At 73.9% G+C, this 55,863-nt stretch carries 50 protein-coding genes, 2 pseudogenes and 2 riboswitches (2 of these 54 only partly in view); of the genes and pseudogenes, 22 read left to right on the forward strand and 30 right to left on the reverse strand.

All coding sequences use genetic code 11. The features are described 5' to 3' along the window. Window positions 1–606 carry the 3' portion of a phosphate ABC transporter ATP-binding protein PstB gene (pstB, locus tag GA0070621_RS21375; protein ID WP_091198697.1) on the forward strand. It extends 171 nt beyond the left edge of the window, so 606 of the gene's 777 nt are visible here — the last part of the coding sequence; its start codon lies beyond the left edge, outside the window; it ends in the stop codon at window positions 604–606. A gap of 77 nt (window positions 607–683) precedes the next feature. Here pstB and GA0070621_RS21380 read toward each other — a convergent pair whose 3' ends face one another. After that, window positions 684–1,871, reverse strand: a complete 1,188-nt coding sequence (locus GA0070621_RS21380) for an epoxide hydrolase family protein (protein ID WP_091198699.1) — start codon at window positions 1,869–1,871, stop codon at window positions 684–686. A gap of 62 nt (window positions 1,872–1,933) precedes the next feature. Here GA0070621_RS21380 and GA0070621_RS21385 point away from each other — a divergent pair, with 62 nt between their 5' ends. After that, complete coding sequence (locus GA0070621_RS21385) at window positions 1,934–2,890, forward strand: helix-turn-helix transcriptional regulator (RefSeq protein WP_091198700.1); 957 nt, start codon at window positions 1,934–1,936, stop codon at window positions 2,888–2,890. A gap of 66 nt (window positions 2,891–2,956) precedes the next feature. Here GA0070621_RS21385 and GA0070621_RS21390 read toward each other — a convergent pair whose 3' ends face one another. Next, window positions 2,957–3,784 carry an NUDIX hydrolase gene (locus GA0070621_RS21390; protein WP_091198702.1) on the reverse strand — a complete coding sequence of 276 codons (828 nt, stop codon included), beginning with the start codon at window positions 3,782–3,784 and terminating at the stop codon, window positions 2,957–2,959. Between the two features lie 120 nt (window positions 3,785–3,904). Between GA0070621_RS21390 and GA0070621_RS21395 the strand changes: the two genes are divergently transcribed. Continuing rightward, window positions 3,905–4,897, forward strand: coding sequence for a Gfo/Idh/MocA family protein (locus tag GA0070621_RS21395; protein ID WP_091198704.1), 993 nt, complete (start codon window positions 3,905–3,907; stop codon window positions 4,895–4,897). A 35-nt stretch (window positions 4,898–4,932) separates the two neighbouring features. Here the strand turns inward: GA0070621_RS21395 and GA0070621_RS21400 are convergent, their stop codons facing one another. The 3 genes from GA0070621_RS21400 to GA0070621_RS21410 form a co-directional block, all read right to left on the reverse strand. Then, window positions 4,933–5,937, reverse strand: a complete 1,005-nt coding sequence (locus GA0070621_RS21400) for an inorganic phosphate transporter (RefSeq protein WP_091198706.1) — start codon at window positions 5,935–5,937, stop codon at window positions 4,933–4,935. 4 nt (window positions 5,938–5,941) lie between these two features. After that, window positions 5,942–6,568: a DUF47 domain-containing protein gene (locus GA0070621_RS21405; protein WP_091198708.1), complete on the reverse strand. Its 627-nt coding sequence runs from the start codon at window positions 6,566–6,568 to the stop codon at window positions 5,942–5,944. 131 nt (window positions 6,569–6,699) lie between these two features. Beyond that, on the reverse strand, window positions 6,700–7,677 hold the full coding sequence (locus GA0070621_RS21410; RefSeq protein ID WP_091198710.1) for a PPK2 family polyphosphate kinase: 978 nt from the start codon (window positions 7,675–7,677) through the stop codon (window positions 6,700–6,702). A 128-nt stretch (window positions 7,678–7,805) separates the two neighbouring features. Between GA0070621_RS21410 and sigJ the strand changes: the two genes are divergently transcribed. Continuing rightward, window positions 7,806–8,759 carry an RNA polymerase sigma factor SigJ gene (sigJ, locus tag GA0070621_RS21415; protein ID WP_091198712.1) on the forward strand — a complete coding sequence of 318 codons (954 nt, stop codon included), beginning with the start codon at window positions 7,806–7,808 and terminating at the stop codon, window positions 8,757–8,759. 8 nt (window positions 8,760–8,767) lie between these two features. On the opposite strand, the gene GA0070621_RS21420 is transcribed toward sigJ, so the two are convergent. Then, complete coding sequence (locus tag GA0070621_RS21420; protein ID WP_091198714.1) at window positions 8,768–9,274, reverse strand: DUF402 domain-containing protein; 507 nt, start codon at window positions 9,272–9,274, stop codon at window positions 8,768–8,770. A gap of 126 nt (window positions 9,275–9,400) precedes the next feature. Here GA0070621_RS21420 and GA0070621_RS21425 point away from each other — a divergent pair, with 126 nt between their 5' ends. Continuing rightward, a complete protein-coding gene (locus tag GA0070621_RS21425; RefSeq protein ID WP_091198716.1) occupies window positions 9,401–11,536 on the forward strand; it encodes an ATP-dependent DNA helicase in 2,136 nt (711 codons plus the stop codon). A gap of 54 nt (window positions 11,537–11,590) precedes the next feature. Here the strand turns inward: GA0070621_RS21425 and GA0070621_RS21430 are convergent, their stop codons facing one another. After that, window positions 11,591–12,877: an AI-2E family transporter gene (locus GA0070621_RS21430; RefSeq protein WP_091202698.1), complete on the reverse strand. Its 1,287-nt coding sequence runs from the start codon at window positions 12,875–12,877 to the stop codon at window positions 11,591–11,593. Between the two features lie 171 nt (window positions 12,878–13,048). Between GA0070621_RS21430 and GA0070621_RS21435 the strand changes: the two genes are divergently transcribed. Then, window positions 13,049–13,396 carry a GroES family chaperonin gene (locus GA0070621_RS21435; RefSeq protein ID WP_091198718.1) on the forward strand — a complete coding sequence of 116 codons (348 nt, stop codon included), beginning with the start codon at window positions 13,049–13,051 and terminating at the stop codon, window positions 13,394–13,396. 84 nt (window positions 13,397–13,480) lie between these two features. Next, window positions 13,481–13,648 carry a hypothetical protein gene (locus tag GA0070621_RS30105; RefSeq protein ID WP_167667132.1) on the forward strand — a complete coding sequence of 56 codons (168 nt, stop codon included), beginning with the start codon at window positions 13,481–13,483 and terminating at the stop codon, window positions 13,646–13,648. Between the two features lie 57 nt (window positions 13,649–13,705). On the opposite strand, the gene GA0070621_RS21440 is transcribed toward GA0070621_RS30105, so the two are convergent. Next, window positions 13,706–15,187: a PrsW family intramembrane metalloprotease gene (locus GA0070621_RS21440; protein ID WP_197673920.1), complete on the reverse strand. Its 1,482-nt coding sequence runs from the start codon at window positions 15,185–15,187 to the stop codon at window positions 13,706–13,708. Between the two features lie 24 nt (window positions 15,188–15,211). Beyond that, window positions 15,212–15,332, forward strand: a riboswitch (SAM riboswitch). Between the two features lie 51 nt (window positions 15,333–15,383). Here GA0070621_RS21440 and GA0070621_RS21445 point away from each other — a divergent pair. Next, window positions 15,384–16,673 (forward strand): aminotransferase class V-fold PLP-dependent enzyme, encoded by a 1,290-nt coding sequence (locus GA0070621_RS21445; protein WP_091198722.1) that lies wholly within the window; start codon window positions 15,384–15,386, stop codon window positions 16,671–16,673. A gap of 4 nt (window positions 16,674–16,677) precedes the next feature. Here the strand turns inward: GA0070621_RS21445 and GA0070621_RS21450 are convergent, their stop codons facing one another. After that, the gene (locus GA0070621_RS21450) at window positions 16,678–17,937 is read right to left on the reverse strand and encodes an FUSC family protein (RefSeq protein WP_231921089.1); all 1,260 of its coding nucleotides are present in this window, start codon (window positions 17,935–17,937) and stop codon (window positions 16,678–16,680) included. 76 nt (window positions 17,938–18,013) lie between these two features. Here GA0070621_RS21450 and GA0070621_RS21455 point away from each other — a divergent pair, with 76 nt between their 5' ends. After that, on the forward strand, window positions 18,014–18,655 hold the full coding sequence (locus GA0070621_RS21455) for an HD domain-containing protein (RefSeq protein WP_091198726.1): 642 nt from the start codon (window positions 18,014–18,016) through the stop codon (window positions 18,653–18,655). Here the strand turns inward: GA0070621_RS21455 and GA0070621_RS21460 are convergent. Further along, window positions 18,621–18,908: a DUF4031 domain-containing protein gene (locus GA0070621_RS21460; RefSeq protein WP_091198728.1), complete on the reverse strand. Its 288-nt coding sequence runs from the start codon at window positions 18,906–18,908 to the stop codon at window positions 18,621–18,623. The two genes, GA0070621_RS21455 and GA0070621_RS21460, sit on opposite strands and share 35 nt — an antisense overlap. Window positions 18,909–18,912: 4 nt before the next feature. Continuing rightward, entirely contained in the window at window positions 18,913–20,727 is a 1,815-nt protein-coding gene (locus GA0070621_RS21465) for a glycerol-3-phosphate dehydrogenase/oxidase (RefSeq protein WP_197674095.1), read from the reverse strand. A gap of 79 nt (window positions 20,728–20,806) precedes the next feature. On the opposite strand from GA0070621_RS21465, the gene GA0070621_RS21470 reads away from it, so the two are divergent. The 3 genes from GA0070621_RS21470 to GA0070621_RS21480 all read left to right on the forward strand — a co-directional run bounded on the left by GA0070621_RS21470 (window position 20,807) and on the right by GA0070621_RS21480 (window position 24,671). Beyond that, window positions 20,807–23,314 carry a S8 family serine peptidase gene (locus tag GA0070621_RS21470; RefSeq protein WP_091198729.1) on the forward strand — a complete coding sequence of 836 codons (2,508 nt, stop codon included), beginning with the start codon at window positions 20,807–20,809 and terminating at the stop codon, window positions 23,312–23,314. Window positions 23,315–23,408: 94 nt separating this feature from the next. Next, window positions 23,409–24,335, forward strand: a complete 927-nt coding sequence (locus GA0070621_RS21475; protein WP_091198731.1) for a GNAT family N-acetyltransferase — start codon at window positions 23,409–23,411, stop codon at window positions 24,333–24,335. A gap of 93 nt (window positions 24,336–24,428) precedes the next feature. Further along, window positions 24,429–24,671: a hypothetical protein gene (locus GA0070621_RS21480; protein WP_091198733.1), complete on the forward strand. Its 243-nt coding sequence runs from the start codon at window positions 24,429–24,431 to the stop codon at window positions 24,669–24,671. 65 nt (window positions 24,672–24,736) lie between these two features. On the opposite strand, the gene groL is transcribed toward GA0070621_RS21480, so the two are convergent. From groL to GA0070621_RS30555, 3 genes are all read right to left on the reverse strand, one after another. Beyond that, window positions 24,737–26,359 carry a chaperonin GroEL gene (gene groL / locus GA0070621_RS21485; protein ID WP_091198734.1) on the reverse strand — a complete coding sequence of 541 codons (1,623 nt, stop codon included), beginning with the start codon at window positions 26,357–26,359 and terminating at the stop codon, window positions 24,737–24,739. A gap of 276 nt (window positions 26,360–26,635) precedes the next feature. Beyond that, entirely contained in the window at window positions 26,636–28,141 is a 1,506-nt protein-coding gene (locus GA0070621_RS21490; protein ID WP_091198736.1) for a hypothetical protein, read from the reverse strand. A 109-nt stretch (window positions 28,142–28,250) separates the two neighbouring features. Continuing rightward, window positions 28,251–28,454, reverse strand: a complete 204-nt coding sequence (locus tag GA0070621_RS30555; protein ID WP_013288855.1) for a cold-shock protein — start codon at window positions 28,452–28,454, stop codon at window positions 28,251–28,253. Window positions 28,455–28,677: 223 nt separating this feature from the next. Between GA0070621_RS30555 and GA0070621_RS21500 the strand changes: the two genes are divergently transcribed. Then, window positions 28,678–29,202: a GNAT family N-acetyltransferase gene (locus GA0070621_RS21500; RefSeq protein ID WP_091198738.1), complete on the forward strand. Its 525-nt coding sequence runs from the start codon at window positions 28,678–28,680 to the stop codon at window positions 29,200–29,202. Between the two features lie 65 nt (window positions 29,203–29,267). Here the strand turns inward: GA0070621_RS21500 and paaN are convergent, their stop codons facing one another. The 3 genes from paaN to thrC form a co-directional block, all read right to left on the reverse strand. Beyond that, window positions 29,268–30,941, reverse strand: coding sequence for a phenylacetic acid degradation protein PaaN (paaN, locus tag GA0070621_RS21505; protein ID WP_167667134.1), 1,674 nt, complete (start codon window positions 30,939–30,941; stop codon window positions 29,268–29,270). 52 nt (window positions 30,942–30,993) lie between these two features. Then, the gene (locus tag GA0070621_RS21510; protein ID WP_091198742.1) at window positions 30,994–32,013 is read right to left on the reverse strand and encodes a GNAT family N-acetyltransferase; all 1,020 of its coding nucleotides are present in this window, start codon (window positions 32,011–32,013) and stop codon (window positions 30,994–30,996) included. A gap of 379 nt (window positions 32,014–32,392) precedes the next feature. Further along, complete coding sequence (thrC, locus tag GA0070621_RS21515) at window positions 32,393–33,682, reverse strand: threonine synthase (protein WP_091198745.1); 1,290 nt, start codon at window positions 33,680–33,682, stop codon at window positions 32,393–32,395. Between the two features lie 12 nt (window positions 33,683–33,694). After that, window positions 33,695–33,827, reverse strand: a riboswitch (SAM riboswitch). Window positions 33,828–33,930: 103 nt separating this feature from the next. Between thrC and GA0070621_RS21520 the strand changes: the two genes are divergently transcribed. Next, window positions 33,931–34,317 (forward strand): DUF4232 domain-containing protein, encoded by a 387-nt coding sequence (locus GA0070621_RS21520; protein WP_091198748.1) that lies wholly within the window; start codon window positions 33,931–33,933, stop codon window positions 34,315–34,317. 77 nt (window positions 34,318–34,394) lie between these two features. On the opposite strand, the gene GA0070621_RS21525 is transcribed toward GA0070621_RS21520, so the two are convergent. From GA0070621_RS21525 to GA0070621_RS21535, 3 genes are all read right to left on the reverse strand, one after another. After that, window positions 34,395–34,829 carry a DoxX family protein gene (locus GA0070621_RS21525; protein WP_167667135.1) on the reverse strand — a complete coding sequence of 145 codons (435 nt, stop codon included), beginning with the start codon at window positions 34,827–34,829 and terminating at the stop codon, window positions 34,395–34,397. A 151-nt stretch (window positions 34,830–34,980) separates the two neighbouring features. Next, window positions 34,981–35,868: an ABC transporter permease gene (locus GA0070621_RS21530; protein WP_091198750.1), complete on the reverse strand. Its 888-nt coding sequence runs from the start codon at window positions 35,866–35,868 to the stop codon at window positions 34,981–34,983. Further along, window positions 35,868–38,738 carry an alpha/beta fold hydrolase gene (locus tag GA0070621_RS21535; protein WP_091198752.1) on the reverse strand — a complete coding sequence of 957 codons (2,871 nt, stop codon included), beginning with the start codon at window positions 38,736–38,738 and terminating at the stop codon, window positions 35,868–35,870. The genes GA0070621_RS21530 and GA0070621_RS21535 overlap by 1 nt, the downstream gene beginning before the upstream one ends. 363 nt (window positions 38,739–39,101) lie before the next feature. Between GA0070621_RS21535 and GA0070621_RS21540 the strand changes: the two genes are divergently transcribed. The 3 genes and pseudogenes from GA0070621_RS21540 to GA0070621_RS21545 form a co-directional block, all read left to right on the forward strand. After that, window positions 39,102–39,605 (forward strand): roadblock/LC7 domain-containing protein, encoded by a 504-nt coding sequence (locus tag GA0070621_RS21540; protein ID WP_091198754.1) that lies wholly within the window; start codon window positions 39,102–39,104, stop codon window positions 39,603–39,605. A 127-nt stretch (window positions 39,606–39,732) separates the two neighbouring features. Beyond that, window positions 39,733–40,392, forward strand: a pseudogene (locus tag GA0070621_RS31310) (AAA family ATPase); the annotation flags it as partial. Window positions 40,393–40,461: 69 nt separating this feature from the next. Next, a pseudogene (locus tag GA0070621_RS21545) lies at window positions 40,462–42,030 on the forward strand (AAA family ATPase); the annotation flags it as partial. A gap of 37 nt (window positions 42,031–42,067) precedes the next feature. Here the strand turns inward: GA0070621_RS21545 and GA0070621_RS21550 are convergent. From GA0070621_RS21550 to GA0070621_RS21585, 8 genes are all read right to left on the reverse strand, one after another. Further along, the gene (locus GA0070621_RS21550) at window positions 42,068–43,129 is read right to left on the reverse strand and encodes an SRPBCC family protein (protein ID WP_091202704.1); all 1,062 of its coding nucleotides are present in this window, start codon (window positions 43,127–43,129) and stop codon (window positions 42,068–42,070) included. 2 nt (window positions 43,130–43,131) lie between these two features. Next, window positions 43,132–43,572, reverse strand: a complete 441-nt coding sequence (locus GA0070621_RS21555; protein WP_091198757.1) for a hypothetical protein — start codon at window positions 43,570–43,572, stop codon at window positions 43,132–43,134. Between the two features lie 292 nt (window positions 43,573–43,864). Continuing rightward, entirely contained in the window at window positions 43,865–44,374 is a 510-nt protein-coding gene (locus tag GA0070621_RS21560; RefSeq protein ID WP_091198760.1) for a GNAT family N-acetyltransferase, read from the reverse strand. 151 nt (window positions 44,375–44,525) lie between these two features. Continuing rightward, window positions 44,526–45,428 carry a hypothetical protein gene (locus GA0070621_RS21565; protein WP_091198762.1) on the reverse strand — a complete coding sequence of 301 codons (903 nt, stop codon included), beginning with the start codon at window positions 45,426–45,428 and terminating at the stop codon, window positions 44,526–44,528. 156 nt (window positions 45,429–45,584) lie between these two features. Then, window positions 45,585–46,079 (reverse strand): DUF3263 domain-containing protein, encoded by a 495-nt coding sequence (locus tag GA0070621_RS21570; protein ID WP_091198764.1) that lies wholly within the window; start codon window positions 46,077–46,079, stop codon window positions 45,585–45,587. A gap of 132 nt (window positions 46,080–46,211) precedes the next feature. Continuing rightward, window positions 46,212–47,228 (reverse strand): ABC transporter permease subunit, encoded by a 1,017-nt coding sequence (locus GA0070621_RS21575; protein ID WP_091198766.1) that lies wholly within the window; start codon window positions 47,226–47,228, stop codon window positions 46,212–46,214. Next, the gene (locus GA0070621_RS21580) at window positions 47,225–48,151 is read right to left on the reverse strand and encodes an ATP-binding cassette domain-containing protein (protein WP_197674096.1); all 927 of its coding nucleotides are present in this window, start codon (window positions 48,149–48,151) and stop codon (window positions 47,225–47,227) included. Before GA0070621_RS21580 ends, GA0070621_RS21575 begins: the two co-directional genes overlap by 4 nt. 196 nt (window positions 48,152–48,347) lie before the next feature. After that, on the reverse strand, window positions 48,348–49,133 hold the full coding sequence (locus GA0070621_RS21585) for a DeoR/GlpR family DNA-binding transcription regulator (protein WP_091202706.1): 786 nt from the start codon (window positions 49,131–49,133) through the stop codon (window positions 48,348–48,350). 199 nt (window positions 49,134–49,332) lie between these two features. On the opposite strand from GA0070621_RS21585, the gene GA0070621_RS21590 reads away from it, so the two are divergent. The 3 genes from GA0070621_RS21590 (at window position 49,333) to nagA (ending at window position 52,378) form a co-directional block, all read left to right on the forward strand. Beyond that, window positions 49,333–50,262, forward strand: coding sequence for an SIS domain-containing protein (locus tag GA0070621_RS21590; RefSeq protein WP_091198768.1), 930 nt, complete (start codon window positions 49,333–49,335; stop codon window positions 50,260–50,262). Window positions 50,263–50,338: 76 nt separating this feature from the next. Beyond that, entirely contained in the window at window positions 50,339–51,259 is a 921-nt protein-coding gene (locus GA0070621_RS21595; RefSeq protein ID WP_091198769.1) for an ROK family protein, read from the forward strand. Between the two features lie 9 nt (window positions 51,260–51,268). After that, window positions 51,269–52,378 (forward strand): N-acetylglucosamine-6-phosphate deacetylase, encoded by a 1,110-nt coding sequence (gene nagA, locus GA0070621_RS21600; RefSeq protein WP_091198771.1) that lies wholly within the window; start codon window positions 51,269–51,271, stop codon window positions 52,376–52,378. Window positions 52,379–52,414: 36 nt separating this feature from the next. Here nagA and GA0070621_RS21605 read toward each other — a convergent pair whose 3' ends face one another. Further along, a complete protein-coding gene (locus GA0070621_RS21605; RefSeq protein WP_091198773.1) occupies window positions 52,415–53,626 on the reverse strand; it encodes a DUF4032 domain-containing protein in 1,212 nt (403 codons plus the stop codon). Between the two features lie 143 nt (window positions 53,627–53,769). Here GA0070621_RS21605 and GA0070621_RS21610 point away from each other — a divergent pair, with 143 nt between their 5' ends. Further along, on the forward strand, window positions 53,770–54,507 hold the full coding sequence (locus tag GA0070621_RS21610) for a phosphatase PAP2 family protein (protein ID WP_197674097.1): 738 nt from the start codon (window positions 53,770–53,772) through the stop codon (window positions 54,505–54,507). A 9-nt stretch (window positions 54,508–54,516) separates the two neighbouring features. Next, window positions 54,517–55,758 carry an APC family permease gene (locus tag GA0070621_RS21615; RefSeq protein WP_091198777.1) on the forward strand — a complete coding sequence of 414 codons (1,242 nt, stop codon included), beginning with the start codon at window positions 54,517–54,519 and terminating at the stop codon, window positions 55,756–55,758. Between the two features lie 6 nt (window positions 55,759–55,764). Here GA0070621_RS21615 and GA0070621_RS21620 read toward each other — a convergent pair whose 3' ends face one another. Further along, window positions 55,765–55,863, reverse strand: partial view of an NAD-binding protein gene (locus GA0070621_RS21620; protein WP_167667138.1) — the 3' end only. It continues 1,680 nt past the right edge of the window; the window shows 99 of its 1,779 coding nt (coding positions 1,681–1,779); its start codon lies off the right edge, out of view; it ends in the stop codon at window positions 55,765–55,767.

Here is a 55,863-nt window from a genome sequence, read left to right on the forward strand (position 1 = left end):
CCCGGTGCCCGGGTCGAGGGCAGCCTGACCATCGACAACCAGGACATCTACGACCGGGACGTGGACGTCACCGCGGTCCGCCGGATGATCGGGATGGTCTTCCAGCGGCCCAACCCGTTCCCCACCATGAGCATCTTCGAGAACGTGGTGGCCGGCCTGCGGCTCAACGGCGTCCGGAAGAAGTCGATCCTGGAGGAGGCGGCCGAGAAGGCGCTGCGCTCGGCGAACCTGTGGGACGAGGTGAAGGACCGGCTCGGCAAGCCCGGCGCCGGGCTCTCCGGCGGTCAGCAGCAGCGCCTCTGCATCGCCCGGACCATCGCCGTCGAGCCGCAGGTGGTGCTGATGGACGAGCCCTGCTCGGCGCTGGACCCGATCTCCACGCTGGCCATCGAGGACCTGATGTTCCAGCTCAAGGACAAGTTCACCATCATCATCGTCACGCACAACATGCAGCAGGCCGCCCGGGTGTCGGACCGGACCGCCTTCTTCTCCATCGAGAAGACCGGCGACCCGGGCCGACTGATCGAGTACGACAACACCCAGAAGATCTTCAGCAACCCGAGCCAGAAGAAGACCGAGGACTACATCACCGGCCGCTTCGGCTGAGCCGCTGGTCTCCCGGTCCGCGAGGGGCGTCGGTCGAGCAGACCGGCGCCCCTTCGCGTGTCCGCGCCGGGCCGCGCTCAGCTCAGCGTCGCGAAGAACCGCCGCAGGTCGGCCACGAGCAGGTCCGGCGCCTCGTGGGCGGCGAAGTGCCCGCCCCGGTCGTACGTGTGCCAGGAGACGATGTTCTTGTGGTCGCGCTCGGCGAGGGTCCGGATCGACTGGAAGTCCCAGGCGAAGTTGGCCAGGCCGAGCGGCACGGTGGTCGGCTCCAGCCGCTCGGTGCCGCGCCCGTTGACCTTCTGCGTCGGGTGGACCACCTCGGCGTCCTCGTAGTAGAAGCGCGCCGAGGAGGCCGCGGTGTTGGTCAGCCAGTAGATCATCACGTTGGCGAGCACGTACTCGGGGTCGAGCTGCTCGCCCATCAGCTGGGCCGCCCAGCCGAGCAGGCCCACGGGCGAGTCCGCGAGCGCGTGCGCGACATTCTGCGGCTCGGTCGAGTGCAGCTTGTCGTAGCCGCCCCGCCGCCGCACGAACCAGTCGGCGAAGGCCACCTTGCCCCGCTCCTCCTCGGAGAGCGTGGCCAGCTCGTCGGCGTCCCCGGACGGCAGCGAGAAGACCTGGCTGACGTGGACGCCGATCACGTGCTCCGGGGCGGCCCGACCCACCTCGGGACTGACGAACGCGCCGAGGTCGTTGCCGGCGGCGCCGTAGCGGTCGTACCCGAGGCGGCGCATCAGCCCGGCCCAGGCGCGGGCCACCCGGAACCGGTTCCAGCCCCGCTCGCGGGACGGCCCGGAGAAGCCGAACCCGGGGAGCGACGGGATGACCAGGTGGAAGGCAGCGGCCGGGTCGGCGCCGTGTGCCCGGGGGTCGGTCAGCGGGCCGATCACGTCCAGCCACTCGACCACCGTGGTCGGCCAGCCGTGGGTGAGGATCAGCGGAACGGCGTCCGGCTCGGGCGAGCGGACGTGCAGGAAGTGCACGGTCTGTCCGTCGATCTCGGTGGTGAACTGCGGGTACGCGTTGAGCCGGGCCTCCCAGGCGCGCCAGTCGTACGTCGTCCGCCAGCGCTCGGCGAGCCGCCGCACGTAGCCGAGCGGGACGCCGTACTCCCAGCCCGGCGGGACCGGGCCGGCCGGGGCTGCCCCGGCGTCGGCGGGCAGTTCCTCGGTCCACCGGGTACGGGCCAGCCGGTCGACCAGGTCGTCCAGCTCGGCCTGCGGAACGTCGATACGGAACGGGACGATCGCGGTGTTGTCAGCCATGTCCCGAACGTAGAGACCGATTAGGCAAGGATCGTTCCTAATGGTCGGGCAGAATCCGGAACATGTTGGAGACCTCGGCACGGCTGCTGCGCCTGCTGTCGCTGTTGCAGACCCCGCGCGAGTGGACCGGCACCGAGCTGGCCGAGCGCCTCTCGGTGAGCACCCGGACCGTCCGCAACGACGTGGAGCGGCTACGCGCCCTCGGCTACCCGGTGCACGGCACCCGGGGCGCGATCGGCGGGTACCGGCTCGGGGCGGGGGCGGCCCTGCCTCCGCTGCTCCTCGACGACGAGGAGGCGGTGGCGGTGGCGGTCGGGCTGCGTACCGCCGCCGCAGGCGGCGTCGCCGGCATCGAGGAGACCTCGCTGCGAGCCCTCGCGAAGCTGGAGCAGGTCCTCCCCCACCGGCTGCGCCGCAGGGTCGGCGCGCTGCACACCCACACGGTGCGGGTGCCGCACGATCAACCTGGCCCGACCGTGGACGCGGACACGCTCAGCGCGATCAGCGCGGCCTGCCGGGATCGGGAACGGCTGCGCTTCGACTACGTCCGGCACGACGGCACCGCCGACCGCCGGGACGTGGAGCCGTACCGGCTGGTCAACTGGGGGCGCCGCTGGTACCTGGTGGCCTTCGACCCGCAGCGGGACGACTGGCGGACCTTCCGGGTGGACCGGATCACCCCGCGCACCCCGACCGGTCCCCGGTTCCCCGCGCGTGAGCTGCCCGAGGACGTGGTGGACCGGGTGCGGCACGGCGTCTCCTCGGCTGCCTGGCGGCACCGCGCCCGGGTGCTGGTGCACGCGCCGGCCGAGGTGGTGACCGAGCGGATCAACCCGGCCGTCGGCACCGTCGAGCCGGTCGACGCCGACACCTGCCTGCTGCACACCGGCGCCGACCGGCTGGAGACCGTCGCGGTGTGGCTCGGCCTCCTCGACGCCGACTTCACCGTCCAGGACCCGCCGGAGCTGGCCGACCTGCTGCGTACCCTCGCCGACCGTTACCTCCGCGCGGCCGGCTGACGGGCTCGGCACGCCTCGCCCGACCGTCGGTCACCGCAGGATGCCGCACCCCGCCGGCCCGGCCGGTCAGTCGAGGACGAAGCGGGGCGCGCCGGCGTCGGGCAGGTCGAGGCGGGGGGTGATCGGGGTGGCGGCGTCGCGGGTCGCCGCCGCCGCCGTCACGCCGGCCAGGTCGCCGGCCGCGGCGACCTGGGCCAGGGTGACCAGGGTGGGCGGAAGCATGTTCAGCTCCCCGGCCTCCGCCCGGGCCAGGGCGTCCGCCGGCCGGATCCACAGCGTGTGGTCGGCCTCGCCGGAGACGTCCCGGGTCCGCTGCCCCTCCGGCAGCAGGGCCACGAAGAAGTACGTGTCGAAGCGGCGCGGCTCGAACTCCGGTGTGATCCACCGGCTCCACGGCAGCAGCAGGTCGGACCGGAGGGTGAGCCGCCGGCCGGCCAGCAGGTCGGCGAAGCCGGTCCGGCGGGCCTCCAGGTCCTGCCGGGCGGTCTCCCAGTCGTCCCCGCTCACGTCGCCGACCACGCCGGCCGGATCCGGGCCGGCCAGCAGCACCCCGGCCTCCTCGAAGACCTCCCGGGCGGCGGCGCAGACCACCGCCTGAGCGGCGTCCGGGGCGAGCCCGAGGCGGTCGCCCCACCCGGCCGGGTCCGGACCGGCCCAGCCCAGGTGCGCCTGGGAGTCGGAGGGGTCCACCCCGCCGCCGGGGAACGCGTACATCCCGCCGAAGGCCATCGCGGCGACCCGACGGATGACGTACACCTCGAAGTCGACGCCGGTGGGGCGGAGCAGCAGCACGGTGGCCGCGACCCGGGGCGCGGCCGGCACGCCGCCCTCGGCGTGGAACCGGCGGGCGTGCTCCACCAGGGCGGGGGGTGCGGCGAAACCGTCGATCGTCATCCTGCGAGCCTAGTTCCCGACGGCTGGGCGCCCACCGGCCGCGGCGCCCGCCGGACAGGCGATCTTGGCAGGATGTGACCCCTACGGGGGCCAGTTGTCGGTGGCGGTCGAAGGGGTGACATGGTCCAGGAAATCAGCACCAGGAAGACACGTTGGGGAATCCTCTCCACCGGGTGGATCGCCGGCCGGTTCGCGGAGGACCTGCGGCTGGTGCCGGGTGCCGAGCTGGTCGCGGTCGGCTCACGTACCCGGGAGAGCGCCGAACTGTTCGCGGCCCGGCACGACGTGCCCCGGGCGTACGCCTCCTGGGCGGAACTGGCCGCGGACCCGGACCTCGACGTGATCTACGTGGCCACCCCGCACGCCGCGCACCACGAGGCGACCCTGGCCTGCCTGGCCGGCGGCAAGGCCGTACTGGTGGAGAAGCCGTGCACCCTCGACCTGGCCACCAGCACCGAGCTGGTCGAGACGGCACGGGCCCGCGGCCTGTTCCTGATGGAGGCCATGTGGATGCGGACCAACCCGATCATTCTGCGGGTGGTTGAGCTGATCGCGGAGGGGGCGATCGGCGAGGTGACCCACGTACGGGCCGACTTCGGGGTGGCCGGGCCGTTCCCGCCGGAGCACCGGATGCGGGCCCGGACGCTGGGCGGGGGCGCCCTGCTCGACCTCGGCGTCTACCCGGTGAGCCTGGCCCACCTGCTGCTCGGCGTGCCGCAGCACACGCACGCCTGGGCGAGGCTGAGCCCCGAGGGCGTGGACGAGAACACCGGCATCGTCCTCGGCTGGGACTCCGGCGCGGTGGCGACGCTGAGCTGCGGGATGGTCGGGGCCACCGCGATCACCGCCTCGATCACCGGCACCTCCGGGCGGATCGACCTGTCCGAGCCGTTCTTCCGGCCCGGGTCGGCGGTGCTGCACCGGCTCGGCGCGGAACCGGAGACCATCCCGGCCGACCTGACCGGCGGCGGCTACCAGTACGAGGCCGCCGAGGTGCAGCGCTGCCTGGCCGCCGGGCTGACCGAGAGTCCGCTGGTCCCGCACTCGGCCACGCTCGAGGTGATGGCCCTCCTGGACGACATCCGCACCCGCGTGGGCGTCTCCTACGCCTGAGCAGGAGGGGCCCGACAAGGGCCCCTCCTTTCACCTCAGAACAGGGGGCGGACCAGCAGGTACGCCAGGCAGGCGATGGCCGCCGCGGCCGGGAAGGTGATGATCCAGGCGACCACGATGTTGCCGGCCACGTTCCAGCGGACCGCGGAGAGCCGCTTGGTCGCACCGACACCCATGATCGCCGAGGTGATCGTGTGGGTGGTGGAGATCGGGGCCTTCAGCACCAGGGCGTTGAAGTAGAGCACGGCGCTGGCGACCGTCTCGGCCGCGAAGCCCTCCGGCGGACCCAGGTCGATGATCTTCCGCCCGAGGGTACGGATGATCCGCCAGCCGCCCGCGTAGGTGCCGGCCGCCAGCATGGCCGCCGAGGTCCAGAACACCCACTGCGGGATGTGCGTCTTGTCGGACTGGAAACCACCGGTGTAGAGGGCCAGCACGATGATGCCCATGGTCTTGGCGGCGTCCTGCATGCCGTGACCGACCGACATCGCGGCCGCGGAGAGGGTCTGCGCCCAGCGGAAGCCCCGGTTGAGCTTGGCCGGCTGGCCCTTCCGGAACAGCCAGAGGATCGCCAGCATCACCAGGAAGCCGAGCACCAGGCCGACCATCGGTGAGAGCACCATCGGGATGATGACCTTGTCGATGATGTTGCCCCACTGCACGACGCCGTCGGCGGCGAAGAGGGTCGCACCGACCAGGCCGCCGAAGAGCGCGTGCGAGGAGGAGGACGGCAGGCCGAAGTACCAGGTGATCAGGTTCCAGGCGATCGCGCCGAGCACGCCGGCGAAGACCACCCCGAGACTGGTCACCCCGGTGGGGAGGGTGACCAGGCCGTCGCCGACCGTCTTGGCCACCCCGGCGCCGAAGTGTGCGCCGACGAAGTTGCCGACGGCCGCCAGCGCGAGGGCGACCCGGGGAGTCAGCGCCCGGGTGGAGACGCTGGTGGCGATGGCGTTGGCCGCGTCGTGGAAGCCGTTCGTGTAGTCGAACGCCATGGCAACCACGATCACCGCCAGCACGGCGATGAGTTCGGGACTCACGGGCTCAGGACTCCTTGACCGCGATTGTCTCGACGGTGTTCGCCACGTGCTCGAAGGCGTCGCAGGCGGCCTCCAGCTCGTCGGCCACCTCCTTCATCTTCAGCACCGTGAGCGCGTCGTACTCACCGGAGAAGAGTCGGACGAGCAGCATCCGGTAGGCCTGGTCACCGTCGTTCTCCAGGCGGTTGCACTCGATCCAGTACTCCTCGAGGTTCTTCATCGACCGCAGCTGCGGCATCGCCTCGGCGGTCAGCTTCGCCTGCTGGTCCAGCACGTTCACCAGCTCGTGCAGCTCGCGCGGCAGCGCGGGGAGCTTGGTCAGGCCGTACAGGTAGAGCAGGTTGCCCACCGCCTCCAGGTGGTCCATCACGTCGTCGAGCAGCGAGCCCAGCCGGTAGATGTCCTCCCGATCGAACGGGGTGATGAAGGTAGAGTTGATCTTCTTGTACAGCTCGTGGGTGATCTGGTCGCTGTCGTGCTCGACCTCGGTCAGCCGCTCGCTCACCGACTGCACGTCGACCCCGGGCAGCGCCAGTTCGTTGAGGAGTTCGGTACCCCGCACCAGGTTCTGCGCGGCCCTGGTGAAGAGCTCGTAGAAAGCGCCCTCGGTGGGACGGAAGGAAAACTTCACAGCACGGACCTCGTCGTGTCGGTGGAAGGGTGGCCGTCGCCCCGCTGGGCGTCTGCAGAGGGCATGCTAGGTACCCCCGGGAAGCGGGCATTCGCCGGCCCACCCCTGGTCAGACCCGATTTACCGCCCGTTCACCCGCCGTTTACCTTCATCCTCCGGCTCTCGCTCCGCAACCGCAGACGCTCCCGCTCCACGTCGAAATCCGCGGCCGGATACCCCAGATCGAGCGCGTCGAACGTCTCCCGCAGCAACTGGGCCACCGCCCAGTCGCGGTACCACTTCCGGTCGGCCGGCACCACGAACCAGGGCGCGGCGTCCGTGTCGCACCGCCGCAGCGCCTCGGCGTACGCGGCCTGGTAGTCGTCCCAGCGGGCCCGGGTGTCCAGGTCGCTCGGGTTGTACTTCCAGTGCTTCGTCGGGTCGGTGAGCCGTTCCGCCAGCCGCTCGCCCTGCTCGGCGTACGAGATGTGCAGCATCACCTTCAGCAGGGTGACCGAGTTGTCCGCCAACTCCCGCTCGAACGCGTTCATGGCGTCATAGCGGCCCCGCCAGGTGGCCTCGTCGACCAGCGACTCGACCCGGCCGATCAGCACGTCCTCGTAGTGGGAGCGGTTGAAGATCCCGACGTATCCGGGCGGCGGCAGGGCGCGCCGGATCCGCCAGAGGAAGTCGTGCCGCAGCTCCTCCTCGGTCGGCGGCCCGAACGAACGGATGTGCAGCCCGAGCGGGTTCATCGCGCCGGCCACCCGCTTGATCGTGCCGTCCTTGCCGCCGCAGTCCATCGCCTGGAGCACCAGCAGCACCCGGCGCGGGCGACCACCCGCCAGGTACGCGCCGGCCTGGCTCGGGGCGCTGGCCGGCGCCTGCGCACCGGTGGCGGCCTTCGCCGACGCGTACAGCATCTCCTGCTGGCGGCCGAGTTCCGCGCCGAGCAGCCCGACCTGCTTGCGCGCCCACTCCTTGGGCCGGCTCCCGGCCACCGAGGGCAGCCCCGGCGTCGACCGCGGATCGACGCCCGCCAGGTCCACCGGTCCGGCGCCCGGCGTCACCCGGAGCAGTTCCCGCATCGCGCCGCCCTCGGGGCGCACCGCCTCATCGACTCCGCTCATCCCCCGATCTTCACCCACCCGGCCAACCCCCGCCTCCCGAGCAGAACGCCCGCCCCGTCACAAAAGCGGGCGGCGGGGCGTCCCAGGGGTACGGGGAGAATGTGGGCTCCGGCGGGAGGGAGCGGGACATGGTGGATCTGGCGGCGGAGTTCGAGGCGGAACGGGGGCACCTGCTGGCGGTCGCGCACCGGATGCTGGGCAGCCGGAGCGAGGCCGAGGACGCGGTGCAGGAGACCTGGCTGCGGTACGCGAAGGCGCTCGCCGACCCCGCCGACCGCGCCCAGATCCGCGATCTGCGCGGCTGGCTGACCACCACCTGCTCGCGGATCTGCCTGGACGTGCTCCGCTCCGCCCGGGTACGCCGCGAGGCGTACCCCGGTCAGTGGCTGCCGGAGCCGGTGGTGACCGACGTGCCCGCGGTGGACGGCTTCGCCCCCGACCCGGCCGAGCGGGCCGTCCGGGCCGAACAGCTCGGCACCGCCCTGCTGGTGGTGCTGGAGCGGCTGACCCCGGAGCAGCGGGTGGCGTTCGTGCTGCACGACGTCTTCGCCGTGCCCTTCGGCACCGTCGCCGACGTGCTCGGCACCACCCCTGTCGCAGCCCGGCAGCTCGCCTCCCGGGCCCGCCGGGCGGTGGCCGGGCCGGACAGCCCACGGCACACCGCCGACCTGGCCGAGCAGCAGCGGGTGCTCACCGCGTTCGTGGCCGCGGTGGAGTCCGGGGAGCTGGACGGGCTGGTCCAGGTGCTCGCCCCGGACGTGGTGATGATCGGCGACGGCGGCGGGCACGTCCCGGCGGCCCGCCGGCCGGTGGTCGGCGCCGTCGCCGTGGCCCGCTTCCTCCTCGGCCTCTTCGGCCAGGCCGCCCGGCACGGCGGCCGGCTGGTGGCCCGGCCCGTGCTGGTCGACGGCGCACTGGGCTGGCAGGCGGAGACGGTGTACCGGGGGCAGCCGCTTCGCATGGTCACCTCGTTCGCCGTGCACGACGGCCGGGTCACCGGGGTGTTCAACCAGGTCAACCCGGAGAAGGTGGCCCGCCTGGCCGGGCTCGGGGCGGACGCCGACTGGCCGCCGCGCTGGTAGCGGCCGGCTCAGACCACCAGGGCCAGCCACTTCCGGTACGACGTGGCGAACGGCTCGGTGCCGTCGCCCAGCGCGTCGAGGAGCCGGCGGGCGGCGGCCTCCGCCTCGGCGACCACGTCGTCCGGGTAGCCGAAGCGCACCCGGTGCTCGGCGAACTCGTCCTCGTCGCGCAGCTCGACGATGCCGGTCTCCCGGCGGCGCACCACGTCCAGGTCGAGGTCGATCAGGTGGACCGTGCCCCCACCCTCCCACCGGGCCGGGGTGGTGATGTCGCAGTAGACCTCGCTGGTCCGCGGCGGCGGGTTGAACATCCCCGTCCACCAGCCGTGCCGGGGCACCAGCAGCACGAACGGGATCTGCTCGACCGAGGGCCGCCCGTGGTAGACCGATTCGGTGCCGGCCGGCACGCCGAGCCACACGCCGAGGTCGTCCTCGGCGAGCCGGCGGGCCGGGTAGTCGCGGTGGGCGCTGCCGTCGTACTTGCGGTAGATCACGCGGACCACATCGCTCGGCATGACTGGCACCCTAGCCGATTCCGGCCACGCGACGCGATCGACAGGTAACCGGACGCGACCCGACCGGACCGCGCCACGACGCGGTTCGGCGCGACCCCTGTCGGCGGCGGCGGGTACGGTCGCACGGTGACCCTGCCCCGTACCGCCACCGGTCCCGCCGTCGGAAAGAAACGCCGGGGCAGCCGGCCCAGCGGCGGCGAACTGCTGGCCGCGGCGGTCGGTGCGGTCCCCGGCGGTGCGGCCCGCCCCGGCCAGCAGCAGATGGCCGAGGCGATCGAGCAGAGCATCAGCTCCGGCGAGCACCTCCTGGTCCAGGCCGGCACGGGCACCGGCAAGTCGCTGGCGTACCTGACCCCGGCGCTGACCGTGGACGGCCCGGTGGTGATCTCCACCGCCACCCTCGCGTTGCAGTCCCAACTGGTCGATCACGACCTGCCCCGGCTGGCCGACGCGGTGGAGCCGCTGCTCCGCCGTCGGCCGACCTTCGCGGTGCTGAAGGGCCGGCACCACTACCTGTGCCTGGCCCGGCTGGACAGCTCCACCGAGGAGGAACCGGAGGACACCCTCTTCGACGCGCCCCGGCCCGGCGGTGGCACCAAATGGCTCGGCGAGGCGGGTCGGCTCGGCAAGCAGATCCAGCGGCTGCGCGACTGGGCGGAGAAGACCGCCACCGGCGACCGGGACGAGCTGGACCCGGGCGTCGACGACCAGGTGTGGCGGACCGTCTCGATGCCGGCGCGGGAGTGCGTCGGCGCGACCCGCTGCCCGTTCGGGCAGGAGTGCTTCGCCGAGGCGTCGCGGGCCCGGGCCCGCGAGGCCGACATCGTCGTCACCAACCACAGCCTGCTCGCCGTCGACATGCTCGCCGGCCGGCACATCGTGCCGCCGCACAAGCTGCTCATCGTCGACGAGGCGCACGAGCTGGCCGACCGGGTCTCCTCGGCGGCCCAGGCCGAGCTGGTACCGGAGCTGATCGACCGATCCGCCCGCCGGGCCCGGCCGCTGCTCCGCCCGGAGCTGGCCGACCGGCTCACCGAGGCCGGCGACGCCCTCGCGGTGGGGCTGGCCGAGGCGCCGGCCGGGCGGCTCACCGCCGGGCTGCCACCCGCGCTACGGGAGGCGTGCACGCTGCTGGACGGTGCCACCCGGGCCGCGTTGGAGTCGATCGGCGACATCAAGTCCGACGACCCGGACCCGGTCCGCAAGCAGCAGGCCAAGGCGGTGCTGGACGAACTCTCCAGCACCGCGCAGCGGCTGCTGGAGGAGGCGGACCACGACGTGGCCTGGGTGGAGAAGCCGGAGAACGCCAGCCGCCGCGCCCTGGTCGTCGCGCCGCTCTCCGTCGCCGGCACCCTCGCCACCCACCTGTACGACGAGCGCACGGTGGTCGTCACCTCGGCCACCCTGGCGCTGGGCGGGCGCTTCGACACGGTCGCCCGCGCGCTGGGGCTGGACGCGCCGCCGCCCGCCCCGCCGTCCCCGGCCGCCGCCGCGCTGGCCACCACGGCCGCCGCCGGTCGGCCCCGACCCGTGGCCGCCGACGCCGAGAGCCCGCGAACCGCGGCCGGCACGGCACCGGCCACCGAGGGGTCCGGTTGGCGTTCGCTCGACGTCGGCTCGCCGTTCGACTACGCCCGGCAGGGCATCCTGTACGTCGCCGCGCACCTGCCCCGCCCCAGCGTCTCCGGGCTGCCCGACGCGGCCGGCGAGGAGCTGCTGGCGCTGGTCGGGGCGCTCGGTGGACGTACCCTCGGGCTCTTCTCCTCGCGGCGGGCCGCGCAGCAGGCGGCGGAGCTGCTCCGCGCGCGGACCGACCTGCCGGTGCTGCTCCAGGGCGAGGAGGCACTGCCGCTGCTGGTGCGCCGGTTCCGGGCGGAACGGGAGAGCTGCCTGTTCGGGGTGATGTCGCTCTGGCAGGGGGTGGACGTGCCGGGTGACGCCTGCCAGCTCGTGGTGATCGACCGGCTGCCGTTCCCCCGGCCGGACGAGCCCCTCGCCGCGGCGCGGGCGGCGGCGGTGGACGCCGGCGGCGGCTCCGGTTTCGCGGCGGTCAGCGTGCCGATCGCCGCGGTCCGGCTGGCCCAGGGTGTCGGCCGGCTGATCCGGGCCACCGGCGACCGGGGGGTGGTGGCGGTGCTCGACTCCCGGTTGGAGACCGCCCGCGGCTACGGGCCGTTCCTGCGCCGCTCGCTGCCGCCGTTCTGGTACACCACCCGGCCCGACGTGGCCCGGGGCGCGCTGGAACGGCTCAGCCGCTCCTGACCGGCCGCCTTCGGCCGGCGGGGTCGACCGGCCCCGGGCCTGGTCGCTCCGCCGTCAGGGGGCCTGAGAGGCGACCACTACGGCGTCCGGCGGAGTGTCCGGCACGGTCCGGGCGGCGAGCCGGCGGATCGCGGTGTTGAGCACCGCGATCAGCGGCACCGCGACGAGCGCTCCGGTGATGCCGGCGAGGACCACCCCGGCCGCGATCCCGATGATCACGGCGAGCGGGTGGATGGCCACCGCCCGGCCCATGATCAACGGCTGGAGCACGTGCCCCTCCACCTGCTGCACCCCGATCACCGCGCCGAGAATGATCAAGGCGGTCACCGGGCCGCTGTCGACGAGCGCGACCAGCACGGCCACCCCGCCGGAGAGCGCCGCCCCGACGATCGGGATGAACGCCCCCAGGAAGACCAACGCGGCCAGCGGGAACGCGAACGGGACGTTGAAGACGACCAGGAAGATGCCGATGCCGACGGCATCGATGAAGGCGACCAGCACGGTGGCCCGCACGTACGCGCCCAGCGTCGACCAGGAGGCCCGGCCGGCGTCGTCGACCTTCCACCGGGCGGCCACCGGCAGCAGCCGGACCAGGAAACGCCAGATCTTGTTGCCGTCGCGCAGGAAGAAGAACGTCGCGAAGAGCACCAGAATGGTGCCGGTCAGCACCTCGGCCAGGGTCGCCGTGGCGGAGAGCGCGCTGGTGGTGAAGGTCTTGGAGTTGCCGGTGATCCAGGTCTGCGCCTCGTCGATGTAGCGGTTGAGCTGGCTGTCCGACACGTGCAGCGGACCGGTCTTGAGCCAGTCCTGGATCTGCCGTACGCCCTGCGACGACTTCTCGCTCAGCTCGGGCACGCCCCGGATGAACTCGTTCACCACCAGGGTGAGCGTGCCGATCACCGCGACCAGGCCGCCGACCAGCACGACACCGGTCGCCAGCGACCGCGGGAAGCGGGCCTTGAGCAGCCAGCCGACCGCCGGGGCGAGCAGCGCGGAGAGCAGCAGCGCGATCGCCAACGGGATGATCACGATGCGGATGGTGCCGACGATCCTGAGCAGCGCCCAGGCCACGATGCCGATCGCGATCAACCGCCAGGACCAGGCGGCGCCGATCCGCAGCGCGTGCGGCACGTCCGCGTCGTCCCGGCTGGCGGTCGACGGGTGCAGGGGGGTCGAGGATTCCCGGCCGGCCGTGGTCGCCGGTCCCGTGGTCGCCGGACCGGGGGCCGCCGGACCCGACGGGGCGACGTCGGACTGCTCCGGCGCCGCCGCGGGTTCGACCCGGCGGGCCCGGGACGACGCGCGGCCGGACTCGTACGCGCGGCGGAGCCGTCCACGCATCCGCTCGAAGCGGCTCAAGCGCACCTCCCGCAAGAATGGTCCGCCCACGTAACAGGGTGGCCAGGATAGTCCGTCCGTCCCACCCTAGGTCGGGTCCGCCACATATTGCTCCTGCCCGCTCCGCCCAACCACGCCGACGATCGACCTTGGCGTACGCGGTAGCGTCTTCGCGTGACCGTCGACCAGAACCTCGACTCCGGCCTGCCGATCCGTCTGCTGCACGACCGCGTGCTGGTACGGACGGAGGGCCCCGACGGTGAACGCCGGTCCACCGCCGGCATCGTGATCCCGGCCACAGCGGCGGTGGGCAAGCGGCTGGCCTGGGCGACCGCGGTGGGCGTGGGCCCGAACGTGCGCTCCATCGTCTCCGGGGACCGGGTGCTCTTCGATCCCGACGACCGCTCCGAGGTCGAACTGCACGGCCGGGCGTACGTCCTGCTGCGCGAGCGCGACGTGCACGCGGTCGCCGCCGAGCGGGTGGAGAACGAGTCCACCGGCTCGACCGGCCTCTACCTGTAGGCCCCGACCCCGCCCACCCCCGGGCGCCGTTTGCGCCGCTGCCCGGCGGGAAGCCCAGGCACCACAGCGCCCTGGGGAGGGACCATGCCGATTGTGCTCAAAAAGCTACTGGCCTGGGGACTCATCGCGTTCCTGATCTACTACGTGGCCTTCCGCCCGAACGGGGCCGCACAGCTGGTCAAGACGATCGGGGCGGGCCTGATGGCCATCGCCCAGGGCATCGGTGACTTCCTCACCGGCCTGATGGGTTGACCACGCCCCGGCCGGCCCGGGCGCGCTCCGGCGCCCGGCGGCCAGGGGCGCAGCCGGTCAGGCGCCGGGCCAGGGCGCGGCCTGGTGGGGGCCGTACCAGCCGGGTGGGCCGTAGCCGGCCGGGTAGGCCGGGGGCGGCGGCGGGGCCAGCACCACCGGGATCGGCACCACCGGCTCGTCCGGGGCCTCGACTGCGCGCCGCGACCCGTCCGGGAACCGCAGGTGGTAGTGCCGCCCGTCCCAGACGCCGACCGGCGCCTGCGGGTCCCGGCCCACGAAGAACGCCCGGTACGCGCCGATCGAGTCCAGCAACTCCCGCTCCTCCCGCGCCGTCCGTTCCCGTTCGGCCGATGTCCGGTCCAGCCCCCGGCGCATGCCGTCGCGCAGCAGCGCCAGCCGGGTCGCGGCGAACTGGTAGCCCCGCATCGCCTGCACACCGCCCTCGCCGGCCACCCGCCGGGCCCAGGTACGCGCGGCGTGCCGCCGGCCGAGGCTGCCCAGGGCCGCCACCTCCGGCGGGGTGAGCCAGCCGGCCCGGACGTAGTCCGGCAGGGTGCGTTCGGTGAGCCGCCCCTCCCAGGCGCGCAGCCAGACCGCCAGCCCCACCATCGCGAAGAAGATCGGCACCATCACGCCGATGTAGCCGTACAGGGCGATCAGCGGCTGGCCGGTGCTGGCGGCCAGCGAGGGCAGCAGGTTCCAGGTGCCGTGCAGCATCATCGCCACCAGCAGGCCGGCGATCGGGGCGAGGACGCGGACCCGCCGGTCGGCCGTACGGGCGGCGATGCCCAGCCCCACCCCGGTCATCGACGTGAACAGCGGGTGGGCGAAGCCGAAGAGCAGGATCCGGACGATGAAAATGGCGATCACCTGTTGGGCGCCGGTCGCCGGGCCGTACTCCTCGACACCGGCGCGGTAGCCGTACCCGCCCAGGTAGAGGATGTTCTCCACCATGGCGAAGCCGATCGCGGAGAGCCCGCAGTAGACCAGCCCGTCGGTGATCCCGGAGAACTCCCGGCGGCGGAAGATCAGCAGCAGGATCGGGGCGGCCGCCTTGGTCAGCTCCTCGATGAACGGGGCGACCAGCACGGCGGTCAGCGCCGTGGGCAGCCCCCAGTGCTTGAACAGGCCGGCCGAGCCCTCGTTGACCAGCAACGCGATCGACGTCGCGACGAACGCGCCCCAGACGAAGCAGAAGATCAGATACGGCAGCGGCTCCGGTTCGTACCGGTCCAGCCAGAGGAAGCAGGCCACGAGCACCGGCACCGGCAGGATCGCCGCGACCACCCCGACCAGCAGTGCCTCCGGGCCGAGGTCGGAGCCGAGCCGGTAGAGGATGAAGACCGCGCCCACGGCGATCACCAGCAGCACACCGACGAACACCAGGACGCGCCGCCAGTCGAGGCGGCGCACCGGCATCCGGGGAGTCGACGACCCCGGCGGTGGGAGGGCGGGCACGGGCGGCGGCGGGGGTCCGCCGGGCGGGGTGTCGGCCATGGCGTCAGCGTAGTCACCCGTGCCGCGCTGGTCCGGCCGCATCGGCTCGCGCTATGCTCCCGGGCAGGTCACGAGCGCCAGCGTCAAGCCCCGGCTTGCTGGCCGGCAACCCTCGTCGAGTTCGCGGTGGGGTGCCCCGGGTGATGACCGGGCCCAGCCCGAACCGCGTGCTGGGCAAGCGCGGACCCCGTCCCGGTAGCCCACACCCCGGGGTCCCCTGGACCCGGGAGGCTCCGGCATGACCGTCACCCTCGTACCCGCCCCGCTCACGCTCTCCGCGCCGCCGGCGCCGCACCGTCCGGACCCGCTCGCCGTGCTCGGCGTACCGGGGGAGATCAACCTGGACCACGCCGCCAGCGCGCCGTGCGCGCGGGCCGCGGCCGACGCGGTGGCCGAGCTGCTGCCCTGGTACGCGAGCGTGCACCGCGGCGCCGGGGCGCTGTCGCGGCGCTGCACCCTGGCCTACGAGCGGGCGCGGCAGACGGTGGCCGACTTCCTCGGCGCCCGCCCCGACGACCACGTGGTCTTCACCCGGAACACCACCGACGCGGTCAACCTGCTCGCCCGGGCGCTGCCCGCCGGCACCACCGTGGTCACCTTCGCCGGCGAGCACCACGCCAACCTGCTGCCCTGGCCGCGCGGCTCGGTCCGGCTCCCGGTGCCGGCCGGTCCCGCCGAGGCGGTACGCGCCCTCGACGCCGCCCTGCGCGAGCTGCGCCGGGCCGGCCGGTCGGCCACCGGCGCGGGACCCGACCTGCCGGTGCTGGTCGCGGTGACCGGCGCGAGCAACGTGACCGGCGAACGCTGGCCGGTGGCCGAGCTGGCCCGGGTGGCCCGCCGGCACGACGCCCGGATCCTGGTGGACGCCGCGCAGCTCGCCCCGCACGCCCCGGTCGACCTGGCCGCGCTGGACGTGGACTACCTGGCGCTCTCCGGCCACAAGCTGTACGCCCCGTTCGGCGCCGGCGTGCTGGTCGGGCGCGGGGACTGGCTGGATGCCGCCCCGCCGTACCTGGCCGGCGGCGGTGCGACCAGTCACGTCGGTACGGCCACCCACGACGTGCGCTGGACCACCGGGCCGGCGCGGCACGAGGCCGGCACCCCGAACCTGCTCGGCGCGGTGGCGCTCGCCGCGGTCTGCGCCGCGCTCGGCGAGGCGGACCGGGACGCGCTGCACGCCCGCGAGCAGGCGCTGCTGACCCGGCTGCGGAGCGGGATCGCCGCCCTGCCGCACGTGGTGGAGCTGCGTACCTTCGGGCCGGACGCGCCCCGGGTGGGCATCGTCTCGTTCGTGGTCGCCGGCCGGGACTCCGCCGAGGTCGCCGCCGAGTTGGCCGCGGCGCACCGGATCGGGGTCCGGGACGGCCTCTTCTGCGCCCACCCGTTGGCCCGGCGACTGCTGGCCGAGGCGGCGGCGCGCAGCGGGCGGCGTGACCTGCCCCCGACCGCGCTGCGGGCCAGCCTCGGCCTCGGCACCACCGCCGCCGAGGTGGACGCGCTCGTCGCCGCCCTCGCCCGCCTGACCTGAGGGCTCAACCGACGGGGGGTGCCGTGGGTGGCCTGGGGGCGGGGGTCTGCTCGGTCCTGCCGCCACCGCGCTGCTCCCGCTCGCCGAACGCCTGCCGGACCAGCCGGTTCGCCTCCTCCTGCTCGATTCCGGAGGCCACCATCAGGTCGCTCGCCGTGGTACGGACCTGCGCGATCACCACGCTGCCGGAGAAGCCGACCCCCTCGGCGTACGCCCGGCCGGCCTCGCTGACCGCGCGCAGCGACCGCTCCCGGGCCTGCTGGGGCTCCTCCCCGACGGCGAACTCGTGCCGGAGCAGGCGTACCGACTCGGCGAGGTGGGCGACGGCGGCGGGCATCGGTTCGGGAACGGGTTCCTCGTCCTCGATCAGGGTGACCGAGCGGCGGATCAGCGTGCCGCTGTTGCGCATCGCCCGGTCGATCGGGTCGGCCGCCTCGGCGTAGTGGGTCAGCTCGTTGCGCCGGTGCCAGCGGGCCGGCGAGATGGTGATGGTCTCCTTGGCGCCCTCGATCGCCTCCGAGAACTCGGCCAGCTCCTCCTTGTTCTCCCGGAGCCGATGCAGCGCCCGCTGCGCCGCCTCGCGGTCCCGGGTACGCAGCGCCTCGGCGCAGATGTCGAGCTGCCCGGCGAGCAGTTCCAACGCCGGCCGGGCGGCCCGGTTGATCACCCGTAGCGGATTGAGCGGCAGCAGGATTGCGGTCACCAGCAACGCGATCGAGCCGCCCACGGCCGCGTCGATGAAGCGGGGGATCTCCAGGTTCTTGGTGGACGGGCTGAGGGTCACGATCAGCACGGCGGTGGCCGCGGCCTGGATCACGACCGCCACGCTCGCCCCGGCGAAGATGCTCAACAGGATCGCCGCGGTCACCACCACGCCCAACTGCCATGCGCCGGTCCCGAGCCCGAGGATCAGGCCGTCGCCGATCAACACCCCGATCGCCACCCCGACGATCAGCTCCACGGTCCGGCGGAACCGCTGGCCGACGGAGGCGGCCAGGGTGCCCACCGCGGAGATCGGGGCGAAGACCGGTTGCGGGTTGCCGAGCAGCCGGTGGGAGACCAGATAGGCCAGGGCGGCGGCGAGGCCCGCCTGGACGGCGAGACCGCTGGCGGTACGCACCCGGTGCCACCGGTCGTGCCAGGTGGCTCGACCCCGGTGCCGCAGCTCATCCATCGCCTCGGCGATCCGGGCCGAGTCGACGTCGACCAGCCCCTCGCGCAGCCGGGTCCGCCGCAGGAACGATGGTCGTCGGTCCCGGGCAATGGTCATGGCCGGGACTACCCGTCACACACCCGGTGAATCCTCGCCCACCGGGCGGCGGCACGGCAGACTGCACCGGGTGGACGAGCTGATCGAGCGCTGGCGGGACGCGGCCCACACGGCGGGGGCAACCGAACCGGCCGAGGTCGAGCGGGCCGGGGCACGGCTGCTGGCCGCGTGGCGGGAGCCGCACCGGCGGTACCACACCACCACGCACCTGCGGGCGGTGCTGGACGTGGTCGACGCGTACGCCGGATCGGCCCGCCGACCGGCGCTGGTCCGGCTCGCGGCCTGGTGCCACGACGCGGTCTACGACCCGCGGTCGGGCGGGGACGCCAACGAGCGGGCCAGCGCCGAGCTGGCCGGCGGTCTGCTCGCCGCCGCCGGGTTGCCGGCGGACGCGGTGACCGAGGTACGCCGACTCGTGCTGCTCACCGCCGGACACGCGACGCGGCCCGACGACCCGGACGGCGCCCTGCTCTGCGACGCCGACCTGGCGATCCTGGCCGCCCCGCCGGACGGGTACGACCGGTACGCCGCAGCGATCCGCCGCGAGTACGCGCACGTCCCCGATTCGGACTTCCGGGCCGGCCGGGCGGCCGTGCTGGCGGGCCTGCTGGCCCTGCCGGCGCTCTACCGACTCCCCGGGCCACACGCCCGTTGGGAGGCTCCCGCCCGGGCCAACCTCAGCCGGGAACTCGCGGCCCTGGAAGTCGGGTGAGGTGCTTGGGGCGGCGGAGGCCGGAGTCGCGCAGGAGGCGGACGAGGTCGCGGGAGGGCACCACCCGGGCGCCGAGCCAGACGGCCATCGGGAACCGATCGGCCGGCAGGTCGTAGTGGTCCCGGTCGAAGCCACGGCGGGGCGCGCCCAACGCCTCGGCGAAGGCGTGCAGCTCCGCGTACGAGACGTCACTGATCAGGTGTGACCAGAGCCGTCCCCGCCAGGGCACCACGGGCCGGTCCAGATAGAGCATGCCGCTAGCGGGACGACGGCAGCTCGACGCTGTCGCCCTCGCCGCCCCGGTCCGCCGCGAAACCGCGCACGTCCGGGGCACCCAGCCGGGCCGCGTCGGCGGCCACGTCGTCGGGCATCAGCTGCGACCGCCGCTCGGCCTCCACCCGGGCCCGGTAGTGGGCCACCTCGCGGGCCCGGGTCGCCTCGTCCCAGCCGAGCACCGCGCCCATCAGCTCCGCGGCGTGCTCCGCCGACTCCAGGCCCCGGTGGCTGGTCTCGAAGGAGATCCGGGTACGCCGGGTCAGCACGTCCTCCAGGTGCAGCGCGCCCTCGGCGCGGGCCGCGTACGTCACCTCGGCGGCCAGGTACTCCGGGGCACCGGCCAGCGGCGAGCCGAGCAGCGGATCGGCGTCGACCAGGGCGAGCAGGTCCCGGGTGAGCGTGCCGTACCGCTCCAGCAGGTGCTCGACCACCCCGACCGGCACCCCGTGCCGGCGGGCCAGGTCGGCCCGGTCCCGCCACATCGCCGGGTAACCGTCCGCGCCGAGCAGCGGCAGATCGGCGGTACGCGACCGGCGCGTCCCGCCCAGCCGGTGCCCGGCCCGGTCGACCACGTCCGCGGCCATCACCCGGTACGTCGTGTACTTGCCGCCGGCCACCAGCAGCAGGCCGAGCATCGGCTCGACCACCGCGTGCTCGCGGGACAGCTTGGAGGTGGAGTCCGCCTCGCCGGCCAGCAGCGGGCGCAGCCCGGCGTACACGCCCTCGATGTCGTCGGTGGTGAGCGGCCGGTCCAGCACCACGTTGACCTGCTCCAGCAGGTAGTCGATGTCGCGGGCGGTGGCCGCCGGGTGGGACCGGTCCAGCCGCCAGTCGGTGTCGGTGGTGCCGATGATCCAGTGACCGCCCCACGGGATCACGAAGAGCACGCTGGTGGCGGTACGCAGGATCAGCCCGGCCTCGCCGGTGATCGCCGAGCGGGGCACCACCAGGTGCACGCCCTTGGAGGCCCGTACGCGCAGGCCGGGGCGCAGCCCGACGTCGTTGAGCATCCGCGACATGTCGTCGCTCCACACGCCGGTCGCGGCGATCACCGTACGGGCGCGTACCTCGAACTCGGCGTCGGGCGACCCGGCGGGCGCCTCCAGGTCGCGGACCCGGACCCCGGTGACCTCGCGCGCCTGCCGGATCAGGCCGACCGCCCGGGCGCTGGTCACCACGGTCGCCCCGAGGCTGGCCGCCGTCCGGGCCAGCGTCACCACCAGGCGCGCGTCGTCGACCTGCCCGTCGTAGTAGCGGATCGCCCCGGCCAGATTGCCCGCCCGCAGGCTCGGGAAGACCCGGCGGGCGCCCTCCCGGGTCAGGTGTCGGTGCAGCGGCATGCCCCGCCCCCCGCCGAACATCCCGGCGAACGCGTCGTAGGCGGCCACCCCGGCGCCGTAGTAGGAGCGGCGGAAGAGCCGCCCCGGCAGATCACGCAGCCCGCCCTCGGCGGGCAGCGGGACCAGGAACGGCACCGGGCGCACCAGGTGCGGGGCGAGCCGGGTGGCGAGCAGCCCGCGCTCGGTGAGCGCCTCGTGGACGAGGTGGAACTCCAACTGCTCCAGGTAGCGCAGGCCGCCGTGGATCAGTTTGCTGGAGCGGCTGGAGGTGCCGGCGGCAAGGTCCCGCGCCTCCACCAGGGCCACCTTCAGCCCCCGGGACGCGGCGTCGAGCGCGGCGCCGGCTCCGGTCACCCCGCCGCCGATGACCAGCACGTCGAACCGCTCGGCGCGGAGTCGACGCAGGTCTTCGGCGCGGCGCTCGGCGGAGAGCTGACCGGCCACGGATCGGGACACGTTGGGGTCGCGCACCCGTCCACGGTAACCGTCCCGGCGCTCCGGCGACATGTGCCGTCGGGCCGTACGGTGAGGGGTCATGGAGATCGCTCCCGCCGCAGCCCCGTTTCCCGCCCCCCATCGGCCCGGCCCCTGGCCGGTGGTCGCGGCGGTGCTCGTCGGCGGCTGGGCCGTCCTGGTGACCGTGTCGGGCCAGGTCGTCGGCTGGGCGGTCGACCAGGTGCTGCTGGTCACCGGCCTGCCCCGGGCGGTGCTGGTGTGGCCGCTGGTCGCGCTGGCCACCGTACTGCTGGTGGGTGCGCCCAGCCTGGCGCTCGCGCTGCTCCCCCGTTCCCCGGCGGTCCGGGCCACCGGCCGCGCGTGGCTGGGCGGCGCGCTCGCCCTCGGCGCGCTGGCCCTGCTACGCACGGTGCCGCCGGTACACCAGGAGGCGTACCTGGCGGCGCTGGCCGCGACCGCCGCGGTGCTCGCGCTGATCGTCGGTCGGTTGTCGCGCCGCCGCGCGAACGCCGCGCCCGGCACCGCCGTCCCCGGCCCGAGCGGTGCGCCGCCGGCCGCCGCGGAACACCTCGTGGCCGGCCCGGCGGTGCGCCCGACCGGACCGGCGGGCGGTGACGGCGGGCGCCGGCTCGGCCCGGTCACCCTGCTGGCGGTCGCCGCCGGGCTGGCGTCGCTGCTGCCCTGGGCCTGGGTGGGCGCGCTCGGCGGGGCGCTGGAGACGCTGCTCGCCGGCCTCGCCGCCGCCGCGCTCGGCGGCCTCGCCGGGGCCTTGCTCGACGCCACGTTCTGGGCCCGGTTCGCCGTCGGCACGCCGCCGCGCCCGGCCCGGCTGGTGCTGGTCGGGGGCCTGGTCGCCGGGGTCGCCCTGCTGCCGCTGGCCGCCGGGGCCGGGCAGTCCGGGGCACAGCTACCGGCGCTGTTGCTGCTGCCGCCGCTCGGTTTCGTGCTGGCCGCGCTGGAGGCCGCCGCCCGCCGCTCCGGCCGGCCGGCCGGCCGCGCCCCGGTCCGCTGGCTGGTCGGACTCGCGCTGGCCGGGCCGCTCGCCTTCACCGACCCGGAGGAGATCACCGTCCTGCTGGCGGCCGGCCGCGACGTCCCGTACTGGGTCGCCGTCGGAGCGGGCGCGGCGTTCGCCGTCGCGGTGCTGCTCGCCGTCGGGTACGGCGTCCTGCTGGCCCGGCCCCGCGCCGGCGCCCCCCGACGCACGGCGGCCGGCCTGGCCGCCGCGTCCCTGCTCGCCGCCGTGGCCGTGGTGTACGTCGTCCCCGGCCACCCCGGCCTGTACGGGGAGCGGCTGCTGGTGGTGCTGCGCGAGCAGGCCGACCTGAGCGGGATCCCGGCCGGCGCACCCGGCCGGGACGGGCGGAACAGCCGGGCGACGGAGGTCTACCGGCGCCTGGTGACCACCGCCGACCGGACCCAGGGCGACCTGCGCCGGGAGCTGACCCGGCTGCGCCTCAACCCGACGCCGTACTACCTGCTCAACGCCATCGAGACGGACGGCGGTCCGGAGGTGCGGGCCTGGCTCTCCGGCCGGCCGGAGGTGGCCCGGGTGCTGGTCAGCCAACGGCTGCGCCCGTTGCCGGCGGCGGAGCCCCCGGCCCACGGGGACCAGCCGGCACCCGCCGGCCCGGTCTGGAACGTCTCGCTGATCGGCGCGGACCGGGTCTGGTCGGAGCTGCGGGTGACCGGCGCGGGCGTGGTGGTCGGCAGTTCGGACTCCGGGGTGGACGGCCGGCACCCGGCGCTGGCGGCCGGCTTCCGGGGCGGCGACGACTCCTGGTACGACCCGTGGGAGCACCGCACCGCGCCGGGCGACCGGGGCGGTCACGGTACGCACACGGTGGGCAGTGCGGTGGGCCGGAACGGGATCGGGGTGGCCCCCGGCGCGCAGTGGGTGGGCTGCGTCAACCTGGACCGCAACCTGGGCAGCCCGGCGCACTACCTCGACTGCCTCCAGTTCATGCTGGCCCCGTTCCCGGCCGGCGGAAACCCGTTCACCGACGGCCGGCCGGACCGCGCACCGGATGTGCTGACCAACTCCTGGGGCTGCCCGCCGATCGAGGGTTGCGACCCGGGGGCGCTGCGGCCGGCGACCGCCGCGCTCGCCACCGCCGGCATCCTGGTGGTGGCCGCCGCCGGCAACACCGGCCCGTACTGCGGTTCGGTCGCCGACCCGCCGGCCGCGTACGCCGACGTGGTGACGGTCGGGGCGGTGGACCGGGCGCGCCAGGTCACCAGCTTCTCCAGCCGGGGGCCCGCCGCCGGCGGTCTCGCCAAGCCGGACCTCGTCGCGCCCGGGGCGGGGGTGCTGTCGGCGTTCCCCGGGGGCGGTTACGCCACTCTGGACGGCACGTCGATGGCCACACCGCAGGTGGCCGGGGTGGTGGCGCTGATGTGGTCGGCGAATCCGGCGCTCGTCGGCGACCTGGCGCGGACCCGGCGGATCCTCCTCGACACCACCGCCAAGGCCGGCGTACCCGCGGGTGCGGACACCTGCGGCAGCGCCCGCAACCTGACCGGCGCCGGACTGGTCGACGCCTACGCCGCCGTACGCGCCGCCCAGCGGGCGGGGGCCCCTTCGTGACCGCCTCCGGCGAGGAGGCGCCGGTTAACAAACCTGACAGTCGGGCCGCTCGGGTGGTGCCCGGCGGGCGACGGATGGCCTAGGGTCGGCGACCATGGACGTGGAGATCATCGAGCTGGGCCAGGACCGCCTGCCGGCGGTCACCGACCTCTGCCGGCGGGCCCTCGACCTGCCCGAGGACGCGGCCGAGGCACCGGCCATCGTGGACACCCTCGCCGCCCGCGCGGCGGCCGACCGGCCGGTGCTGACGCTCGGTGCGGTACGCGGCGACGAGCTGATCGGAGCGCTGGTCGGCTCGGTGGCGCGGGATCCCCGACTCGGCCACGTCGACCTGCTGGCGGTGGCGCCGCAGGAGCGGCGGCGGGGGGTCGGGCGGGCCCTGCTGGCCGAGGCGGAGCGGCGACTGGCCGGGCTCGGCGCGGTCGAGCTGCTGCTCGCCGGGAATCCCCCGTACTACGCCTGGCCGGGTATCGACGTGCGGTACACCCCGGCGGTCTGTGCCGCGCTGCGGCTCGGCTACCGGCAGGACCGTACGGCGTGGAACATGACCGCTGACCTGACGGAGGGGTCCCCGGCGCTGCGTACGACGGAGGCCGCCGAACGCCGGCTGGCCGAGCGGGGCGTGACGGTACGCCCGGCCGAGCCGGCGGACCTGCCGGGGCTGGCCGCGTTCGCCCGCGCCACCTTCGGCGGGGCGTGGGACGCCGAGCTGGCCGGTTCCCTGGGCCGGTCGGGCGCGGGCGCGCACCTGGCCGAGCGGGACGGCGAGCTGCTGGGTTTCGCCGCGTACGGCTCGTCCCGGCCGGGCTGGTTCGGGCCGATGGGTACGGCCCCGGCGGCCGAGGGCTCGGGCATCGGCGGGGTGCTGCTGCGGCGCTGCCTGCGCGACCAGGCGGCGGACGGGCACGGTACGGCGCAGATCGGCTGGGTGGGTCCGGTGCCGTTCTACGCGAACGCGGCGGGCGCGCGGATCGAGCGGGTGTTCTTCCTGTATCGCAAGGCGTTGACCGGACAGGAATGACTAAAGGAGCGAAAGGCACATAGACGTAAATAATGCCATTCCAGCCCGCCGGTCATTGACCGCCGCCTACGGTCGTGCGTAGAGGAGGCAGCCATGACGACGGATGACGAACGGACCGGCGACCAGCCGGCGAGCTGGCGCCCGGTCGGCGAACTCCCCGGCCAACTGCCGTTCGACCGGCTCGACTATGGCGACGCCGAGCAGCTGGCGGAGATGGCCCGCGTCGACGAGCCACCCACCGAGGAACCGCTGCAACTGGTGGACGAGCCGATCCGCATCGCGCCCCCGTACGACCGGACCCACAAGCGACGCAACCAGCGACCGCTGCCGACGTGAGCGAACGGAAAGGGGCGGACCGCTGACGCGGCCCGCCCCTTTCGGCGTACTCGTGGAGCTTGGACTCAGAAGTCCATGTCCCCGCCACCCGGGCCAGCCGGGGCAGCCGGGGTCTTCTCCGGCTTGTCCGCCACGACGGCCTCGGTGGTGAGGAACAGCGCGGCGATCGAGGCGGCGTTCTGCAGCGCGGAACGGGTCACCTTGGCCGGGTCGATGATGCCCGCGGCCAGCAGGTCCACGTACTCACCGGTCGCGGCGTTGAGGCCGTGACCCGGCTCGATGTTGCGGACGTGCTCGACGACGACGCCACCCTCAAGGCCGGCGTTCACGGCGATCTGCCGCAGCGGGGCGTCCAGCGCGATCTTCACGATCTGCGCGCCGGTCGCCTCGTCGCCGGCCAGGTCCAGCTTGTCGAAGGCGGTCTTGCCGGCCTGCACCAGCGCGACGCCACCACCCGGGACGATGCCCTCCTCGACGGCGGCCTTCGCGTTGCGGACGGCGTCCTCGATGCGGTGCTTGCGCTCCTTCAGCTCGACCTCGGTGGCCGCGCCGACCTTGATCACCGCAACGCCGCCGGCCAGCTTGGCCAGCCGCTCCTGCAGCTTCTCCCGGTCGTAGTCGGAGTCGCTCTTCTCGATCTCGGCACGGATCTGGTTGACCCGGCCCTGGATCTGGTCGGCGTCGCCGGCACCGTCGACGATGGTGGTCTCGTCCTTGGTCACCACGACCTTGCGGGCACGGCCCAGCATGTCGAGGCCGACGGCGTCCAGCTTGAGGCCGACCTCCTCGCTGATGACCTGGCCACCGGTGAGGATGGCGATGTCGGCCAGCATGGCCTTGCGACGGTCACCGAAGCCCGGCGCCTTGACGGCGACCGACTTGAAGGTGCCGCGGACCTTGTTGACCACGAGGGTGGCCAGGGCCTCGCCCTCGATGTCCTCGGCGATGATCAGCAGCGGCTTGCCCGACTGCATGACCTTCTCCAGGATCGGGAGCAGGTCCTTCACGGACGAGATCTTGCTGTTGACGATCAGGAGGTACGGGTCGTCGAAGACGGCCTCCATACGCTCCGGGTCGGTCATGAAGTACGCGGAGATGTAACCCTTGTCGAAGCGCATACCCTCGGTGAGCTCCAGCTCCAGGCCGAAGGTGTTGCTCTCCTCGACGGTGATGACGCCTTCCTTGCCGACCTTGTCCATCGCCTCGGCGATGATCTCACCGACGCTCGGGTCAGCGGCGGAGATGGAGGCGGTGGAGGCGATCTGCTCCTTGGTCTCCACGTCCTTGGCGAGCTTGAGCAGCTCCTCCGAGACGTTGGCGACGGCGGCCTCGATGCCCCGCTTCAGGGCCATCGGGTTGGCGCCGGCGGCCACGTTGCGCAGGCCCTCACGGACCAGGGCCTGGGCCAGGACGGTCGCCGTCGTCGTGCCGTCACCGGCCACGTCGTCGGTCTTCTTCGCGACCTCCTTGACCAGCTCGGCGCCGATCTTCTCGTACGGGTCCTCGAGCTCGATCTCCTTGGCGATGCTCACACCATCGTTGGTGATGGTGGGGGCGCCCCACTTCTTCTCGAGCACGACGTTGCGGCCCTTGGGGCCGAGGGTCACCTTCACGGCGTCGGCGAGCTGGTTCATACCCCGCTCGAGGCCGCGGCGCGCCTCTTCGTCGAACGCGATCATCTTGGCCATACGGCGTTGTCCTCCTGGACACTCACGGGCCACCCGAGTCTGTGTCCCCGGATGGGCCGCCTGGTGTACGCACCTTGGGACGTCGCCACCTGGCGACGACGACGTCCGTCGGCCGGGCCGGATAGCCCGCGACGACCGGCCTCGTGCCACCCCGATGCCATCGAGACACCGGCGTGGCCGTGGCCCTACCGCCCCGACCATTGGCACTCAACGTACGCGAGTGCCAATGACTTGTTTAGCACTCTCCCTAGCCGAGTGCAAGCACGACGCCCCCGCTCAGCCGAGTTCCGCGGCCAGTTGGGCGGTGTTCACCGGGCCTTCCTGGGCCCGCTGTTCGGCGTACGTGACCAGCAGTCCGACGAGCTGCGCCAGGTAGGCGGGGGTGACCAGCAGGGCGGAGAGCACGGCCACCGCGACGACCCCCGCCGCCGTACCGGGGGCGTCCATCGGGTGCGTGCCGAACGAGAACTGTCCGATCATCTCGAGCACCGCGCCGACCAGGGCGCCGCCGATCGCCGCGACGGCAACCAGCGCGACCCGGCCCAGCACCATCCCGAACCGCCGGTGGAAGATCTGGAAGGACCGGCCGATCGGGTTCTCCCGCTCGAAGAGGTAGACCGGGCCGGCCAGGGCCACGGCGAACACCACGTAGATCCCGGGCAGCACGCAGAAGCAGAGGCCGACCGAGAACAGCAGCGTGGCGAGGAGGGTCCAGCCCCAGAGGCCGAGGGCGCGCCGCAGGCCGTACCGGAGGGCGGCGCCGACCCCGACGGGCTCGCCGGCCGCCTGGCGGGTGATCACCCAGGAGCCGGCGGCCCAGCCGGTGCTCTGCAACGGGCCGAAGAGCAGGCTGGCCGCGATGATCACGCCGTAGAAGGTGAAGAAGTCCGGAAAGTAGCCGGCCGGCAGGACCATGGCGCCGTCCGGCCCGGCGACGAGCTGGTCCGGCGGGGCGAAGGTCGCCGAGAGGATCGACATCACCGCCGCCGGGACCGCCTGGGTGAGCAGCATGATCGGCAGCAACGGCCGCCAGCCTCGACGTACCGCCGCCGAGCAACGGGCGAACCAGGCCCCGACCCCGGCGTACGGCGGCGTGACCAGCGGGTCACCGGGGTCGACGCCCGGGTGCCAGCCGTAGGGCTGACCGGGCATCGCGGGACCGGGATACGCCCCGGCCGGTGCGGGACCACCCGCGGCCGGCCACGCCCAGCCCTGCGGCTGCCCGGCCGGGTCCGACGGGTACGCCCCCCAGGGTTGCCCGCCGTACGCCCCGAACCCCGGCTGGCCCGGAGCCGCGCCCTGGCCCGGCACGCCCCACTGCCCGGGTTGCGTGGGCACGCCGCCCTGGCCCGGCACGCCCCACTGCCCGGGCGGCACGGGCACGCCGCCCTGGCCCGGCGCGATCGGCTGCCCGGGCACCGCCCCGTAGAAGGGCGCGACCGGCTGCCCGGGCACCGCGAACGGGCCGGGCGGGACAGGCTGACCGGGTTGGGTTGGTGCCGCCGCCGGCACCACCGGCTGATCGGGTTGCGCCGGGATGGCCGGATCACCCTGCCCGGGCCGACCGGGTTGCGCCGGTACGGCCGGGTCGCCGTGGCTGGACTGGGCGGGTACGCCCGGAACTGTCGGGGTGGACTGTCCGGACGCGGCCGGCTCGCCCGGCTGCCCGGGTGGCGGTGCCGGCTCGGCGGTCGGCGGCTCGAACCGGGTCGGGTCGACCGGGGCACCGGACGACGCCGGGGGCCTCGGCTCGACGGGATCCGACGGCGGCTGATCGGACATGAACCCTCCTCAGCTGCGATGGCTGGAACGGCTCATGATCCTCCACGGTGCGCGCCCGCACCGCAGCCCCTGACCGGGTGGAAAGGCCGCCGGGCGGGCGGCGACGGGATCAGGCGATGACCCGGACCCGCTCCGCCTGCGGGCCCTTCTGCCCCTGCGCGATCTCGAACTCGACCCGCTGGCCGTCGTCCAGCGCCTTGTAGCCGTCCATCTCGATCGCGGAGAAATGAACGAAGACGTCCTGCCCGCCGTCGACGGCGATGAAGCCGTAGCCCTTTTCGGCGTTGAACCACTTGACGGTGCCCTGTGCCACGGTGCACTTCCTCACTCTGCGCGGCGTTCCCACAACCCGGAAACCGGCGGACCGGCACCGGCGGTCCACCGGTTCGCGATCGGCGTCGACCACTGAATCGGGTGACCGAAATCGCACGCTACACGAGGCGTGACGACCGCGCACGACCACAAATCGGGCATATTCCGACCGGCATTCGACCCGGACAGTCGGGAACCCGTCGCTCTCCGGTATGCATTGCGACATGACCAGCGCGCCGACCACGCCCCGGACCGCGAACATCCGCCGGGCCCGCCCGGAGGACGCCGCCCGGATGCGGGCACTCCGGTTGGAGATGCTCGCCGACTCGCCGCTGGCGTTCCTGGAGACCGTGGCGGAGGCCGCCGCCCGGCCGCACGCCGGGTACGCGGCCCGGATCGCCGCGGTCGCCACGGGCACGGAGGTGGCCCAGTTCCTGGCCGATCCGGGCGGTCGTCTGGTCGGCCACGCCGGCGGCTCGGTCGCACCGGACGAGCCGGGGCTGACCGTGGTCCACGCTGTCTACGTCACGCCGGCCTGGCGCGGCACCGGCCTGGTCGGCGCGCTGCTCGACGAGGTGGCCGCCTGGTCCCGCGCCTGCGGCCGGCCGGAACTGATGCTGGAGGTGGTGGTCGGCAACGAGCGGGCCTGTCGGGCGTACCAGAAGCTGGGCTTCGTGGACACCGGGGTACGCGTCCCGCACCCCAGGATCCCCGCCCTCAGAGAACTCCAGATGCGCCGCCCCGCCTGACCGACCGGCGCCAACCGGGGCCCCTCCGCCACCCGTGGGCGGCAAGAAGGGCCCCTCCTCGCACCTCAGACGTGGCGGCGCGACTGCACGATGCGGAAGCGGTTCGCGACGTATGCGCCGTCGGTCAGTGCCGAGTTGGCCGCCGCGTTCGCCCCGCTGCCGTGGAAGTCGGAGAACGCCGCCGACTGGTTGACGAAGACCCCGCCGGTGAGGTTGCAGGACAGGTGCACGCCGACCTCGACCGCCGCGGTCTCGGCCGCGTCGAGCACCGCCTCGTCGGTGGCGTACACCCCCGCGGTGAGTGCGCCCTTCTCGGCCACCGTCGAGCGCAGGATCTCCAGGCTGTGCGGGGTGGAGTTGGTGGCGATGACGAACGAGATCGGCCCGAACCACTCCCGGGAGTAGGTCGCCGTGTCGGTCGCGTCCAGCTTGACGATGGTCGGCGTACGCACCACGGCGCCGGGGAAGGACGGGTGCTCGACGGTCCGCGACTCCAGCACCGTCTCGCCGACCTTGGTGACCTCCTCCAGCCGCTCCAGCACGCCGTCGTTGACGATCGCGCCGGTGAACTCGACGCCCCGGGCCGGGTCGGCGGTGAGCTTGCCGACCGCCGCGGCGATCCCGGCGGCCACCTCGTCGAAGCTCTTGTGCCCCTGGTCGGTCTCGATGCCGCCCCGGGGGATCAGCAGGTTCTGCGAGGTGGTGCACATCTGGCCGCTGTACAGGGCGAGCGTGAAGCCCAGGTTGCGGCACATCCCGACGAAGTCGTCGGTGGAGTCGATCACCACCGTGTTCAGGCCGGCCTTCTCGGTGTAGACGGCGGCCTGCCGGGCGTTCGCCTCCAGCCAGTCGCCGTACTCGCTGGAGCCGGTGAAGTCAACGATCTTGACGGCCGGGTGCAGGGCCAGGGTCGAGGCGAGCTTCTCGTCCGCCGCCTCCGGGGCGAGCTGCACCAGGTTCGGGTCGAAGCCGGCCTCGGCGAGCACCTGGCGGGCGTACCGGACGGTGATGGCGAGCGGCAGCACCGCGCGCGGGTGCGGCTTGACGACCACCGGGTTGCCGGTGACCAGCGAGGCGAACAGACCCGGGTACGAGTTCCAGGTCGGGAAGGTGTTGCAGCCGATCACCAGCGCCACGCCACGCGGCACCACGTGGAAGGTCTTGCTCATCCGCAGCGGGTCGCCCTTGCCGGCGGGCTTCTCCCAGCCGGCCGTCCCCGGGTGGCGGGTCATCTCGGCGTACGCGTAGGCGATCGCCTCCAACGCGCGGTCCAGCGCGTGCGCGCCGCCGGCCTGGAAGGCCATCACGAACGCCTGGCCGCTGGTGAACTGCACCGCGTTGGCCAGCTCGAACACGTTCTTGTGCAGCCGGTCGAGGATCTCCAGGCAGACGCCCACCCGGGCCTGCGGGCCGGCGTCGCGCCAGGCGGGCAGGGCGGCGCTGGCGGCGGCCACGAGCTGGTCGGCGGTGGCGTGCGGGTAGCGCACGTTCAGCTCCACGCCGAACGGGCTGGCCTCGGTGGCGACGGTCCCGCCGTCGCCCGGCTGGTCGAGGGGGAAGTCACTGTTCAGGTACGCCTCGAAGGCGGCCTTGCCCTCGGCGGCGGCGGTCTCGCCGTACACCCGGGGGCTGGGCGACTCGGGATAGGCGGACCAGTACCCACGCTCCGTGATCGCGGTCAGCGCCCGGGTGAGGGTCTCGGCGTGCCTGTCGTACAGGGGGTGCGGCGTCTCCGTCATGCCCGCCATCATGCAACAGGAAGCCACCAGATCAGTAGGGGCGTGTCACAACTCAGATCGCCAGCTGCCAGTCCGTCGAGCCGGCCGCCGGGCGGAAGCCGAGCTGCTCGTTGATCGCGATCATGTGGGCGTTCTCGGCCGCGTTGTACGTGTCGATCGTCCGCAGCCCGGGCTCGTGTGCCAGGGCGTGCTCCAGATTCTCGATCTTGGTGAACAGGCCGAGCCGGTGACCGCGGTGGTCCGGGTCGACGATGGTGATCTGCTGCCAGGCGTGCCGGGTGGTGTTCGCGTCGAGGCTGAGCATGCTCCAGGCGGCCAGCCGGCCGGACGCCTCGTGCACCGCGCCGGCGTTGTAGCGGCGGACTCCCCGCGCGTCCAGCGCCCGCTCCCGGCCCCGGATCCGGTCGGCGTCCATCTGCTCCTGCTCCCACCGGAGGTCCCCGAGGGGAGCGTCGACCAGCAGCCGGCCCTCCAGATGGGCGACGTCGCCGACGTACTCCTGCGGGGCGTGGTCGCCCCAGCGGACCGTGCGGTAGCCGGCGGCGGCCGCCCCGGCCTCGGCCAGGAGGGCCGTCAGCCCGGACCGGTCGAGCGCGGCGACGTCGAGTCGGCGGCGGACGTCGGCGAGCGCCGGACGGGCGCCGACGGCGGCGGCGAAGGCGGCCCCGGGCAGCTCCCGGCCCTCCTCCCCGGGCAACGGGGTGACGGTCGAGCCGACCATCCGCTTGCCGCCGTGCTCCCGCAGCAGCCGCAGGCCATGCTCGTGCAGCGCGCGCCCCACCCCGCGCCGCCGGTACGCCGGGTCCACCACCAACTCGGCGCTGGCGGTCTCGGTGTTGTCCAGCGTGTGCAGGTACAGACGGATCCAACCGGCGGGCACCCCGTCGAGCCGGGCCACCGACCAGCGGGTGTCGATCCCCGGCATCGGATGCCGGAGCGGCGCCCCGAACCGCCGCCGACACAGCGGCGGGAGGTCCGGCTCGTCCAGGGCCTGGGCCGCGACCGCAATCCGGTACGTCTCGTCGAGCGTGGCGTGGTCGTCCGGGTCGAGCGGGGTGACGGAGATGGCCATGGAGCGAGCCTGCGTCACGCACAGCGAAGGGGCCAGCGGATTTCCCGCTGGCCCCTTCGGAAGTTGGTCGGGAGGGACGTCCGCACAACGCCTCCGGCGTTGGGCCAAAAGACCTAAAAGTCTTCGGCGGATGCCCTCCCGCACCGAGCATCTTCCGCCGTCCGGTTCCTGCCGTCAAGTCCTTGTCGGCGGATTTTCCACACTCACAGCGAATGGCCAGTTACCCCGCGAAACGACCCGATCCCCCGCCCGGGCGATCCGCCCCTCCCCCGGCCGGCTGGCGCGGGCCTGGTCTGGGGCGGGCCTGGTCCGGGGCGGGAGTTCGGCGATCCGGCGGTGTCGGAGGAGCCAGGGACGCCGCCAGATCGCCGACCCGGTGTCAGCCCAGGAGCCCGGCGTCACGCGCGGCGCGCAGCGAGGGCCTGATGCGGTGGGTCGGGCCGACCTGGGCCGCCACCGCGTCGATCGTCTTGAGTCCCTCGCCGGTGTTGAAGACGACGGTCTCGGCGGCCGGGTCGAGGCGACCCGACTCGACCAGCTTGCGCAGCACCGCCACGGTGACCCCGCCGGCGGTCTCCGCGAAGACCCCGGCGGTACGGGCGAGCAGCCGGATACCGGCCCGGATCTCCTCGTCGTCGACGTACTCCATCCAGCCGCCGGTGCGGCGCACCGCCTCTAGGGCGTAGAGGCCGGCGGCCGGGTCGCCGATGTTCAACGACTTGGCGATGCCGGTCGGCTTGACCGGGACGATCGTGTCGCTGCCGGTGTGCAGCGCGGTGGCGATCGGGTTGCAACCGGCGGACTGGGCGCCGAACACCTTCCAGCCCCCGGCCGGCGCCTCCACCAGCCCGATCTCGACCAGCTCGGAAAACGCCTTGTCGATCTTCGTGAGCAGCTCCCCGCTGGCCATCGGGATGACCACCTGGGCGGGGATCCGCCAGCCGAGCTGCTCGGCCACCTCGTACCCGAGGGTCTTGGAGCCCTCGGCGTAGAACGGCCGGACGTTGACGTTGACGAAGGCGGTGTCCTCGAACTCGTCGGTCTCCACCAGCTCGCCGCAGAGCCGGTTCACGTCGTCGTACGAGCCGTCGATGGCGACCAGGTCGCCGCCGTAGACGGCGGTGGTCACCACCTTGCCCTGCTCCAGGTCGCTGGGGATGAAGACCACCGAGGGCGCCCCGGCCCGGGCCGCGTGGGCGGCGACCGAGTTGGCCAGGTTGCCGGTGGAGGCGCAGGCGTACCGGGTGAAGCCGAGCGCCCGGGCGGCGGTCAGCGCCACCGAGACCACCCGGTCCTTGAACGAGTGGGTCGGGTTGGCGCTGTCGTCCTTGACCCAGAGCGGGGCGGTGATGCCCAGTTCGGCGGCCAGGTGCGGGGCGGCGACCAGCGGGGTCAGCCCGGGGTCCAGGGTGACCCGGGTGGCCGGGTCCTGGCCGGCGGGGAGCAGGGCGGCGTACCGCCAGAGGTTCTTCGGGCCGGCCTCGATCTGTTCCCGGGTGACGGCGGCCAGGGCGGCGGCGTCGTAGTCGACCTCCAGCGGGCCGAAACACTCGTAGCAGGCGTGCTGGGCGGCGAGCGGGTAGCGCGCGGAACACGCGCGGCAGACCAGGGCGCGGGCCGGGCTGAGGGTGGTGTCGATGCCGGAGGCGGCAGGAAGCGTCGACGTCATGTCGAGAAATTCCTCTCATCTTTCCCCGCATCGCCGGGTGCGGCGGGGACGGAATTGGCACCTGCCCGCCGTCGCTCGACGTCGAGCGCGCGGGTGGTTGCCGGGGCGTCATCGGGCCGTATCCCTCAGCCCCTCTGGATGAGGTATGCAGTTGTGCGGTCAAGTCTATGCGGGGTCCGCCGCCAGCGCGACCAGGTGTTCCACCTGGTGAGCCGGTGAGTCGGGAGACACGTGGCAGGATCGCCGGGATGGGGATGACGGCACGGCTCGGCGCGCTGGCCGGCACCGTCCTACTCGCCGCCTGCACGCCCGTACCGACCGGCACCCCGGTCGGCGGCGGCGACGCGCCGATCCGGTCCACCACCGCCACTCCGGACCTCGCCGCCTGCCCCGCCGACGGGATACGCATCACCGCGCTCGGGGTGAGCGCCGCGATGGGCCTGCGGGCGATGGGCCTGGATCTGGTCAACTGCGGGACCGGGCCGTACGCGCTGGAGGGTCACCCGGTGCCGCGGCTCCGGGGATCGATCGATCTCGGCAACACCGGCCGGCTCGGGGTCAGCGCCTGGAAGCGGGACGACCGTCCCGCCCCGACGCCCAGCGCCCCACCCCCCGTCCCCGACAGCCGCCGCTGAGCACCCCGCTCAAGATCTTGGTAGGAATCGGCCCCTGGAGGGGCCATTCGCTACCAAGATCTCGAACGGGCGTCGGGTCAGGCCAGGCGCGGTGGCGGGGTGGGGCGGCGGCGCAGCTTCGCGTCCAGCGCCAGGTTGCCCGGGCCGAGCACCGCGATGAGCACGAACGACCAGCAGAAGAGGGCGGCCATCTCACCGCCGTTGCGCAGCGGCAGCAGCCCGTGCGGTTGGTGCACCACGAAGTACGCGTACGCCATGGAGCCGGAGGCGAGTAACGCCGCGGGCCGGGTCACCAGGCCGACGAGCACGAGGCCGCCGCAGACGAGTTGGATCAGCGCGGCCCACCAGCCGGGCCACTGCCCGACCGGGATCGCCTTGCCGCTCATCTGGTTGCCGCCCAGCACGCCGAAGACCGACGCCGCGCCGTGGCAGACGAAGAGCAGACCGATGACCATGCGGAACAGGGAGAGTGCGGGACCGTTCAGCCGGGCCGGAACCATCAGAACCTCCATTGACGAGGATGGATGGATTCCAGGATGCGACTCGAACGTATCGAAGTTAATAAATTCCTTCCTGGTGGGACGATCCGCAATGCCCCTGTTCAGAAGAGTGGGAACGCTCCCATGATATCGCCGTTTGTCAACTGTCTCCCGCCTGCGCCGGTCAGCTCGTGACGTCCTTGCGGGTGAAGCGCCAGAACGCCAGCGCCCAGAATCCGGTGGCGTAGACGATCGCCGAGATGGCTCCGCGTACCAGGTCGTCGGTCTGCACCGGGGTGGAGAGCAGGCCCAGCCAGGCGCTGCTGTAGTGGGTGGGCAGGAACGCGCGCAGCCCGCCCAGCGCGGTGATCTGGTCCAGGATGCTGGAGAGGATCCAGAGCAGCACCGCCCCGCCGACCGCGCCGAGCGCGGCGTCCGTGGTCACCGAGAGCAGGAACGCCAGGCCGGCCACCACCAGCAGGATGATCGCCAGGTAGCCGAGCACCGCGAGCAGGCGGAGCAGCCCCTCGGCCGGAGGCAGCTCGGCGGAGACCTGGCTGCGCAGCGGGGACCAGCCGTACCGGAGGGTGCCGGCGAGCAGCGCGGTGCCGGCGAGCAGCAGCAGGGCCAGCCCCGAGTACGCGAGCGCGACCAGCAGCTTCACCGTCAGCAGCCGGGCCCGGGGAACCGGGATCGCCAGCAGGTAACGCAGGCTGCCCCAGCTCGCCTCGCTGGCCACCGTGTCCCCGCAGAACAGCGCCACCACCACGACCAGCAGGAACGATGACGACACGAAGATCGAGAAGAGGGTGAAGTTCAACCCGCCGGAGACGGCCAGGTCGACCAGGCTGCCGAACTCGTTGTTCCGGTTCCGGTCCGCGTTGCCGGAGTTGAACTGGAACGCGATCAGGATGATCAGCGGCAGCAGCACCATGAACCCGAGCGCGAGCTGGGTACGCCGCCGCGCCGCCTGCCGGCCGAACTCGGCCCGGAACGGCAGGGTCGCCGACGGCCGGTAGCCCGGCGCCGCTCCGCCCCGGCCCGCCGTACGCACGGATGACGACTGTCCCATCACCGGTCCCCGCTCCCCCGAGAGTTCTCGCCGACCAGGGCGAGGAACGCGTCCTCCAGGCGACGCCGGGGCACCACCCGGTCCACCCCGATGCCGGCCCGGACCAGCTCGGCCACCACCTCGCTGCGGGCGGTGCCGTTGGTGTCCACCACCAGCCCGCCGTCCCCGCCGGGCAGCACCCGTACGCCGTCCAGCCGGTCGAGCACGCTGCGCGCCGCGTCCGGGTCGCTCACCTCGAAGAGCACGCTCGGCGACTCGCCGACGATGTCCTCGACCGGACCGGAGGCGACGATCCGCCCCTTGGTCACCACGACGGCGTGGGTGCAGGTCTGTTCCACCTCGGCCAGCAGGTGGCTGGAGACCAGCACCGCCCGGCCGTCGGTGGCGTACCGCTGGAGCACCCGGCGCATCTCGGCGATCTGCGGCGGGTCCAGGCCGTCCGTCGGTTCGTCGAGCACCAGCAGCTCGGGCAGGCCCAGCATGGCCTGCGCGATGGCGAGCCGCTGTCGCATGCCGTGGCTGTACTTGCGGGTCTTGCGGTGCACCGAGTCACCCAGCCCGGCGATCTCCAGCGCCTGGTCGAAGTGCGCCTCCGCCCAGGGCCGCCCGGTCGCCCGCCAGTACGCCTTGAGGTTCTCCAGGCCGGACAGGTGCGGCAGGAAGCCCGGCCCCTCCACCAGCGCACCGATCCGGGAGAGCACCGGCGAGCCGGGCACCAGCCGGTGCCCGAAGACGTAGATCTCGCCGGCGGTGGGCTGGGTCAGCCCCATCAGCACCCGCAGGGTGGTGGTCTTGCCGGCGCCGTTCGGCCCGAGCAGGCCGACCACCTGGCCGGGGTGCACCTCGAAGTCCACGTTGGAGACGGCGACGAAGCCGTCCGCGTACTCCTTGCGGAGCTGGCGGACGGCGAGCGGCACGCCCGCGTACTCCGGGTGGACCGAACTGTCCTGGCGGCGGTGCCGGCGGCGGGCGAGCAGGACGACCACGGCGAGCCCGACCGCGATCGCGGCGAGCAGGCCGACCAGCGCCCAGCGCCAGACGGTGGCCGTGGTGGGGATCGGCTGGGCGTCGACCGTGGGCAGGGTCAGCGGGCCGCCGCCGAGGGCGACGGTGTGCACGGCCGGCTCGGCCGGGGTCGCGTACGCCTGGTCGGAGGTGGACACGACGACCCGCAGCCGGTGCCCGGACTCGATCCGGCGGACGATCGCCGGCAGGGTGACGGTGACCGGCTGGGCGGCGTCGATCGTCGCCGGCAGGCCGGTCAGCCGGACCGGCGCGACCAGGCCGTCGGGCAGGGTGGCCGCGCCCTTCGGATCGACGTCGTAGAGCTTGACGAAGAGCACCGCCGCGCCGGTGGGCGAGGCCGCCCTGATCCGTACGGTCGGCGCGCCGACCACGTCGACCGGCTCGGCCAGCGGCTCGGACTCGAACCGGGCGTGCTGGCCGGGGATGTCCCCCGCCACCCCGTTCAGCAGCGAACCGATCGCCCCGGCGAACGGCACCGAGGAGATCGCCGCCGGGTTGCCGTTGGGCGGGTTGGCGATCGGCCGGGCCGGGCCGGTCAGCGTGACCTCGGTGCGCCCCTGCCCGGCCACGCCGGGATAGTCGGCGGTGTGGTAGCCGGTGGCCACCAGGCCCCGGTCGAGCGCGTCGAAACCGGCGATCCGGGAGAAGGTGAAGGACCCGCCCGGCGCCGAGCCCTCGCCCTTGACGTAGTGGTCGAGCCACTGCGCGGTGAGGAACTTCACCCGGTCGGAGTCGGAGGTGGGACCCGCGCCGCCGTCGTGGCCGCCGGTGAACCAGGCGACCCGGACGGGGGTGCCGGCGGCGGCGATGCCGCGCGCGTTGGCGTCCGCCTCGGTGAGCGGGAAGAGGGTGTCCGCCTCGCCCTGCACCAGCAGGGTGGGCGCCTTGATCCGGTCGAGCACCCCGGCCGGTGAGGAGCGGCGCAGCAGCTCGACCGCCTGGGCGTCGGCCCGCCCGGTGGTGGCGATCCGCAGGTACGCGGCGCAGACGTCGGCGGCGAACCGACCGCAGGACGGGTCGGCGGGGCCCCCGGGCACCCGCCCGGAGCTGGTGCCGGGACCGGCGCCAGGCTGCGGGCTGGGCGCGCCGGCCGACGCGGGGGCGCCCTCGGGCTGGCCGGCGGTGTTGCCGGAGACGCCGGCCGGGCCCGAGCCGACGTTGCCGCCGCCGCCGAAGAAGAGGCCGGCCCAGCCCTTCTTGAACACGCCCTCGGTGGGTTCCTTGCCGGTGCTCTCCGGCAGGAACGACCGGGACAGGTCGTTCCAGGTGATCATCGGGACGACCGCGTCGACCCGGCTGTCCTGCGCGGCCAGCAGCAGGGCCAGGCCGCCGCCGTACGAGCCGCCGACCACGCCGACCCGGGGGTCACCGGCCGTGTCGAGGCGGATGTCCGGGCGGGCGGCGAGCCGGTCGATCAGGCGTTGCGCGTCCCGCACCTCGTAGTCCGGGCTGTCCAGGTGGATCTCCCCGCCGCTGCGGCCGAAGCCCCGCGCCGTCCAGGTGAGCACGGCGTACCCGTGGCCGGCCAGGTCCTCCGCGTCGGCGCGGACCGACTCCTTGGTGCCGCCGAAGCCGTGCGCCAACAGCACCGCCGGGACCCGGTGCCGGGCCGAGGCGTCGCGCGGCAGATAGAGCGTGGTGTCCAGGTCGACCGGCTGGTCGCCGGCCGGTCCGGAGCGGACGGTCACCAGCGCCGACTCGGTCCGGAACCCGGGCCGCTGCGGCCGGGCCGCCCAGGCCACGGCGGCGGCCACCAGGACGACCGCCACCGCCCCGGCGACGACCCGGCGGCGGCGGGTGGCCAGGGCACGCCGGATCCGCGCGGCGGCGAGCGGTGATCTCATGCGGCACACGGTACGGCTCGAACCCTGTGTGGTACCTGAGATCCGCCGTACGGCCGTCCGGCTGCCTCGTTCGGCGGGTGGATCCGGTCGACCGTGGAACGCCGAGCGCATTCCGGCGAACGGAATTCTGATCGCGTGAATTCACGCCTACGCCCGCAAAACGCCACCGATCCGGCTATCTCGGCGACCGTCGCAAACCGCTGCGTGGTCACCGCACAACGAGCCGTGACACAGCCCGAAGTGACGCTAAGCCGACTCGGCGCGGGCCGTCACGCCTCGCGTGGGTCCGCTAACTTCCGGTCCGTTGCAAAGGATTGCGCACGCAGTCAGTCCAGACCGACCCCGTCATGAAGGACCATCACGGTGACCAGCCCCTTCCGGCACGACAACGTCGAGCGGCAGCGCCCCGCCGGGGCACCCAGCCCCGAGGCCCGCACCTTCCACTGGCTGCTCGACTCGTTCACCTCCAGCACGGCCGGGGTGGTGGAGGCGATAGCGGTCTCCGCCGACGGGCTGCTGATCGCCACGTCGGGCAGCAAGGACCGGTCCAACGCGGAACGGCTGGCCGCCGTCGTCTCCGGCATGACCAGCCTCGCCGGGGGCGCCGCGAAGTGGTACGCGCTGGGCGCCCTCAACCGGGTGATCGTGGACATGGCCGAGGGGTACCTGCTGATCGGCGCGATCAGCAGCGGCTCGGTGCTCGGCGTGGTCGCCGACCGCTCGGCGAACCTCGGCACCGTGGCGTACGAGATGACGCTCTTCGCCGGCCAGGCCGGCGGGACGCTGAGCCCGCGGCTGATCAACGAGCTGAAGAACGCCGTACCGCCACCCGTGGCGGACCGGGCGGGCCGGGCGAAGGGAGCCTGAACCCACCGCCGAGCCGACCCCTGGCCAGGGCAGGGCTGACCGGGCGGACGCGCGTCCCGGCCCGTGCCGGCGCCGCGGGCACCGCCGGCACGGGCACGACCTGCGGCCGGCGGCTACTGTCGGGCGGGTGGCGGAACCCGAGCTGACCCTGACCGCGAGTCTGCGGCCGGCCGCGCTGGACGCCCGGCGTGGCGTCGTCCGCCTGCACCCGGAGGTGCTGACCGCGCTGGCGCTGCGTCCCGGCGACCCGGTCCGGCTGGCCGGCCGCCGGGTGACCGCCGGCATCGTCGCCCCGGCCGAGGCGACCGCGAGCAGCGCGCTGCTCTACGCCGACGACCTGATCCTGGGCAACCTGGGCCTGCGCGACGGCGGGCAGGTGCGGGTCAGCCCGCTGCCGGTGGTCCCGGCCCGCGCGGTGACCCTGGCCGGCCCGGTCGGGATCGTCGCCGCGGTCTCCCCGGAGATGCTCCGCCTCGCCCTGCTCGGCAAGCCGGTCACCACCGGCGACGACGTCTCGCTGCTGCCCCAGGACGTGCTCCCCGACGCCGCGGTCCGCGGTCTGGTCGAGGCCGCCCGGCGCAGCCTCGCCAACACCGTCGGGTACGCCTGGACCAGCACCCTGCTCACCGTCGTCGCGGCCGATCCGGCGGCCGGCGCGCTGGTCACCATGGACACCGTGGTCGGCTGGGAGCACGGCCCGGCCACCCGCGGCTCCGGGACGGCCGGCCAGGACCCGAGCGGCCGGCTGGCCCCCGACGCGACCGGGGCCGGCGGCCGGGCGCCGATCGACCGGCCGGGCGGGATCGGGGCCGAACGGGCCTCGGCGGCCCCGCCGGAGCCCGGCCTCGCCGAGCCGACGGAGGCGCCGGGCCTCGACGAACTGCCCGGGCTGCGGGCCCAGGCCGAGGAACTCACCGAGCTGCTCGACCTCGGTTTCAACCACCGGGAGGTGCTGGGCCGGCTCGGCACCGCCGTGTCGCTGGGCGTCCTGCTCAGCGGGCCGGCCGGCTCGGGCAAGTCGGCGCTGGTCCGCGCGGTCGCCGCCCGGGTACGCGCCCGGGTGTGCCCGCTGTGGGCGCCGGAGCTGGCCGCGCTGACCAACGACGCGGCGGCCCGCCGACTGCGCGAGGCGGCCGGGGCGGTACGCGCGAACGGCCCCGCCGTCCTGCTGGTCACCGACATGGAGGCCGTCGCCCCGGCCGACGAGCCGGGACCGCTGGCCACGGTGTTCCGGCAGGTCGTCGCCGAGACGGTCCGGGCCGGGGCGGCCGTGGTCTGCACCACCGGCCGCCCCGAGGCGGTGGACCCGGCCCTGCGCGCCCCGGACCTGCTCTCGCTGCGGATCACCGTCCCCCTGCCCGACCAGGCGTTGCGGCGGGAGATGCTGACCGTGCTCACCCGACAGGTGCCGCTCGCCGAGGACGTCCGGCTGGACGAGGTGGCCGCCCGTACGCCGGGGTTCGTCGCCGCCGACCTGGCCGCGCTGGTCCGCGAGGCCGGCGTACGCGCCGCGCTGCGGCAGAAGACGGCCGAGACGCCGACGGTGGCGATGGCCGACTTCACCGCCGCGCTGGAGGTGGTCCGGCCCACCACGATGGCCGGGTCCACCCTGGAACTGGCCTCGGTGACCCTCGACGACGTCGGGGGCCTGCACGAGGTCAAGGAGACGCTGACCGAGTCGGTGCTCTGGCCGCTGACCTACCCGGACACCTTCGCCCGGCTGGGCGTGACGCCCCCGCGCGGGGTGCTGCTCTACGGGCCGCCCGGCTGCGGCAAGACGTACCTGGTCACCGCGCTGGCCGGCTCGGGGCGGGCGAACGTGCTGTCGGTGAAGGGCGCGGAACTGCTCTCCAAGTGGGTGGGCGAGAGCGAACGCGCGGTCCGGGAGCTGTTCCGCCGGGCCCGGGAGGCCGCGCCGACGCTGGTCTTCCTGGACGAGGTGGACGCGCTCGCCCCGGTCCGCGGTCAGGCCACCGACGGCGGTACGACCGACCGGGTGGTGGCCGCCCTGCTCACCGAGCTGGACGGGGTGGAGGCGCTGCGCAACGTGGTGGTGGTCGGCGCGACGAACCGGCCGGACCTGGTCGACCCGGCGCTGCTCCGCCCCGGGCGACTGGAACGGCTGGTGTACGTGCCACCGCCGGACGGCCCCGCCCGGGCGGAGATCCTCGGGGCCGCCGCCCGGAACGTCCCGCTGGCCGACGACGTCGACCTGGCCGCGCTCGGCGCGGAGCTGGACGGCTTCTCGGCGGCCGACTGCGCTGCCCTGGTCCGCGAGGCGGCGCTGGCGGCGATGCGCGAGTCGCTGGCCGCCGCCACGGTCACCGCCGCGCACGTCGAGACCGCCCGCGCCCGCGTCCGCCCCTCCCTCGACCCCGCCCAGGTCTCCTGGCTCGCCGCCTACGCCGAGAAGCAGACGGGCTGAGCCGCCGCTTCGGCGGGACCGGTCGCCGCTACGGCCGTCACTCGCCGGGCTCGTCGCGCGGCTGCGAGCGGCGTACCTGCTCGGATCCCCGGTGCCGCGGCGGCTCCTCCGGCTCGGGCCGCTCGGCGTACTCGGCGTCGTCGTAGTCGTCGCCCTCGTCGTAGGCGTCGTACTCCTCCTCCTCGGGCGACCGGCGGCGGTGCGGCGGGCGACGGTGCCCGCCCTCCTCCTCGGGCCCCCCGGCACGGCCCCGCTCCGGTCCCTCCCGGGTCCGCTCCTCGCGCAGCGCGGTCTCGTGGTCCTTGACCACCCGGGAGTCCTCGATCTCGCCGCGCCACCCCTCGACCGAGTCGGGGTCGAGCACGGTACGGGTCATCACGTGCCGGACGAAGTGCTTCAGCTCCAGCCGCACCCGGCGCCCCTGGGCGCGCCAGAGGTTGCCGGTGTGCTCGAAGAGGCCCTGCGGGTGGTACTCCAGGACGACGAGGATCCTGGTCAGCTCGGGCCCGACCTCGTGGAAGCTGACCGTGCCGTCGACCGCGCCCTTCTCGCCCTTGGAACGCCAGTGGATCAGGCGGTCCGGGATCTGCCGGACGACCGTCGACTCCCAGGTCCGGTGCGACCAGAACACCTGGGCCTTCCAGGTCAGGTTCTCGTCGGAGTCGGTCTCGGCCCGGGCGACCGTCTTCATGAAGGTCGGGAAGTCGCCGAACTGGGTCCACTGGTTGTACGCGACCCGGACCGGCACGCCGACCTCGATGGTCTCCACGATGTTGGTGACCTTCGGCTTCCGGCCGCCCCGACCACCCTTGCCGCCAGCGCCGAACGCCGACATCAACCTCTCCTTACCGCCGGCCAGACCGGCATGGAAGATCGCCGTCATCGGGGAGTGGCCCTCGGCGAGTTTGTGCACGCCGGTGGCCGCGGCGATCAGTCCGGGACCGCCGCCCTGCCTGGCGTACTCGCTGAGTCGGCCGGTGGCGCCGGTGATCCGCTCGGTCATCACCTGCACGGCCCGCTCACCGATCGCGGCGGCCAGGTTGCGCAGCTCGCCGCCGAGCTGATCACGTGCCTTGTCGGCGAGGTTGTCGGTCGCCATGGTCACCGCCTCCGCCGCCGGCCGGCAGGTTCCGCCCGGTCCTCGTCGTCACGCGCTGCGGGCTGCTCGGCCAGCTCCTGCTCCTCGTCGGGGGCCGACCGCTCCGGCGGCTCCTCGCCCTGCTGACCGGTGCCGGACCTGCGGCGCAGCGCGTCGGCGCCGTCGCGCAGCCTGCCGCTCAACGCATCGATGCCGCCGCCGGCTGCGGCCGTCGCCGCGGCTCTGCCAGCGGTGGCGAGCGGACCGCCGAGCCGGGCCAGGTTGCCGAGCTGGGGGGAGGTGTTCAACAGATCCGTGCCGTACTTGAGCAGGCCACCGGGCTGTTGACTGGCCCGGCCGATGGCCACCGCGGCGGCGAGGGTGAGGGCGCTACGCAGCTTCCTGCGGCGGCCGATGACGTAACCGAGGCCCACCGCCAGTGCGATCCGAGCTCCGCTCTTCATCAGTTCTCCTTCGCTCCCCGGCGGACGAGGACACCTCTTGCGTAGGGCAGGCCGGAAAACAGCTACCGGGGATCAGCGGAAAAGAGCCCGCGACCGGGCGTCCCATATGTGCGGACCCGGCGGGCAGTACCCCAGCCCTCGGCCACAAAACATTCCCGCACTGTTCCGCAAGGCGCACCACAGCGGGCATTCGGAGGCCCGGCCCCAATCAGTGCAAGACTGCCGCAAAACAGTCAGGCAGGTCGACGCGAGCAGGAAGAAGGCGATGAACGACGGAAGGGAGTGAACGGATTCAGCGTGCGGGAAGGGCCGAATCCAGACACATCTCGGCGTGCAACTTCCCGTCCCGCTCGCGCAATTTCGCGCCGCATTTCCTGAGAACGGATACGGCGCCCTGGTTCTCCGGCGTCGTATCGGCCACAACCGTGTGCATGCCGGCCGCCGCGGCGGCGTTCAACAGCTCGCGCAGGGCCGCCGCACCGAGCCCCCGGCCCCGCGCCGAGCGCCCCAGCCACATCCCGGTCTCCACCGTCCCGGGCTCGTCGCGGCGGGTCATCCGGACCATGCCGACCACCTCGCCGCCGGCCACGATCGCGTACATCCGGGTGCGGGTGGGGCCGTCCAGGCCGCCGAAGCTGGCCCGGTGGAACGCCCGGAACGCGTCCCGACGGGCCAACGACCAACCGGCCGGAGCCTCCACCGGGGGCATGACGTCCTCCGGCTCCGCCTCGGCCGCGGCTACGGAGAGCAACGGCTCCAGGTTTCGCTCGTCCACCAACTCCAGTCGTACGACACCCGCCACGAGCCGCAGTCTGCCGGCCGTACCGGCCCAAGTCCACCCCTTTGGGCCCGGACTGCCGGTCCGGACGAGCGGATCAGCCGGTCGTACCCCCTCCGTGTTCCACCTCACGCTCCGTTGTCATCCGACCGGGCTTTCCTCCGTCGGCCGACCCTCACCCGGCCGGGTCGAACTCGCAGAACACCACCGAGGCGTCGTCGGTCCGCTTGTGCCGGCGCAGCCGGTCCGGGTGGTCCCGCTCGGCGGCCCGGACCCGACCGATCAGCCCCTCGGGTCCCTCCGCCGCCGTCACGTCCAGCAGGCCGGTCCAGTCGAACAGGCCGAACTGGTCGACCGCGCAGGACGCGCCGTCGCTGAGCAGCGCCGCCCGCCGGAGCGCCCCCGGCCCGCGCAGCGGCAGCGTCCCGGTCATCGCGTGGTACGCGGCGTCCGGGTCGGCGGCGGCGACCCAGTAGCCGTGCGTCCGGTTCATCCGCTCCCGCTGCACGATCACCGACCGACGGAACCGGGTCACCGGGTCGGCGTCGGCCCCGGGCAGTTGCGCGGTGGTACGGCGCAGGTCCGCCATGGCCGCGTCGAGCCGCCCGTCGGAGACCACGCTGACCTGGCCGCCGACGTCCAGCACCAGCGGGCTGTCGCAGAGCACCAGGTAGTCCACCTGGTCGCCGCCCTCGCGGAGCAGGCAGACGGTGGACGACGGGGTACCCGGGTGGTCGAGGTCGCACTGCCCGCCGTGGTCCGCGCGGACCGCCAGGAGAGCCGCCGCCAGGCTGCTCATCAGCGTCGCCGCCGGACGGGCCGCGACAGCCAGGCCGATCCGGGCGGCCAGGTGCCGGACGTACCAGGCCGGCCCGTGTACGCAGCCGGTGTCGAAGCCCTCCGGCACCGTGGCCCCGTCGAGGACCCCGACCAGCGGACCGAACCCGAAGACCACGTCCTCGTTGACCAGCCGGCCGGGGGCCGGGTCGGAGGCGGAACGTACCCGCATCATCGGCGCCGTCCCGATCGGCCGCGCCGGCTGACTGCCGGTCGGGTACCGGCGATCTGGTGCCCCCATCCGTCGACTCCCTCCGTCGCCCGCCCGCCTACCCGGACCGGCGGACGCCATGCCCGGGGCGCGTCGGCGGGGCGCCGGTCGGCCTGCCCCCGGTCCGCGTCCTCGCCGCCCCGTCCAGCGGTCACGATCGTCGGCGCTCCGGTCGGGGGGGGGGGGTCAGCGCCGCCGGTTGCGGGTCCGCGCCGAGCGCAGCCGGCGCAGCCGGCCGACCAGCACCGGCTCGGCGGCCAGCGCGGCCGGGTGGTCGAGCAGCGCGTTGAGCAACTGGTAGTACCGGGTGGCGGAGAGCCCGAAGGTGTCCCGGATCGACTGTTCCTTCGCGCCGGCGTGCTTCCACCACTGCTGCTCGAAGGCGAGGATCTGCCGGTCCCGTTCGGTGAGCCCGTCACCCGGCTCGGCCAGCGGGTGTGCATCCTCACCCGCGAGCACCGCGTCCGCTTCCGGCGCGGGTGCGGGGTCGGGGTCGGCCTCGACGGCAGGCGCGGCCTCCACAGCCGGGGCGGAACGGGGCGGCGGGACGGTGACGCCGGTGTCCCGGCGCGCCGCGTCGGCGGGCGGCGGAACGGGCCCGCCGGCCTCTCGGCGCGCGGTGTCGGCGGGCCCGGACGGCTCAGACCGGCCGGTGGCGGCCGGGGAGGCGTCGGCGGGCATGGCGCTCCTCGGGAAGCGGACGACCGACACGGCGAACCGCCGGCCGGGGAGCCCCAGCCTAACCAGAGGCCGCCCCGGCTGCATCGGACGCGACTCCGCGCCGCCGACCCGGGCCGGCGGCGCGGACCACGGTCAGGCGATGTCCCGCCGGCGCATCGCCCAGAACGCGGCGATCAGGACCGCCGCGCCGCCGAGGCCGAGCACCAGCGCCGAGTCCTGCCAGGTGATCAGCAACTGCGCCGGATGGCACTCGCCCTTGGCGAACTCGCACGCCCGGTAGTCGAGCAGTTCCACCTGCTTCGTGAACCACGCCTGGGCATAGGTGGAGAGGACGTACCGGTCACCGAACGGGACCTTGAGCACCCCGACCGCGATGCGGACGGCGACCTCGCTGATCCCGAAGACCGCCACAACGGCGCCGAGCGCCATCGCGGTGTGCCGGCCGAGCGAGGCGAGCGCGAACGCGGCCCCGCCGATCAGCAGGATGAGCCCGACGGCCCGCAGGCCGTCCAGCCCGATCGACTGCCAGGCCCCGGCGGTCATCTTGGCGGTGGTACCCCGGTAGGTGCCGATGAGCCAGAAGGCCAGCGTCCAGAGCGCGCCGAGCACGAGGCTCGCCCCGAGGGACGCGGTCAGCACGGCGGCCAGCTTGGTGCCGAGCACGGTGAGCCGTTTCGGCCGCCACAGCAGCAGGTTCATCATTCCGCCGTTGGCCCACTCGGCGCCGATGAAGGAGGCGCCGACGAGGAACGCGAAGAGCGCGACCGCGCCGGCGAAGACGGCGATGAACATCGGGAACTCGGCCCGGAAGTCGAACTGGTAGGGCAGGTTCCACTTCAGGTCGAACATCTCCGGCTGGGGCATCCAGTCCCGGCCGCAGTTCGGCCCGAACCGCTCCTCGATGTCCTGGTCGCCGCGGGCCTGGGCGGCCTCGCAGGTGGCGACGGTCTTCTTCCAGTCCTCCACCGCCTGGCGGTACTGGGCGTCGGAGGTCGCCTGGGCCTGCGCCACGACCTCCTTGGACAGCTTGTGACTGGAGAAGCTGAACGCGGTGGCCACGCCGGCCAGCCCGAGCACCAGCAGGACCAGCAGCAGCCGGGTGAGCCGGCGCTTGGCCAGCCGGCGCAACTCCGTGACGAACAGGCTCACGCGCCCCAACCTCCTCCGGTGCTGCCGCCGACGCCCGGCTCAGCGACCCTCGTGGACTCGTCGACCTGCCGGTGCTGGCCGGGGACCGGGGCGGTGGCGGTCAGTTCGAGGAAGACGCTCTCCAGGTCGACCGCGACCGGCGTCAGCTCGCTGACGTACAGGCCCTGCTCGGCGAGGAGGCGGCTGACCGTGGCCGGCTTGTCGACGCCGCCAAGCATCAGGTGGTCCGGTTCCGTGGTGGTGACCCGGATCCCGGCCCGGGTGAGCGTCTCGGCGGCCTGTGGCAGATCGGTGACGGCCTCCAGCCGGACCCGTACGGTGCCGTGCGAGTGGGCGGCGAGCACCTGCTCGACCGGCCCGAACGCGACCCGCCGGCCCAGCGAGATGATGGTGACCGAGTCGCAGATGAGCTGGATCTCGCCGAGAATGTGGCTGGAGAGCACCACGGTCATGCCCGAGGCGGCGAGATCCCGCATCAGGCTGCGCATCTCCCGGATGCCACCGGGGTCGAGACCGTTGGCGGGCTCGTCCAGAATCAGCAGCTTCGGGCTCTTGAGCAGCGCCGAGGCGACCGCGAGCCGCTGCTTCATGCCGAGCGAGTAGGTCTTCACCCGCTCGCCGGCCCGGTCGCGGAGCCCGACCAGTTCCAGTACCTCGTCGACCCGCTGCCGGGGCAGCTCCCCGGCCTGGGCGAGCAGGCCGAGGGTGTCGCGCGCGGAGAAGTGCGGGAAGAACTGCGGGCTCTCCACGATGGCCCCGACCTGCCCGGCGACGGTCGGCAGCGCCTGCGGCAGCTCGTGGCCGAGGATGGCCATCCGGCCGCCGTTGGGCCGGATGAGGCCGAGCAGGGTACGCAGCGTGGTGGTCTTGCCCGAGCCGTTCGGGCCGAGGAAGCCGTGCACCTGCCCGGCCTCGACCAGCATGTCGAACCCGTCGAGCGCGTGGCGTGTCCCGCGCTTTCGGCTCCGGTACGTCTTGCGGAGACCCTCGATCTCCAGGACAGCCGTCAAGCTGACCTCCCCCGATGAGTAGTGACAGCGGACACCATACGCGGTATGCAGCGAGGCGCAATACCGGGTATGCAGGGTGTCGCGCGTCGAGCGGGGCCGCTCTTCACGCTCAGGCGCAGATGACGTGCACCCCGGCGTCACGGAACGCCTGCACCACGGCGGCGGACGCGCCGGAGTCGGTCACCAGCGTCTCCACGCGGTCCACCGGGCAGATCCGGGCGAACGCGTGACCGCCCAGCTTGGACGAGTCGGCGATCACCACCACCCGCTTGGCCCGGGCCACCATGAGGCTGTTCATCGCGGCCTCGCCCTCGTGGTGGGCGGCGGCGCCGAGCTGGGGGTCGATCGCGTCCACGCCGAGCAGCGCGACGTCCAGGGTCACCTCGCGCAGCAGCGCCCCGCCCAGCGGGCCGACCAGCTCGAACGACTTGGGCCGGACCACGCCGCCGGCCACCACCACCTTCATTCGCGAGCGGACCAGCAGCTCGTTGGCGATGTTCAGCGCGTTGGTGACCACGGTGAGCTGGGCGCCCTCGGCGCTGGTGTTGAGGTCCGGCCGGACGGCGAGGGCCCGGGCCACCTCGGTGCTGGTGGTGCCGCCGTTCAGGCCGACCACGGTGCCCGGGGAGACCAGCGCAGCGGCGGCCGCGCCGATCCGCTGCTTCTCGGCCGAGTGCTTGGCCGTCTTGTAGCGCAGCGGCAGGTCGTACGAGACGCCGTTGGCGACCGCCCCACCCCGGGTCCGGGTGATCATCTGCTGCTGGGCGAGCTGGTCGAAGTCACGCCGGATGGTGGCCTGGGAGACGTCCAGGCGCCCGGCCGCCTCCTCGACGCTGACCCGGCCACTGTCGGTCAGCATCTCGAGCAGCGCGTTCCATCGGGCGTACCGGTCCACCGCGGGGGCCTCCACTGACTCTGCACGAACCGTGATTGATTGCGTGCACAGTAGTGCGCGAAACTACCAAGGCGCAAAACCCTGAGCTGCGCGATCTCGGAGCCGGTTGCCACGACCACCCGACTTCGCGCAGAATGACGCGCGAAAGGCGGCCATAACGCGCCGTATTGCGCAAGGTCTCCCCTGGCGAGGAGTTGTCATGGCGTACGTGCACGCGGAGATCGCGAGCCAGCCCGACTGCTGGCGGGAGGCGGCGCGGCTCGCCCCGGCCGTGGCCGACCACCTGCCCCGGCCCGGCGAGCGGGTCGCCGTGGTCGGTTGCGGCACGTCGTGGTTCATGGGCATGGCGTACGCCGGGCTGCGCGAGCGCGCCGGCCAGGGCGAGACCGACGCCTTCCAGGCCAGCGAGTTCCCCGCCGGTCGGCGCTACGACCGGCTCATCGCGATCACCCGTTCCGGCACCACCACCGAGGTGCTGGACCTGCTCGCCGCGCTGCGCGGTCAGGTCCCGACCACGGTCCTGGTCGGCGACCCGGCCTCCCCTGCGGTCGAGCTGGCGGACGCCGCAGTGCCCCTGCCCTTCGCCGACGAACGCTCGGTCGTGCAGACCCGCTTCGCCACCACCGCGCTCGCCCTGCTCCGCGCCCACCTCGGCGACGACCTGGGCCGGCTGGCCGCCGACGCCGAGGTGGCCGTCCGCGCCCCGCTGCCGATCGACCCGGCCACCATCGAGCAGGTCACCTTCCTCGGGCGCGGCTGGACGGTCGGGCTCGCCCAGGAGGCCGCGCTGAAGTGCCGCGAGGCGGCCACCTTCTGGGCCGAGGCGTACCCGGCGATGGACTACCGGCACGGCCCGATCTCGGTCGCCGCCCCGGGGCGGCTGGTCTGGGCGTTCGGCGGGATCCCCGACGGGCTGCCCGAGGACGTGGCCGCCACCGGCGCCGCCTTCGTGCACAGCCGTACGCACGGCTGCCGCGCGGTGCTGACCAGTTGGGCGGCGGGTCGCACCCCGGTCGACCCGATGGCCGACCTGATCCTCGCCCAGCGCTTCGCCGTCGCGCTGGCCACCAGCCGGGGCCTGGACCCGGACGCGCCCCGGCACCTGACCCGCTCCGTGGTGCTCGCGTGAGCGAGTGCCAGCGAGCGAATCATCAACTCAGCGCGTTGGTGCCGCACGCCGGCACGCAGCGAAGCGGAGTGCCGGCGTGAGCTCAGGCGACGAGGTCGTCGTCGCGCTGGACGTGGGTGGCACCGGGATGAAGTGCGCCCTGGTCCGCCCGGACGGCACGATGGTGCACGCCGAACGGCACGCCACCGAGGCGGCCCGCGGTCCGGAGGCGGTGGTCGGCACGATCCTCGACGTCGCCGAAGGGCTGGCCGGCAAGGCCCACGCGGACGGGCTGACGGCGGTGGCCTGCGGGATCGCCGTACCGGGGGTGGTCGACGAGGCCCGCGGGGTCGCGGTCTGGTCGGCGAACGTGGGCTTCCGGGACGTACCGCTGCGGGAGCTGGCGCGGGGGCGGCTCGGCCTGCCCACGGCGCTCGGGCACGACGTGCGGGTGGGCGGCCTGGCGGAGGCCCGGGTCGGCGCCGGCCGCGACGCCGGCCACGTGCTCTTCGTCGCGATCGGCACCGGCATCGCCGCCGCCCACGTGGTCGACGGGTCGGCCGCCGCCGGCGCGCACGGCGCCGCCGGCGAGATCGGCCACATCCTGGTACGCCCCGACGGTCCGCGCTGCGGCTGCGGTCGCCCCGGCTGCCTGGAGGCGATGGCCTCGGCCGCCGCGATCGGCCGCCGGTACGCCGAACTGGCCGGCGTCCCGGCCACCGCCGCCGAGGTGGCGGACCGGGCGGCGGCCGGCGAGCCGCTGGCCGGCCGGGTCTGGCGGGAGGCCGTCGAGGCGCTCGCCGACGGGTTGGCCACCGGTCAGGCGCTCTTCGACGTGGCGACGATCGTGATCGGCGGCGGGCTGGCCCAGGCCGGCCCCCGGCTGCTCGACCCGCTGCGCGCGGCGCTGGGGGAACGGCTGACCTTCCACCGGGAGCCGCGCCTGGTGGCGGCGGCCCTCGGCGACGAGGCCGGCTGCCTCGGCGCCGCTCTGCTCGCCCTCGACACACTGGATTAAGGAGAGTCGATGACCCTGCGCGTGTCCGGCAAGGTGGTGACCCCGACCGGCGTGATCCGGCAGGGCTGCGTGGAGGTCGCCGGCGACCGGATCCGGGCCGTCGCCGAGTACCCGTCGGTACGCGACGGGCACTGGATCGTGCCGGGCTTCGTGGACATGCACACCCACGGCGGGGGCGGGCACACCTTCACCACCGGCGATGCGGCGTCGGCCCGCGAGGCGGCCGGGTTCCACCTGCGGCACGGCACCACCACCCTGCTGGCCAGCCTGGTCAGCTCGCCGTTGGCACTGATGCGGGAGGCGACGGCCGCGTACCGGCCGCTGGTCGAGTCCGGGGTGCTGGCCGGGATCCACTTCGAGGGGCCGTACCTGTCGGCGGACCGGTGCGGCGCGCAGAACCCGGAGTTCCTCCGCGACCCGTCCACCGACGAGCTGGCGGAGCTGATCGAGCTGGGCGGCGGCGCGGTCCGGATGGTCACCCTGGCCCCGGAGCGGGACGGCGCGCTGGAGGCGATCAAGCTGCTCGTCGCGCGCGGCGTGGTGGCCGCCGTCGGGCACACCGACGCCACCTGGGCGCAGACCCGGGCCGCCGTTGACGCCGGGGCGAGCGTCGGTACGCACCTGTTCAACGGGATGCGCCCGGTGCACCACCGGGAGCCCGGGCCGGTGGTGGCCCTGCTCGACGCGCCGAACGTGATCTGCGAGCTGGTCGCCGACGGGGTGCACCTGCACGACGGCATGCTCACCTTCGCCGCCTCGACGGCCGGCCCGGAGCGGGCCGCGCTGATCACCGACGCGATGGCCGCCGCCGGCATGCCCGACGGAGAGTACGAGTTGGGCGGCCAGGCCGTCACCGTGGCCGACGGGGTGGCCCGACTGAGCCGGGACGGCGCGATCGCCGGCAGCACGTTGACCATGGACGCCGCCCTGCGGCACGCCGTCGCGGCCGGGGTCGCGCTGCCCGACGCCTGCCGGATGGTCGCCACCACCCCGGCTCGGGCGATCGGGCTCGGTGACCAGGTCGGGGCGTTGCAGGCCGGGCTCCGGGCCGACCTCGTCGTGCTCGACGACGAGCTCGACGTGGTCCGGGTGATGCGGGCCGGCGCCTGGCTGGAGTGACGCGGGAGGCAGCACCGCAACAGCCAACTCCGGCCGTCAGCCGGCGGTGGGGACCTCGACGCCCAGGACGGCCTGCTCGTCGGGGCGGTGCACCAGCACGTCCGACAGGTACGACTGCACGGCGTGGCGCATGCCGACGTCCCGGCCCTCCCGCTCGGACAGCAGCCACTTGTGCTCGATGATCTGGGTGAACAGCTCCTGCGGCTCCAGCTTGCTGCGCAGGTGCGCGGGCACCGCCCGGACCACCGGCTCGAACACCTCGGTGAGCCAGCGGTGCGCGGCCTGCTGCTCGTCGGTCAGGTCGCTCTCGGTCCGGTACGCGTCCAGGTCGTTGAGGAGCTTGCGGGCCTGGTTCTCCTCGGCGTCCAGGCCGGTGAGCCGGAGCAGCCGACGGGTGTGGTAGCCGACGTCGACCACCTTGGGCCGGACCAGGTAACGCCCGTTGTCGACGGTGGACATAGCCACCTCGGCGACGTCGAAGCCCAGTTCGTTGAGGCGGCGGATCCGCCCCTCGATGTCGCGCCGGGCCTCCCGCTCGATCTGCTGCTCGTAGGTGATCTCGTGCCAGAGCCGCTCGTACCGCTGCACGACCTCCTCGCAGACCACCTCCGGGTCGATCGACTCGTGCAGCAGCCCGGCGGCCTGGAGGTCCAGCGCCTCGCCGAAGATGTTGACCCGGGCGATCTCCAGGTCCTCACCGCGCTGCCCGTTGGAAAGCGAGCGGTGCAGCGCCCCGGTCTCGGCGTCCACCAGGTAGGCGGCGAACGCGCCGGCGTCCCGCCGGAACAGCGTGTTGGACAGCGAGCAGTCGCCCCAGAAGAAACCGGTCAGGTGCATCCGGACCAGCAGCACGGCCAGTGCGTCGAGCAGCCGGTTCATCGTCTCCGGCCGCAGCATCCGGGAGAAGAGCGCCCGGTACGGCAGCGAGAACTGGAGGTGCCGGGTGATCAGCACCGGGTCCAGCGGCCGGCCGTCGTCGGCCTGCCGGTCGGCCACGATCGCGACCGCCTCGACCGACGGGAAGTCGATCCGCTCCAACGCCCGGAGCAGGTCGTACTCCCGCTCGGCGACCCGCTCGCCGGTCTCCTTCACCGCGTAGACGTAGTCGCCGAGCCGGACGAAGCGCACGATGTGCCGCGAGATGCCCTGCGGCAGCGCGACCAGGTGCTGGGCAGGCCACTCCTCCAACGGGGTCGACCAGGGCAGGTCGAGCAGCGCCGGGTCGACGAGGGCCGAGGTGATCCGCACGGGGACAAGTCTGACGGCTGACCCCGTCGATGCGCTTCACATCGTGGGGCGGCACACAGCCGCCGAACGGCCGTGGCGGGTCGGTCGCCGCCGACGGCCGGTAGCGTGGTCGCGTGCGGGAGACCACTGGGGTACGCGACAAGCTGCGGCTCCGGCCCGTCCGGCCGGCCGGCTGGTGGTTCGACGGGCTGCTGCTCGCCGCCCTGGTGGGCCTGACCGTGGCGCTCGCCACCGGGCACCTCTTCGGCCTCGACCGGGGGGCCGCCGACTGGGCCGCGGAGCACCGTCCGACCGCCGCCCGGTGGGCCGCGATGCTCCTCAACTACCTGGGCCAGGGCACCCCGCTGACCCTCCTCGCGGCCGCGCTCGGGGTGGTGGTGGCGGTCCGGCTCCGGTCGATCCGCCCGGTGCTGCCGCCGGTGGCCGCGTTCGTGCTCACCTATCTGACCATCGGGCCGCTGAAGGTGTGGACCGCCCGGCCCGCGCCCAGCGCCAGCGTCAAGGAGCCGTTCCTGCCGCCCGACCAGACGTTGCCGCTGTTCCAGCACGACCTGCCGGTGCGCTTCGCCCAGTCGTACCCGTCGGGGCACGTGGCCAACGCGATCGTCTGGTACGGCATGCTCGCCCTGCTCCTGGCGCCGCTACTGCGCACCCTCGGCCGCACCGTCCCGCCCCGGCTGGTCACCGTGGTCCGGGTGCTGCCGCCACTGATCGTGCTGAGCACGACGACGTACCTCGGCTGGCACTGGCTGACCGACTCGGTCGCCGGGCTGCTGCTCGGCCTGCTGCTGGACCGGCTGCTGCACCGGGTGCCCTGGAACGACCTGCCGTTGCCCGCCGTACTGCGGAACTGGGACCGGCCGTTCATCTCGGGCCCGTAGCCTGCGCCCGTGGTTCAACTGGCGCGGCGGCTGGCCGTACCCGATGCGGTGGTCATCGGGCTGGGATCGATGCTCGGTGCGGGCGTCTTCGTGGTCTTCGCCCCGGCCGCCGCGGCGGCCGGTGGCCTGGGTCTGCTGATCGCACTGGCCCTGGCCGGCTTCATCGCCTACTGCAACGCGACCAGCTCGGCCCGGTTGGCCGTCCGCTACCCGGAGTCCGGCGGCACCTACGTCTACGGCCGGGAACGGCTGCACCCGTTCGCCGGTTTCCTCGCCGGCTGGGGGTTCGTGGTCGGCAAGACGGCGAGCTGCGCGGCGATGGCGCTGACCATCGGGGCCTACCTCTGGCCGGGGCGGGCGCGGCTCGTCGCGATCCTCGCGGTGGTGGCGGTGACCGCGGTGAACCTGCGCGGCATCGGCAAGACCGCGACCGCCACCCGGGTGCTGGTCGGCGTCACCCTCGCGGTCCTCGTCGTGGTGGCGGTGACCGGCGCGCCGCACATCGCACCCGACCGGCTGGACGGCCTCGGCGGGACCGGGTTCCGGGGCGTGCTGACCGCCGCCGGGCTGCTCTTCTTCGCCTTCGCCGGGTACGCCCGGATCGCCACCCTCGGCGAGGAGGTCCGTGACCCGGAACGGACCATCCCCCGCGCCGTGCCGCTCGCGCTCGGCATCGTGCTGGCCGGCTACCTGGTGCTGGCGGTGGTCGCGCTCGGCGTGCTGGGCGAGGAGCGGCTGGCCACCGCCGCCGCGCCGCTCGCCGAGACGGTCTCCGCCGCCGGGCTGCCCGGCCTCGCCTGGCTGGTCCGGGCCGGGGCGACCGTGGCGGTGACCGGCGTACTGCTGTCCCTGCTCGCCGGGGTCGGCCGGACCGCGCTGGCGATGGCCCGCCGCAGGGACCTGCCCGGCGCGCTGGCCGCCGTGCACCCGCGCCTGCGGGTGCCGCACCGCGCCGAGCTGGCCGTGGCCGCCGTGGTGGCGGTCGTGGTGGCCCTGGGCGACATCCGGGGCGCCATCGGCTTCTCCAGCTGCACGGTGCTGGTCTACTACGCGATCACCAACGCCTCGGCGCTCACCCTGGGCCGTGAGCCGGCCCGGAAGGTCCCGGTGCAACTGCTGGCCGCGCTGGGGCTGGTCGGCTGCCTGGTGCTGGCGGTCAGCCTGCCGGTGGCCAGCGTGGTCGCCGGGTTCGGGGTGCTCGCCCTCGGCGCCCTCGGGTACGCCCTACGCCACGCCGTCGGCCGGGCCTGACCCGGGTCACTCCTCCGGTTGCCTCGGGGCCGGCGTACCGGCCGGCTCCGGCGAGATCGAAGTGGTCTCCCGGAGCAGGGCGGTCAGCCCGGCCCGTCGAGCCAC

Origin of the sequence: Micromonospora narathiwatensis, assembly GCF_900089605.1 — a bacterium.
Classification (GTDB): domain Bacteria; phylum Actinomycetota; class Actinomycetes; order Mycobacteriales; family Micromonosporaceae; genus Micromonospora; species Micromonospora narathiwatensis.

What these genes read in the sequence shown, in the direction of transcription:
- GA0070621_RS21380 (WP_091198699.1), bottom strand. Translation starts at nt 1,871, where the DNA reads ATGGCTGACAACACCGCGATCGTCCCGTTCCGTATCGACGTTCCGCAG.
- GA0070621_RS21385 (WP_091198700.1), top strand. Translation starts at nt 1,934, where the DNA reads ATGTTGGAGACCTCGGCACGGCTGCTGCGCCTGCTGTCGCTGTTGCAG.
- GA0070621_RS21390 (WP_091198702.1), bottom strand. Translation starts at nt 3,784, where the DNA reads ATGACGATCGACGGTTTCGCCGCACCCCCCGCCCTGGTGGAGCACGCC.
- GA0070621_RS21395 (WP_091198704.1), top strand. Translation starts at nt 3,905, where the DNA reads ATGGTCCAGGAAATCAGCACCAGGAAGACACGTTGGGGAATCCTCTCC.
- GA0070621_RS21410 (WP_091198710.1), bottom strand. Translation starts at nt 7,677, where the DNA reads ATGAGCGGAGTCGATGAGGCGGTGCGCCCCGAGGGCGGCGCGATGCGG.
- sigJ (WP_091198712.1), top strand. Translation starts at nt 7,806, where the DNA reads ATGGTGGATCTGGCGGCGGAGTTCGAGGCGGAACGGGGGCACCTGCTG.
- GA0070621_RS21420 (WP_091198714.1), bottom strand. Translation starts at nt 9,274, where the DNA reads ATGCCGAGCGATGTGGTCCGCGTGATCTACCGCAAGTACGACGGCAGC.
- GA0070621_RS21430 (WP_091202698.1), bottom strand. Translation starts at nt 12,877, where the DNA reads ATGCGTGGACGGCTCCGCCGCGCGTACGAGTCCGGCCGCGCGTCGTCC.
- GA0070621_RS30105 (WP_167667132.1), top strand. Translation starts at nt 13,481, where the DNA reads ATGCCGATTGTGCTCAAAAAGCTACTGGCCTGGGGACTCATCGCGTTC.
- GA0070621_RS21440 (WP_197673920.1), bottom strand. Translation starts at nt 15,187, where the DNA reads ATGCGGCCGGACCAGCGCGGCACGGGTGACTACGCTGACGCCATGGCC.
- GA0070621_RS21445 (WP_091198722.1), top strand. Translation starts at nt 15,384, where the DNA reads ATGACCGTCACCCTCGTACCCGCCCCGCTCACGCTCTCCGCGCCGCCG.
- GA0070621_RS21460 (WP_091198728.1), bottom strand. Translation starts at nt 18,908, where the DNA reads ATGCTCTATCTGGACCGGCCCGTGGTGCCCTGGCGGGGACGGCTCTGG.
- GA0070621_RS21470 (WP_091198729.1), top strand. Translation starts at nt 20,807, where the DNA reads ATGGAGATCGCTCCCGCCGCAGCCCCGTTTCCCGCCCCCCATCGGCCC.
- GA0070621_RS21475 (WP_091198731.1), top strand. Translation starts at nt 23,409, where the DNA reads ATGGACGTGGAGATCATCGAGCTGGGCCAGGACCGCCTGCCGGCGGTC.
- GA0070621_RS21480 (WP_091198733.1), top strand. Translation starts at nt 24,429, where the DNA reads ATGACGACGGATGACGAACGGACCGGCGACCAGCCGGCGAGCTGGCGC.
- groL (WP_091198734.1), bottom strand. Translation starts at nt 26,359, where the DNA reads ATGGCCAAGATGATCGCGTTCGACGAAGAGGCGCGCCGCGGCCTCGAG.
- GA0070621_RS21490 (WP_091198736.1), bottom strand. Translation starts at nt 28,141, where the DNA reads ATGTCCGATCAGCCGCCGTCGGATCCCGTCGAGCCGAGGCCCCCGGCG.
- GA0070621_RS21500 (WP_091198738.1), top strand. Translation starts at nt 28,678, where the DNA reads ATGACCAGCGCGCCGACCACGCCCCGGACCGCGAACATCCGCCGGGCC.
- paaN (WP_167667134.1), bottom strand. Translation starts at nt 30,941, where the DNA reads ATGACGGAGACGCCGCACCCCCTGTACGACAGGCACGCCGAGACCCTC.
- GA0070621_RS21510 (WP_091198742.1), bottom strand. Translation starts at nt 32,013, where the DNA reads ATGGCCATCTCCGTCACCCCGCTCGACCCGGACGACCACGCCACGCTC.
- thrC (WP_091198745.1), bottom strand. Translation starts at nt 33,682, where the DNA reads ATGACGTCGACGCTTCCTGCCGCCTCCGGCATCGACACCACCCTCAGC.
- GA0070621_RS21520 (WP_091198748.1), top strand. Translation starts at nt 33,931, where the DNA reads ATGGGGATGACGGCACGGCTCGGCGCGCTGGCCGGCACCGTCCTACTC.
- GA0070621_RS21525 (WP_167667135.1), bottom strand. Translation starts at nt 34,829, where the DNA reads ATGGAGGTTCTGATGGTTCCGGCCCGGCTGAACGGTCCCGCACTCTCC.
- GA0070621_RS21530 (WP_091198750.1), bottom strand. Translation starts at nt 35,868, where the DNA reads ATGGGACAGTCGTCATCCGTGCGTACGGCGGGCCGGGGCGGAGCGGCG.
- GA0070621_RS21535 (WP_091198752.1), bottom strand. Translation starts at nt 38,738, where the DNA reads ATGAGATCACCGCTCGCCGCCGCGCGGATCCGGCGTGCCCTGGCCACC.
- GA0070621_RS21550 (WP_091202704.1), bottom strand. Translation starts at nt 43,129, where the DNA reads ATGGCGACCGACAACCTCGCCGACAAGGCACGTGATCAGCTCGGCGGC.
- GA0070621_RS21555 (WP_091198757.1), bottom strand. Translation starts at nt 43,572, where the DNA reads ATGAAGAGCGGAGCTCGGATCGCACTGGCGGTGGGCCTCGGTTACGTC.
- GA0070621_RS21565 (WP_091198762.1), bottom strand. Translation starts at nt 45,428, where the DNA reads ATGGGGGCACCAGATCGCCGGTACCCGACCGGCAGTCAGCCGGCGCGG.
- GA0070621_RS21570 (WP_091198764.1), bottom strand. Translation starts at nt 46,079, where the DNA reads ATGCCCGCCGACGCCTCCCCGGCCGCCACCGGCCGGTCTGAGCCGTCC.
- GA0070621_RS21580 (WP_197674096.1), bottom strand. Translation starts at nt 48,151, where the DNA reads ATGCTGGTCGAGGCCGGGCAGGTGCACGGCTTCCTCGGCCCGAACGGC.
- GA0070621_RS21590 (WP_091198768.1), top strand. Translation starts at nt 49,333, where the DNA reads ATGGCGTACGTGCACGCGGAGATCGCGAGCCAGCCCGACTGCTGGCGG.
- nagA (WP_091198771.1), top strand. Translation starts at nt 51,269, where the DNA reads ATGACCCTGCGCGTGTCCGGCAAGGTGGTGACCCCGACCGGCGTGATC.